This window comes from Sphingomonas sp. CCH10-B3 (assembly GCF_001556185.1).
GTDB lineage: Bacteria > Pseudomonadota > Alphaproteobacteria > Sphingomonadales > Sphingomonadaceae > Sphingomonas > Sphingomonas aquatica.
Window position 1 is genome coordinate 55,685 of record NZ_LSIJ01000009.1, and the last position, 53,654, is coordinate 109,338.

The following is a 53,654-nucleotide window of genomic DNA, read 5'->3' on the forward strand; positions in this document are numbered from 1 at the left end:
GTGTCATCGTCACCGACTGGTATGCCAATCCGGCCGCGCCGGCCGAACGCATGAAAGTGACCGTGTCGATCCTCGACCAGGATCTGCGCGCCGATGCGGTCCGCGTCGCGGTGTCGCGCCAGATCAACCGCGACGGTCAGTGGATCGACGCGCCGGTCAAGGCCGCAACCGCGCAGAAGCTGGAGGACATCATCCTCACGCACGCCCGCGACCTGCGCCGCGCCGCACTGCCCGGCTGAGGACGGCCCCATGGCATCGCGCTTCAACGCGCTGAAGGCCGATGCGGCCTGGCAGGCGGTCTGGGAAGAGCGCCGGACCTTCGCCGCCGACAGCGACAGCAACAAGCCGCGCAGCTATGTGCTGGAGATGTTCCCCTATCCATCGGGGCGCATCCATATGGGCCACGTCCGCAACTACACGATGGGCGACGTCCTCGCGCGCTATCGGCGGATGACGGGCATGGAAGTGCTCCACCCGATGGGCTGGGACGCGTTCGGCATGCCGGCCGAAAACGCCGCGATGGAAAAGAAGGTGCATCCGGGCGACTGGACCCGCGCCAACATCGCGACGATGCGCGCGCAGTTGAAGCGGCTGGGCTTCGCGCTCGACTGGACGCGCGAGCTGGCGACCTGCGAGCCCGATTATTACGGCCACGAACAGGCGCTGTTCCTCGACCTGATGGCCGCGGGGCTGGTGTACCGCAAGGAATCCTCGGTCAACTGGGATCCGGTCGACATGACCGTGCTCGCCAATGAGCAGGTGATCGACGGGCGCGGCTGGCGATCGGGCGCGCTGATCGAGCGGCGCAAGCTGAGCCAGTGGTTCCTGAAGATCACCGATTTCGCCGATGACCTGCTCGCTGGGCTGGGCGATCTCAAGGACTGGCCCGACAAGGTCCGGCTGATGCAGGAAAACTGGATCGGCAAGAGCCAGGGCCTCGCCTTCCGCTTCGCGCTGTCGGACGGCGGCAGCGTCGAGGTGTTTTCGACACGCCCCGACACGATCTTTGGCGCGAGTTTCGTCGCGGTCGCTGCCGATCACCCGATCGCGCGCGCGGCGGCGGAGGCCGATCCGGACGCGGCGGCCTTCATCGAGCTGTGCCGCAAGGGCGGCACCACGGCGGCCGAGCTCGAGACGCAGGAAAAGCTGGGCTATCGGCTGAGCATCACCGCGACGCATCCGCTCGACGCCGACTGGGAGCTGCCCGTCTATATCGCCAATTTCGTGCTGATGGACTATGGCACCGGCGCGGTGTTCGGCGTGCCGGCGCATGACCAGCGCGATCTCGACTTCGCGCGCAAATATGGCCTGACGGTCAAGCGGGTGGTGTCGGACGGCGCGGAGGAGTCACCCGATTTCGTTGGCGACACCGCCTATACCGGCCCCGGCACGATCGTAAATTCGCACTTCCTCGATGGCATGGACATCGAGGATGCCAAGCGTGCAGTCGTCCAGCGCGCGGAGGGCGAAGGCTGGGGATCGGGCCGCACTGTGTTCCGGCTGCGCGACTGGGGGGTCAGCCGCCAGCGCTACTGGGGCACGCCGATCCCGATCATCCACTGCGACGCCTGCGGGATCGCGCCGGTGCCCAAGGACCAGTTGCCGGTGGTACTGCCCGAGGATGTCAGTTTCGACATTCCCGGCAATCCGCTCGATCGTCATCCGACGTGGAAGCATGTCGCTTGCCCGACCTGCGGCGGGGCGGCCCGGCGCGAGACCGACACGCTCGATACTTTCGTCGATTCGTCCTGGTATTTCATCCGCTTCGCCAGCCAGCCCGAGGACGCGCCGTTCGACCGTGCCGAGGCCGAGAAATGGCTGCCAGTCGCGCAATATATCGGCGGGGTCGAGCATGCGATCCTGCACCTGCTCTACGCGCGCTTCTGGACGCGCGCGCTGAAGGCGATCGGGCGGCTTGACGTCAGCGAGCCGTTCGCCGGGCTGTTCACGCAAGGGATGGTCACGCACGAGACTTATCAGGCACCCGACGGTCGCTGGCTGTCCCCCGACGAAGTGCGCGTCGAAGGCGGCGTCGCGACAATCATCGACGGCGGCGGCGTGGCCGAGATCGGCCGCGTCATCAAAATGTCGAAGTCGAAGAAGAACACCGTCGATCCCGAACCGATCGTCGACCAGTACGGCGCCGACGCGGTACGCTGGTTCATGCTCTCCGACTCGCCGCCCGAGCGCGATTTGCCGTGGAGCGAGGCCGGGATCGAGGGTGCATGGCGCTTCGTGCAGCGGCTGTGGCGGATGCTCCAACCCGATGAAGCGCTGGCCGAGGGAGAGGACACCGCGCTCGACCGCAAGCTGCACCAGACAATCGAAGGCGTTGGCCGCGACATTGAGGCGCTGTCGTTCAACAAGGCGGTTGCGCGCATCTATGAACTCGCCAATGCGATCGAACGCGCCGAACCGTCTGCATCGCGCACCGCCGCGATCGAGGGGCTGCTGCGCCTTGTCGCGCCGATGGTGCCGCATCTTGCCGAGGAAATCTGGGCATTGCGTGGGCGTGACGGGTTGATCGCCGACGCGGCTTGGCCCGAGGTCAACCCAGCGCTGTTGATCGAGGACGAAGTGACGATCGCGATCCAGGTCAACGGCAAGCTGCGCGACACGCTGACGATGCCGCGCGGCACGCCGAACGACACCGTCGAAGCCGCCGCGCTCGCCTCCGACAAGATTGTCCGGCTGCTCGACGGCAAGCCGCCCCGAAAGGTGATCGTGGTGCCCGACCGCCTCGTCAATCTTGTCGCATGAAGTGGCTCATGCCTCTTGCCGCGCTGCTGCTGTCGGCTTGCGGGCTGCATCCGCTGTACGGCGGCGGCAGCGGCGGGCGCGTCCAGGCGACGCTCGGCCAGATCGAGGTCGCGCCGATTGCGGGCCAGGCGGGCTACCTCGTCAGCAACGCCGTTCGCGACCAGCTCGGTTCGGCGCGGACCGCGGCTCCGATCTATCGGCTTGAAATCAAGCTTGATGACAAGATCATCGGGCTCGGCGTGCGGCGCGACGACACGGTGACACGCGAGCGGCGGTCGCTGCGCGCGCGCTATCAGCTGATCGATCTCGCCAATGGCACCGTGCTGCTCGACGCGAGCGCCGGGTCTGACGCCAGCGTCGATGTCGTCGGCTCCGAATATGCGACAATTGCGGCTGAAAACACAGCGCTCGAGCGCCTTTCGACGATCGTTGCCAACCAGATCGTATCGCGCATCGCGCTTTATGCTGAGCGCACGATGCCGCCGGCCGACAAGTGAAGGTCAACGAGAACGAACTTCGCGCGCTGCTCGACAAGCCCGGTCCGGCTATTCGCGCCATTCTGCTTCATGGCCCTGATGAAGCCGGTGCGCGCAGCCATGCGCTTCGCCTTGCGCGGGCGATGGGGCCCGAAGCCGAACGCATTGATCTGGACGGTGCCACTCTGAAGGCCGATCCCGGACGGCTCGCCGCCGAGGCGGCATCGATCTCGCTGTTTGGCGGCGCGCGCCACATCCGCGTGACCGGGGTGGGTGACGAGAGCGTCGAAGCGTTCGAGCTGCTGCTCGGCGCGCCAACCGCTGGCAATCCAGTTGTCGCCATCGCGCCGGGGCTGAAGGCAACCAGCAAGCTCGTCAAGCTCGCGCTCGCGTCCCCCAATGCCGTTGCCTTTGCCTGCTATGTGCCGGGGCCGACCGAAGCGAATCGTATCGCGACCGCCATCGCTGCCGAACATGGCCTTCGCGCCAGCAGCCAGGCAGCGGCGCGGCTGGTCGCAGCGGCGGGCGGTGACCGGGCGGTGATCACGCGCGAGATCGAAAAGCTTGCGCTCTATCTCGATGCCGGACCCGATCGTCCGGCGACACTCGACGAGGCGGCGCTTGATGCCGTGGGCGCCGATCTGGGGGATGGCGAGATTTCCGGCGCGGTCGAGGCGGTCGTTGCCGGCGATACCGCGCTGCTTGGCAGCGAACTTGCCAAGCTCGACGAAGCCGGCGTGTCGCCGATCCCGCTGCTGCGCGCAATCGTCCGGCGGCTGATGTCGCTTGCCGACATGCGCGGCGATGTCGATGCCGGGTCGCCGATCAACGATGTCATCGAGCGTCACCGAGTATTCTTCAAGGAAAAGGCAGCGACTGCACGGGCGTTGCGGGCCTGGTCGCCACGGCGGTTGGCACAATCGATCGAGCATCTCCGTCAGGCCGAGCGTGCAACGATTGCGGCCAACACCGCCGGGACAGTCATCGCCGCGGCGGCCTGCCTCGCGGTAGCGCGTGGCGGTCGACGCGCGGGCTAGAGCGTATCGCCGCTCAATCGTTGGCAGACCATGTCGAGCTGATCGAGCGTCGAATAGCCGAGCGTCAGCGTGCCGCCTTTCGCTCCATAACTGATCTTGACCGTCAGGCCGAGCAGATCGGCGAGCTGATGCTCGAGCGCGGCGATGTCCGGGTTGGGACCTGTCGGCACGCCGCGCGGCGCATTGGGCTTGGCCGCCTGCGCGCGCTTTTCGGTGTCGCGGACCGACAGCCCGCGCGCCACGACTTCATTCGCGAGTGCTTCGACATCATCGGCGCCAATCAGCGCCCGGGCATGGCCCATCGTCAGCCGCCCCTCGACGACATGCGTCTGCACTGCTGCTGGCAGATCGAGCAGCCGCAACAGATTGGCAACATGGCTGCGCGATTTATGGACGATCTTGGCGAGCGCGTCCTGGGTATGGCCATAATCGCCGATCAGTCGGGCATAGGCTTGCGCTTCCTCAATCGCATTGAGGTCCTGGCGCTGAATGTTTTCGATAAGCGCGATTTCGAGTGTCTCGGCTTCATCGAAATCTCGAACAATTACAGGAACTTCGTGCAGTCTTGCCCGCTGGGCCGCGCGCCAGCGGCGCTCGCCCGCCACAATCTGGAAGCTGGCGCCATGTGGCCGCACCACGATCGGCTGAATCACCCCGCGCATCGCGATCGACGCCGCGAGTTCGTCGAGCGCGGCTTCGTCGAAGCGGCGGCGCGGCTGGCCGGGATGCGGCGACATCGATCCAACCGGCAGCATCCGCAAACCGGAAGCCTTTGTGTCGCCCGGTGCCAGCGGTTCTTCGCGGGCAATCTCGCCCATCAGCGCGGATAGGCCGCGCCCAAGGCCAGGGCGCGATTTGCGGGTAGCAAGTGGCGAATCGAGAATCGGATCGGTCATGCAGCAGCTTTGGTTGAGTTGGGCGAAGGATTGGGCAACCGCGCGATCAATTCGCGGGCTAGCGCGATATAGGCTTCAGAGCCCGAACAGCGGTGATCATAGATCAACGCCGGCACGCCGTGACTCGGCGCTTCCGACAGGCGGACATTGCGAGGGATGACCGTGTCGAACACAACCTTGCCCAGCACCGCGCGGACGTCGTCCGAGACTTGGTCGGTCAGCCGGTTGCGCCGGTCATACATCGTCAGCGCAACACCCATGATCGACAGGTTGGGATTGAAGCGCGAACGGATCCGCTCGACCGTATTGAGCAACTGGCTGAGACCCTCGAGCGCAAAGAATTCGCATTGCAGCGGCACGAGCAACGAATCGGCGGCGACCATCGCGTTCATTGTCAGCAGCCCGAGCGATGGCGGGCAATCGATCAGGATGACATCCCAGTCGTCGCGTCCCCGGGCAATGGCATGGGCGAGCCGGTGAGTCCGTTCGGCGAATTCGACCAGTTCAATCTCGGCCCCCGACAGATCGACGGTCGCCGGAACGATATCGAGCCGCGGGACCCGGGTATTCATGGCGGTTTCGGCGAGACCGAGTTCGCCGACGAGCAAATCATAGGAGGAATGCTCGCGTGCGGCGTTGGAAATGCCCAGCCCGGTCGAGCAATTGCCCTGGGGATCGAGGTCGATCAGCAAAACGCGCTTCCCGGTCGCTGCGAGCGCGGTGCCGAGATTGATGGCGGTGGTCGTCTTGCCGACTCCACCCTTTTGGTTGGCGATCGTGATGCAAGTCATCGGCGCGCGACTTTCTCGGCAAGGATGATCAGGGACTCGGGGTCGGTGATGCTCTGTTCCACGTGGAACACTCCATGCCATGTCGCTTGCGCGCTCGCCACCTCTTCGCGCGCCGATTTCCCCTTCGGCAGCACCCAGCGCGTCTTTTTGGTGGATAAGTGCACGGTCGCCGCCAACAGCTCGGGCAAGGCTGCGACCGCCCGCGCCGAAATCACCGCCGCGTGACCCTTGATCTGCTCGGCGCGGGCCGTGTGGACGGTCACTCGCGTGCCGAGGTCGAGCTCGACAACGCAGGCGCGGAGGAAGTCGGCGCGCTTCCGGCGCGGCTCGATCAACGTCACCGGGCCGTTGCTCAGGATAGCGACGACCATGCCGGGAAAGCCGGCACCCGTCCCGATATCGAACCAGTCGCCGTCAATCGCTGGAACACGCTGGAGCAGTTGCGCCGAATCGACGATGTGCCGCCGCCAGATTTGCGGCAGCGTCGCTGCCGATATCAAATTCTGTCGGCCCGATTCGGCGATGACGATGTCGACGAAACGCGCCAACAGTGTTTCACGTGGAACACCGAAATGCTCGCAGATCCAGCCGCGCGCCTCGTCCTCGGTCACGCCGCACGCCGACTGTGGAGCAAGATAGCAGACAGTGCCGCAGGGGTAATGCCGCGAATCCGCCCTGCAGCCGCCAGAGTCGACGGCGCCGCGCGGGTCAGCCGCTCGACCATTTCGGCCGACAGCCCCGGCACGGCGGCATAGTCGATCTGGGGGAGCCGCATGGCTTCCTCACGACGCAGCAAGGCAATCTCGCTGGCCTGGCGCTCAAGGTGCGGCGCGTAACGCGCATCCTCGGCAACCTCCGCCAGCAAAGCGGGATCGAACTGACCGGCGAGCTGCGGGGCGACATGCGCAAGCGTCACACCTGGAAAGCGCAGCCAGTCGTAAGCCGAACGGCGGACGCCATCCTCAACCACGGATGCGCCGCGGGCATTGATCGCACGCGCGCTTAGGGTTTCGTCGAGCGCCGAGAGAATGGCGGCACGATCCGCTGCCCGCTGTTCATAGCGCTGACGGCGGGCGACACTGAGCGCGCCGGACGCTTCCGCAACCTCCGCAAGCCGTGTCTCGGCATTATCGGCACGGAGCTGGAGCCGATATTCGGCCCGGGCTGTCAGCATGCGATAGGGTTCGGTGACGCCGTGCAGCACCAGATCGTCAATCATCACACCCAGATAGCTCGACGCCCGGTCGAGCAGCACCGGGGCGAGCCCTAGCGCGTAGCCGGCCGCGTTCAACCCGGCGATCAGCCCCTGCGCCGCCGCTTCCTCATAGCCCGTCGTGCCGTTGATCTGGCCCGCACAGAACAGCCCGGCGCATGCCCGCAGACCAAGTGTCGGATCAAGCGCGCGCGGATCGACATAATCATATTCGACGGCATAGCCCGGCGCTGCGATCCGCGCCTGCTCCAACCCTTCGATCGAGGCGATCATCGCGGCTTGCACATCGACCGGCAACGACGTCGAAATGCCATTGGGATAGACCAACGGATCATCGAGCCCTTCGGGTTCGAGAAAGATCTGATGGCCATCGCGGTCGCCGAACCGGTGAATCTTGTCCTCAATCGACGGGCAATAGCGCGGCCCCTGCGCGTCGATGGCGCCGGTGAATAGCGGCGAGCGATCGAGGCCGCCGCGAATGATCGCATGCGTTGCCGGATTGGTCCGGGTGATCGCGCAGAACAATTGCGGCAAAGTGCGTGCGCCGGTGACGGGCGACATCGTCCAGCCATCTGCATCAGAGGGCTGCTCGCCAAGCTTTGCCCAATCGATGGTCCGCCCGTCGAGCCGTGGCGGTGTGCCGGTCTTCAGCCGCGCAATCGGCAAGCCGATCTCCCGAAGCTGAACCCCGAGCCGGGTCGCCGCCCGTTCGCCGCTCCGCCCGCCTTCACTCCGCGCCTCACCACAGAACAGCCGCCCGCCAAGAAACGTGCCGGTCGCCAGCACCACAGCGCGACCGCGAAGCATCCTTCCGTCCGCAAGCACCACGCCGGTCAACGTCCTGCCATCGAATGCGAGCTCGGCGGCTTCGCCGGCAACGATGGTGAGACCCGGCTGATCATTAAGCATGGCCTGGATGGCCGCCGCATAGCGCCGCCGATCGGCCTGCACGCGTGGCCCCTGCACTGCCGTGCCCTTGCTTCGGTTGAGCATCCGGTAATGAATGCCTGCTGCGTCGGTCGCGCGTGCGATCAAGCCATCGAACGCATCGACTTCGCGCACTAAATGGCCTTTGCCGAGCCCGCCGATCGCCGGGTTGCACGACATCGCGCCAATTTTCGAGATGTCGAAGCTGATGAGCGCCGTGCGCGCGCCGCGACGCGCCGCTGCTGCAGCTGCCTCGGTGCCGGCGTGCCCGCCGCCGACGACAACGACATCATATTGGATCATGTCCGCGCGGCTAAAGCGCTATGGCGGCGGTGTCAAAGTGATGTTCCACGTGGAACATCACTTGCCGATGCAAAAGCGCGAAAAGAGCGCATCCAACATTGCCTCGACATCGACGCGACCGAGGAGCCGATCGAGCGCCTGTCGAGCGATGCGCAAATGCTCGGCGACGACCAAGGGATCTTCAGCCTGCGCTGCTGAACACAAGCTTGCACAACAAACCGCGCAGCAATCGCGTTGCCGGGCGTTGAGGGCAACAGCATCCTCGCGCGGCAATAACGTTGCCGCCTGATGTGCAAGCGCACCCCACAACGCGCTCAACCCTTCCCCCGATACCGCCGACACCGCCAATCGCCGAGGATCAGCCGACATCGGTCGTATGTCCGCACGCGCATAGAGCCAAATCGCTCGTTCGGTCGCGTGAGGCGGATCGTCGTCAAGCCAGATGAGAATGTCAGCAGTCGCCGCAGCCTCGCGCGCCCGGGCGATGCCGATCGCCTCGATCGCATCATCAGTCGCATCGGCGAAACCCGCCGTATCCACGAACACATAGGCAATGCCATCACGAACGACGGGCACTTCGATCATGTCCCGCGTCGTGCCGGCGATAGGCGAGACGATCGCTGCATCGCGATCGACGAGCCGATTGAGCAACGTCGATTTGCCCGCGTTGCGCGGCCCGGCGAGCACAACGCGGATACCGTCACGCAGCCGCTCGACTGGAGGTTCGGCCAGCACGTTCGCCATCGCGGTTGCAAGCGCATCGATCCTTGCCCTGACCGATGGAACAAGCGCATCGCCGACATCATCCTCGTCAGAAAAGTCCAGCACCGCCTCAATCGTGGCCGACACTGCGAGCAACTCGGTTGCCCAATCGCTCACCAGCCGACTCAGCCGACCCCCTGCCGACATCATGGCTGTCCGCCGCTGACGCTCGGTCTGGGCCATCAGCAAGTCGCCCAGCCCTTCGGCTTCCGCGAGATCGATCCTGCCATTGGCGAGCGCGCGTCGCGTAAATTCCCCCGCCTCGGCGCCACGCAGGCCATCGATACTTGCCAGCGCGGCCTGAACGGCTGTCACCACCGCGCGTCCCCCGTGCAGGTGAAGCTCGACCAGATCCTCGCCAGTAGCGCTCTTCGGTCCGGGGAAAACAACGACGATCGCCCGGTCGAGCACTTCACCCGATGCTGGATCAATCAGACGCCGAACGCCCGCTCGCCGCGCTGGCGGCAAGTCGCCAGCGAGTTGGCACGCGGCTGCGATTGCGCGCGGGCCGCTGATGCGGACAACCGCGATCGCTGCCGGCAATGCCCCGCTCGCCAACGCAAAGATCGTTGCGGCCACTGACGTTAGCCTTGCCGCGTGCTGCCCTCGAAGAGCTTCTGCCAGAATTTCATGCTCGCTTCGCCCATCGGCGCCCAGCTGCGCATCACGGCCTCGATCATCTCCGGCTTCATCGTGCCGTCCATCGAGTCGAGCAACGAGGCAATGTACTTCTCATGCACGGGCGTAAAATCGGGCAGACCCATCACCCGACGCGCCTCCTCGGGCGTGCACTCGACTTCGACGTTGATTTTCACCCGCGCTTCTCCGCTTGAGCGCCCGGGACGCCCGGGCAATAAGACATTATGTATGCGCGCGATCAGGCCAGCACCGCAACGCCGATTGGGATCGTGACCGTCGTCACGACGGGCGACTGCCTCGAATCGATACGGATCGGCGGCGATGATGTTCCAAGTGGAACATCTGCCCTCGCGCGCGCGGCGATCGAGCAGATCGAAGCGTGGCTCGCCGGTGAACGGATCGATTTCGATCTTCCGCTCAGCGCACCATCAACCGGGCGTGGCCAGGAATTGCGCCAAGGGCTGATTGCGGTCGGCTATGGCGATACGATCAGCTATGGGGCCCTTGCCAAGCGACTTGGCTCATCGGCCCGCGCCATCGGCCAGCTATGCGCGCGCAACCCCTATCCGCTCGTTGTCCCATGTCACCGCGTGCTCGGCGCAGGCGGCGCACTCGGCGCCTATTCCGCAGGCGAGGGATCGGCGACCAAGGCGTGGCTGCTCGCGCATGAACAGCGCCACCGCCCGTTCGCGCTCACCGGCTAGCGAGCGACTTACTGATTCATCGAATCGAAGAATTCCTCATTGGTCTTCGATTCCTTCATCTTGTCGAGCAGGAATTCCATCGCGTCGATCGTGCCCATCTGCATCAGGATGCGGCGGAGCACCCACATCTTCGACAGCTTGGCCTTGTCGACCAGCAGCTCTTCCTTGCGCGTGCCAGACTTGCCGACGTCGAGCGCTGGGAAGATGCGCTTGTCGGCGACCTTGCGATCGAGCACGATTTCGGAATTGCCGGTGCCCTTGAACTCTTCGAAGATCACTTCGTCCATACGGCTGCCGGTATCAATGAGGGCCGTCGCGATGATCGACAGTGAACCGCCCTCTTCGATGTTGCGCGCGGCACCAAAGAAGCGCTTGGGCCGCTGGAGTGCATTGGCATCGACACCGCCAGTCAACACCTTGCCCGACGACGGCACCACGGTGTTGTAAGCGCGACCCAGGCGCGTGATTGAGTCGAGCAGGATCACGACATCCTTCTTGTGCTCGACCAGCCGCTTGGCTTTTTCAATAACCATTTCAGCGACTTGGACGTGGCGCTGCGCGGGCTCGTCGAAGGTCGAGCTGATCACTTCGCCCTTCACGCTCCGCTGCATGTCGGTCACTTCCTCGGGCCGCTCGTCGATCAGCAACACGATCAGGAAAATTTCCGGGTGATTGTCGGTAATCGCCTTGGCGATGTTTTGGAGCAACACGGTCTTGCCGACGCGTGGCGGTGCGACGATCAGCGCGCGTTGCCCCTTGCCCTGCGGCGATACGATGTCGATGACGCGCGCCGACTTGTCCTTCACGGTCGGGTCATAGGGATCGAGCGTCAGTTTCTCATCCGGGTAAAGCGGCGTCAGATTGTCGAAATTGACGCGGTGGCGAATTGCCTCGGGATCATCGAAGTTGACCGAGGTAAGCCGGGTCAACGCGAAATAGCGCTCGCCGTCCTTTGGCCCGCGGATTTCGCCTTCGACGGTGTCGCCGGTACGCAGGCCGAATTTGCGGACCTGGTTCGGAGAAATGTAGATATCGTCGGGCCCGGCGAGATAATTCGCCTCGGGACTGCGCAGGAAACCAAAGCCGTCGGGCAGCACCTCGATCGTGCCGAGCCCCATGATCTGCTCGCCACTTTCCACCTGCACCTTCAGGATTGCGAACATCAGATCCTGTTTGCGCAGCGTCGATGCACTTTCCACCCCTAGCGATTCGGCCATCTCGACGAGCTGGGCGGGCGTTTTTTTCTTAAGATCAGCGAGATGCATCAGGGGATATCCGTAAAGGAGCGGGCAAGCGTTGAGGAAAGCCAGTCGATCGGCGACAAGGGCGCGACGCGGCCAGAAGATACGCTATGCGCTGCGCCAGGCACCGCATAGGTCGGTGTCAGAGTTAGGCAGCCCGCCCGATCAAGTCAAGCAAGCCGCCCCGCGATCGGCCTCAGAACGGCTGAACGATTGCCAGCATCACGATCAGCGCGACCGATACCCCGGGAATTTCGTTGAGCAAGCGAAGCGTCCGCCCGGACAGCCGCGCCTGTCCCCTTGCCAGCGCCTTGGAATAGCCGGTCGCCCAACCGTGGAAGCCGCTCAGCAGGATCACCAGCGCGAATTTGGCGTGCAGCCAGCCGAGATGCGCGACGCCGCTGAACAGGCCGACATGCGCGCCGAGCATCAGCCCGAGCACCCACACGATCGCCATCGATGGAGTCAGGATGATCGACCGCAGCTTTGCCTCACGTTCGATCCAGCGGTCGGCTTGAGGCCCCGTCAACCCGTCTTCCTGATGATAGACCAGATAGCGCGGCAGCATGAACAGGCCCGCCATCCAAAAGATCACGAACACCAGATGCGCCGTCTTCACCCAGGGGTAAGCGCTCCCCAGCCAGCCTGCCATGTTACCGCCTCACTCGTTCGACCAGCGCCTCGACATGCGCGATCGGCGTGTCCTGCAATATGCCATGGCCGAGATTGAAGACATGCGGCCGTTCGGGAAAGGCGCCGAGCACCCGATCGATCGCATGGTCGAGCGTTTCGCCGCCAGTGACCAGCGCAAGCGGGTCGAGATTACCCTGCACCGGCAATCCAGCCGGCAACACCGCATTGGCCCAGACCGGATCGAGCGTTTCATCGAGGCCCAGCGCATCGACCCCGGTCTCCTGCGCATAAGCGACCAGCTTGGCGCCCGCGCCTTTCGGAAAGCCAATGATCGTTGCCCCGGGCACGCGGGCACGAAGCTGTTCGACGATGGCCCGGTTGGGCGCAATCACCCAATCTTCAAACTGCTGGGGCGACAAGCTTCCAGCCCAGCTGTCGAACAGCTGGACCGCATCGACCCCGGCGGCAAATTGTTCGACCAGATACTCCACCGTCACCGCCGTGATCGCATCGATGATCTCGGCGAAGGCCTGCGGATCGCGATAGGCATAGCGCCGCGTCTCGGCCTGGTCCTTGCTGCCATGCCCCGCCACCATATAGGTCGCCACAGTCCACGGGCTGCCGGCAAACCCCAGAAATGTCGTCGTCGGGGCAAGCTGGGCGGCAACCTTGCGAACCGTTGCGTAAACAGGGTCGAGCCGTGCCGGCACCGCCTCGAGCGTCGCAAGCGCATGATCGACAAGTGCAGGCTTGAGTTCCGGACCTTCGCCCGCGCCAAAGCGCAGATCCTGTCCCATCGCCGATGGCACCATCAAAATGTCGGAAAACAGGATGGCGGCGTCGAAATCGAAACGGCGCAGCGGCTGGATCGTCACTTCGGCAGCAGCATCGCTATCGTTGACCAGGTCGAGAAAGCCGCCCTTCTCCGCTCGCAATGCGCGATATTCGGGCAAATAGCGTCCAGCCTGGCGCATCAGCCAGATCGGTCGGCGCTCATGGCGCTTCCCTTTAAGGGTCGCGAGCAAAGGCTTGGGTACGGACAGAAGCGCTCTCCTTACTTCAATATAGATTCTTAAAAGAAGGATGTTGAGATTGTTGGGCAGTGATGAATGGGGCTTAAGCATCCATCCCGCACTTGCCAACAGCTTGACCGCAGTGCGCCGCCAAAACCCGCGCGAGTCGGCCGCTGCTTCCCCGTTATCCACACGCTGTGCAGCGATTGAGCGGCTGTCGATGACGCTGTGGAAAGTGTCGCGTTCGATCCACAGCGTCGGGGTGCTTGGCGCCGCGGGCGAGTTGCGCTAGCCGTTTTGCGCATGTTTTCCACAACTCCGTCCCGCTGATGCGGCTGCACCTTCATCTGCTGTCGGATTCGACGGGCGAAACGCTCGAAAACATCGCCAAGGCTGCGCTCGCGCAATATGACGATGTCGAAACCATCCGCCATTTCTGGCCGATGGTACGCAGCGAAGCGCATCTCGAGCGCATTTTGCAGGAAATCACGCAAAATCCCGGGTTGGTGCTGTTCACGCTCGTCAATCTCGAGACGCGGCGCACGCTCGAGGCGCAATGTCGTGCGCTGGGATTGCCGGCGGTAGCGCCGCTCGATCCGGTGACCGACGCGCTTTCGGGCATGCTGGGTCAACAGGCAAAGGCGCGCCCCGGACGCCAGCACATGCTCGATGCCGCCTATTTCGATCGGGTCGAAGCGATTCAGTTCACGATCGCGCATGACGACGGCATCGCTCATGAGGATTGGGAGGAAGCCGATATCGTGCTCGCGGGCGTCTCGCGCTCGTCGAAGACGCCGACGTCGATCTATCTCGCCAATCGCGGCTATAAGACCGCCAACATTCCGATCGTAATGGAGCTGACGCCGCCGCCTGCGCTGTTCACGCTCAAAAATCCGCTGGTGGTGGGCCTTACGACGAGTGCCGACCGATTGATCCAGGTGCGTCGCAACCGGCTGCTGTCGCTCAACCAGTCACCCGAGACGGCTTATGTCGACCAGGAATCGGTCGCTCGCGAAGTCGCCTATGCCCGGCGGATGTTCGCCGACAATGGCTGGCCGGTGATCGACGTGACGCGCCGCTCGATCGAGGAAACAGCTGCGGCGATCATCGCGCTCGTCAGCGAGAGGCGGGGGCGGGGATGAGATTGGTACTCGCGTCGCAAAGCGCCTCGCGACGGGCAATGCTGGAGGCGGCCGGCGTGCCGTTTGTCGCCGAAGCGGCAGCGATCGACGAAACATCGGTCAAGGCGGCAATGCTTGCCGACCGCGCGGCCCCGCGCGACATCGCCGATCGGCTCGCCGAGTTGAAAGCCGTGCGAGTGTCGAGCGTGCACCCCGATGCCTTGGTCCTCGGCAGCGATTCGATCGTGGTGCTCGCCGATGGCACCTTGCTCGACAAGCCCGAGAGCCGCGCGCAGGCGCGGGCGCATCTGGAAGCAATGGCAAACAACCAGGTCGAACTGATCAGCGCCGCCGTCGCAGCCGAAGCCGGGCGACCTGTCTGGCGTCATGTCGCCACCGCGCGGCTCGATGTCCGCCCGCTCTCGCCCGCGTTTCTCGACGATTATCTCGACCATGAATGGCCCGCGATCGCCGGCTGCGTCGGCTGTTTCCGCATCGAAGCGCGCGGCGTCCAGCTGTTCACGCGGCTTGGTGGCGATCATTTCACGATTCTCGGCATGCCGCTGTTGCCGGTGCTCGATTATTGCCGGACCCGCGGCGTTCTCGCGGCATGAACTATGCCGAAGTGATCGGCGATCCGATCGCCCAGTCGAAGTCACCGATCATTCACCGATTCTGGCTCGACGCGCTCGGCATTGCGGGCGATTACCGGGCTACACGGATCGAAGCCGATGGCCTTGGCGATTATTTTGCGCAGCGGGGCAACGATCCCGACTGGCGCGGGTGCAATATCACCATCCCGCACAAGATCGCCGCGCTCGACCATGTCGCTGATCCGGCTGGCGTGCGCGACTCGATCGGCGCGATCAACACGGTGTTCCGTGCCGAAGACGGCACATTGACCGGCACCAATACCGATGCAGGCGGCTTTTACGCGCCGCTCGCCGATGCCGATCTAACCGGCAAGCCTGTCGTGGTGATCGGCGCGGGCGGCGCGGCGCGCGCGATACTGTTCGCCTTGTCGCGGATGGATGTCGGGCCCGTGACGTTGCTCAACCGCAATCCGCTGAAAGGGGCCGCGCTGCTCGCGCGGTTCGGGCTGAAGGGGAATGCCTTGTCGCTGACGGCGCCGTTGCCGCCCGCGGCGCTGCTCGTCAATGCCAGCCCGCTCGGCATGGCGGGCCAGCCGCCGCTCGCGATCGACCTGACGCCGCTGCCGGACGACGCCATCGTTTATGACATCGTCTATGCCCCGCTCGAGACCGATCTGCTCGCTGCCGCCGACTCGCGGGGTCTGGCGACGATCGACGGGCTGGAAATGCTGATCGGCCAGGCGGCGTTCGCGTTCGAAATCCTGTTCGATGCGGCGCCGCCGCGCGACCGCGACGAAGATTTGCGCGCGCGGCTGATGGCATGATCAAGCTTGGGCTCACGGGGTCGATCGGCATGGGCAAATCGACCGTCGCGGCAATGTTCGCCGATGAAGGCGTGCCGGTGTTCGATGCCGATGCGGTCGTCCACCGCCTGCAGGGCCCGGACGGCGCACTCCTGCCGGTAATCGAAGCCGAATTTCCGGGCACGACCGGCCCCGACGGCGTCGATCGCGCCGCGCTGTCGGCGGCAGTCTTCCACGACGATGCGGCAATGAAGCGGCTCGAGGCAATCGTCCACCCGGCGGTTGGTGTTGCGCGGGCCGCCTTCCTTGCCGAGCATGCGTCGGCGCCGATCATCTTGTTCGACGTCCCGCTCCTCTACGAAACCGGCGGGCATGCGCATGTCGACAAGGTCGCGGTGGTGTCCGCGCATCCCGATGTGCAGCGCGAACGCGTGCTCGCGCGCCCGGGCCAGCATCCCTCAAAATTCGAAGCGATTCTCGCGCGCCAGCTCCCCGATGCGGTGAAGCGCGCCCGCGCCGACTTCGTCATTCCCACTGATGTGCCCTTGAGCGTTACGCGTGCGGCTGTCCGCGAGGTGATCGCTTGCCTGTTGGGCGGCAAGGGCGGATAATGTGACCAATGCGTGAAATCGTCTTCGACACCGAAACCACGGGCCTCAGCTTTTCCGGCGGCGACCGGCTGGTCGAAATCGGCTGTATCGAACTGGTGCACCGCGTGCCGACGGGCGTGCATTTCCACGTCTACGTCAATCCCGAACGGCCGATGCCTGCCGAGGCCTATGCCGTGCACGGGCTGTCCGACGCCTTTCTGGCGGACAAGCAGCTGTTTGCCGATCACGCCGATGATCTGCTCGAATTTCTCGGCGACAGTCCGCTGGTCGCGCATAATGCGAGCTTCGACTTCGGCTTCCTCAACGGCGAACTGAAGCGCTGCGGCCGCACGCCGGTCGCTATGGAGCGGATGGTCGATACGCTGGTGATCGCGCGCAGCCGCCATCCTGGCGCCAAGCATTCGCTCGATGCGCTATGCACGCGCTATGGCATCGACCGCAGCCACCGCAGTCTGCACGGCGCGCTGCTCGACGCGCAATTGCTGGCGCAAGTCTATGTCGAATTGACCGGCGGACGGCAGATCGGCCTTGAACTCGTCGAGCAGGCCGAAGTGTCGGCAGCCGCGCGCCCGATGATCGAGGCAGCACCACGGACCGTGCGACCGGCGCGACGATTTGCGCCGACCGACGCCGAAGCTGCGCGCCACGCCGAGTTTTTGAAGACGATCAACCAGCCGATCTGGACTGCGTCCGCTGGCTGACCTGCCCGCGCACGCCGTGCGCCATGTATGGAGGTGACTATGGAGATCCGTCTGTCCGGCCATCAGGTCGATACCGGGAATGCGCTCAAGACGCTGGTGACCGAACGGCTTCAGGGAATCGCCGACAAATATTTCTCACGCGCGATTTCGGCGCAGGTGACCTTGGGCAAGGGTCCGCATGACGCTGGTTTCACCTGCGATATCGTTGCGCATGTGATGCAGGGCGTCGTTCTGAAAGGCAGCAACCGGGCAATGGAGGCTCGCAACGCGTTCGAAGGCGCCGCCGACAAGATCGAAAAACAGCTGCGTCGCTATGTCCGGCGTCTGAAGGATCGCCATGCCGGCAACAATGCAGCGAGCACGCTCGATGATGCCGGCTACACGCTGTTCGTCGAACCCGAGCCCGAGCAGGAGCCCGAGGATTTTCCGCCGATCATCGCCGAAACGCGCGTCGATGTGCCCGATGCGACGGTTTCGGACGCCGTTATGATGCTCGATCTCCGCAACACGGCGGCGCTGTTGTTCCGCAACACCGCGACCGGTGTCCACAACATGGTCTATCGGCGGGGCGACGGGACGATCGGCTGGGTCGAACCCAATCGCCAGCGGTGACTGCTTTCGCCGGGCGCCGATAGGGGTTAAGGCGCCCGTCTTGCCGCGACCGTGCGGGCGCCATGCCTGCGTCAGGAACCATGATGACCCGATTTGACGATTTGCTCCTGCCAGCGACTGTGATCGCAAGCGTGAGCGCGTCCAACAAGAAGACGCTGATAAACCAGCTCGCCAGCGTCGCCGCGCACGTCCATGGCCTCGATGCCAAGCAGGTCGCTGCCACGCTGACCGACCGTGAGCGGATCGGATCGACCGGCTTTGGCGGCGGCATCGCGATTCCGCACGGCAAGTTCCCCGGTCTGCCGAAGATCATCGGCGTCTTTGCCCGGCTGGCGGCGCCGATCGATTATCAGGCCATCGATGAATTGCCGGTCGATCTCGTCTTCATGATGCTGTCGCCGCCCGATGCAGGCGCCGAGCATCTGAAGGCGCTTGCCGGTGTCTCGCGACGGCTGCGCGACCAGGGCTTTGTCGCTAAATTGCGCGGTGCCGGCTCGGCCGATGCGCTTTACGTGCTCTGGACGGCGGACGAAACGCGCGATGCCGCCTGAACGCGGCGCGGTGGCGCAAGGCGCCGACGCCCATTACCGCGCGCTCGAATCGCTCTACGCCGCTGCGCCGATCAACGCCTTGTTCGACTCGCGGCTCGAGATCACGGGCAGCGGCCTGTCGCGGATCAGCTTCACGATCGATCCGCGTCAGTTCCACGCGGCAGGAGCTGCCCATGGCACGGTCTATTTCAAGATGCTCGACGACGCCGCCTTTTATGCCGCCAATACACTCGTCACCGATCGCTTCCTGCTGACCACGCAGTTCAACCTGTTGTTCACCCGGCCGCTCGGCGAAGGGCCGGTGGTGGCCGAAGGTCGCTGGGTCAATGGCCAGCGCCGCGTGCTGATTGCCGACGCTCGGCTGATCGATGCCAGCGGCGAGGAAGTCGCGCGCGGGACGGGCACTTTCATGCGGTCGCGCATCGCGCTTGCCTCGTTGCCGGGCTATCGCGTGCGATGAGCATCCGCCTGCCGGCGCGCCTGCTGGTGACGGCGTTGCTGCGGCGCGTCAACGATGCCGGCGGGATGGCAATGGTGCTGGCGCGTGGCGATGCCGATGACGGATCGATCCTGCTGATCACCGCCGACCGCGGCGCCGATTGCCGTGCGTTCGAGCGCGGCATTGCCGAACGCGGTGATCCTGTGCTGGTGCCGGTCGGGCCGGTCGGCGGCGATGCTGCGGCGCTTGGCGATTATTGGCGCCGTCGCCGCGCGTCCGACCCCGATTTGTGGGTGATTGAACTGGATATCGCACAGGCCGAACGGTTCGCCGCTGAAACAATCGGATTTTATTGACCCATTAACTCAGGGGGCCCACGGGGGCGCCACTGAAAACGCGTTGTGCTGGCCGGGGTGCGATATCGGTCGGTTACGCAGTCGGGGGGCACGCCCGGTACGATGGCCCAAGGTCGATCGATCCGCGCACCCACCGCACATTTTGACGGTCAATGAAGTTTAAGATTCCTGCCGCCGCAACTGCGGCGCTCCTCTGCGTATCAACGCTCGCATTCACGGGTGCGCCTGGCTTTGCGTTGATGCCCGACAAGCCTTCGCTTATTCCTTCGCCTGTCCTCGCCAACACATCGGCCCCGCTGCCGGTTCCCAGCCCAAGCCCCGTCGAGCCGTCGTTCGATGTGGGGCCTGTTGCCACCCCGGCAGTTCCGGCTCGGCCGGCTGTGGCTGACCAGCCCGTGTCGCTCGCCGCGGCAGTCGCGACCCAGGCAATGCCCGGCACGATCAGCGACGACCTGCGCTGTCTTGCCACGGCCATCTACCACGAAGCCAAGGGCGAACCGCTCATCGGCCAGCTCGGCGTCGCGCATGTTATTCTCAACCGCACCCGTTCGGGCCGGTTTCCGCGCACGGTTTGCGGTGTCGTCACCCAGCCGGGGCAGTTTTCGTTCGTCCGCGCTGGCCACATGACGTCGCCCGGCGAAGGCAACAAGGCCTATCGTACTGCGCTGTCCGTGGCGCAGCTCGCGATGGCGGACAAGGCGGAAAGCCCGGTTGCGGCCGCGCTCTATTTCCACGCGACGCACGTCTCGCCCAATTGGGGGCGGCAGCGCGTCGCGACGATCGGTCGGCACATTTTCTACCGGTGATCGCGAGTTTCACGACCGCTTTTCATCGTTCGTGAAATGTTCTAGTCAGGCGGTGATGACGTCACCGCCTGACTTTTTATCATCCACCCTTGCTGACCGGCTCGGCGCGGCGGATGTTGTGCGCGGCGTGACGCGCATGTTCCTGCGCCACGATCTGGTCACAATCGGCGAGGTGCCGCTTGAAGGCGGCCGTCGCGCCGATCTGATGGCGGTCGATGCGCGCGGGCAGATCGTCATCGTCGAAATCAAGGTATCGCGGGCCGACCTGCTCGGCGATGGCAAATGGCCCGATTATCTGGTGCATTGCGACCGCTTCTTCTGGGCTGTGCCGGCGGGTTTCGATACCGGCCCGCTCGACATGCCGGCATTCCTGCCCGAACGCACCGGCATCATCATTGCCGATCGCTATGATGCATCGATCGTCCGGGAAGCCCATAGCGTGCCGATGGCAGCTCATGCCCGAAAGCGCGAGACGCTGGCCTTTGCACGCCGCGCGGCGCGACGACTGACGCTGATGATCGATCCCGACGCCGAGGCGCTCTAGCCGATTGCGTGACTAGAGCGAGGGGCCGACGCTGGCGCGGCGGTCGCGCTTGGGGATGTTCGTGAACAGTTCGGCGATCGCGGGAAAGCGCTTGTCCTCACTTGCATAGTCGCGTGCCGAGCGGCCGGCGATATTGTCGACCTGATCGGGGTCGGCACCCGCCGCCAGCAGATCGCGCGCAACATTGACGTTGCGAAGCTGGACCGCGCGGATCAGCGGTGTCTCACCGGCCTTGTTGGCCAGATTCACATTGGCGCGGCCCTTGATCAGATAGGAAATCACCGAATCGGCACCCGCCGACACTGCGGCGAGTAGCGGCGTATTGCCGCGAATGTCGCGCAGATTGGGATCGGCGCCCTTCTGCAGCAGGAAACGGGTGTACAGCACGTCGTTGCGCTTCGCGACGATGTGCAGCGCGGTCTCGCGGGTGGTATAATCCTGCGTGTTGACGATCGTCGTGCCGGGCTTGCTCAGGAATTCGGTGATCTCGGCGCCCTTGCTCGGGTCGCTCTTGGCGTCGCGGATTGCTTCGAGGAATTTGTAGCTGTCGGACTGGCCGAGCTGGGCTGTGGCGGGCGCTACCGCCAGCACTGCCGCGGCGATGGCGGCGATACGGATGTTGCGAAGAGTCATCGTCACTCATTACCCCCGATGCGGTCGGCAGTTCCAGCCCTGGCGGGGCTTGCGTCGGCATCGCTACCAGATCATGGCTGACGGCACCATGAATCACCGTCGTTTCTTGTCGCTTGCCCTGCCTGTCCTGATCGCGCTCGCGGCCTGTTCACCCGCCGCCGAAGCGCCGCCGCTGGCGGGTGCCGCGATCGGCGGGCCGTTCACGCTGACCGACCAGGACGGCAAACCAGTGAGCGACCGCGACTTTGTCGGCAAGTACCGCATCATCTATTTCGGCTACACTTATTGCCCCGATGTCTGCCCGGTCGATGTCCAGAACCTCGCCGCCGGCCTGAAGAAGGTCGAGGCCAGCGATCCCAAGCTCGGCGCACGGATCGTACCGATCTTCATCAGCGTCGATCCTGCGCGCGATACGCCGCCGGTATTGAAGCAGTTCGTGCGCGCCTTTCATCCCCGCATGGTCGGGCTGACCGGGTCGCCGCAAGCGATTGCAGCGGTCGCGAAGGAATATGCGATCTTCTACCAGCCGCAGCCCAGAACGGCTGACGGCGGCTATACCGTCAACCACTCGCGCCAGGCCTATCTGTTCAGCCCCGACGGCAAGCCGATCGCGCTGCTCTCGCAAGACGGCAAGCCCGAGGTGATCGCCGACGAGATCCGGCGCTGGGCGCGATGAGCGGGCGGTTCTGGGAAGATACACCGCTCGACAAGCTCGACCGCGCGCAATGGGAAGCGCTGTGCGACGGCTGCGGCAAGTGCTGCATCCACAAGCTCGAGGATGACGAAACCGGCGAGCTGTTTCCGACCAATGTCGCCTGCCGCCTGCTCGACCGGCGCAGCGCGCAGTGCAGCGATTACAAGCATCGTCACGCCTTCGTTCCCGAATGCGTTCGCCTGACTCCGGCAAAGCTTGCGACGATCGACTGGCTGCCATCGACTTGCGCCTATCGGTTGCTCGCCGATGGGCAGCCGCTGCCCGAATGGCATTATCTGATCTGCGGCGATCGCGAAGCCGTCCACCGCGCCGGCATTTCAGTACGCGGCTGGACCATTTCCGAAGACGATGCCGGTGACCTTGAATTTCACCTGACCGACCGGACGTTGTGACCGGCACGCCCGACATTGCGGTTGTCCGGCATCCGCGTGCGCGGCGCACCCGGCTGACGATCGACCCCAAGACCGGCGCGGTGAAGCTCACGTTGCCGCCGCGCGCCGCGCTTGCCCCGGCGCTGCGCTGGGCGGAGGAAAAGCGCGGATGGATCGCTGCCGAACAGGCGAAGCTGCCACCGGCCTGTCCGTTCATCGACGGCGGCAGTCTGCCGTTTCGGGGCCAGATGCTGACGATCGACTGGAGCGTCATGGCGTCGCGCCAAATCATAGTCGAGGGCGACCGCCTGCGCTGCGGCGGCCCGGTCGAGAGCCTGCCGACCCGGATCGAGCGCTGGTTGCGCGCTCAGGCGCTCGCGTTGCTCAGCGCAGAGACGCGAGAATTCGCGGCGCGGGCGGCGGTCACCGTCAGTCACATCGGCATTGGCGATCCGCGCGGGCGCTGGGGCAGTTGCACGTCGCAGGGCGCGATCCGCTATAGCTGGCGGCTGATCCTCGCGCCTGATTTTGTTCGCCGGGCAACGGTGGCGCACGAAGTCGCGCACCGATTGCACATGAACCACAGTCCGGTGTTCCACGCCGCTGTCGCGAGGCTCGTCGGTGTCGATGCCGACCGGTCGCGCGCGTGGCTAAGGCAGCACGGCGCGGCGCTTCACTGGGTCGGTCGGTCGGCCTGAGGTCGCGGCGCCGGTACTGGTGCCGGTGCTGGCCGACGGGTTGCCGGGCGATCGAGCGTCCGGTTCAGCCAATCCTCGTCGAGCCGCTCGCCGCTCGGCCGTTCGCGCCCGGTGGTTGCTGCAGGGGGCGGCAGGGCATCGGGCTGCGGATCGGTCGGTTCGTTGGCGGGCGGCAATGCCGGTTGCTCGACCGGATTGCCGTCGGGATCGACGAACAGGCCGTTATCGGGCTCGCCGAAGTAATTCTCCTCCCCGAACCCAGCCGCTTCGTCGGGCAGGGTGACGCCGGTATCGAATTGCTCGACCGGCCGATTGGCGACCGCGACTTTCATGAACGCGGCGAAGGCGCGTGCCGGCGCGGTCCCGCCGTGCAGCCCGCGCACCGACTGCGCATCGTCGCGCCCCATCCACACGCCAGTGGTCAGGCCGCTCGAAAAGCCCAGAAACCAGCCATCCTTGGTCGAGGTGGTCGTGCCAGTCTTGCCCGCGACCGGACGACCGATCTGCGCGGCCTTGCCGGTGCCGGTGTTGACGGCGGTCTGCAGCAGGTCGGTCATCGACTGGGCGACGAAAGGCGCGACCAGCACATGGCTGCGATCGACTTCATGCGCATAGATGGTCACGCCATTGGCGGTCACCTTGGTGATGCCATAGGGCGTCACGGCTACGCCCTTGTTGGCGACCGATGCGAATGCGCGAGTCAGGTCGATCAACCGCACATTCGACGTGCCGAGCACCATCGCCGGATAGGTATTGATCGGCGTCGTGATGCCAAACCGTCGCGCCATGTCGGCAATCGTTGCAAAGCCGACCTCGTCGCCGATCTTCGCCGCCACGGTATTGATCGAATAGGCGAAGGCATTGCGCAGCGTCGTCTCACCGATGTTGCGGCGTGAATCATTCTTGGGTGTCCAGCCGCCGATCGTCACCGGCTCGTCGACCACTGCGTCTTCGGGCTTATGCCCGGCTTCGAGCGCGGCCAGATAGACGAACAGCTTGAAGGCCGATCCCGGCTGGCGCTCCGCCTGCGTCGCGCGGTTGTAGATCGACGAGACATAATCCTTGCCGCCGACCATCGCGCGCACCGCACCGTCACGGTCGAGCGAGACCAGCGCACCCTGCGTCCCCGGCGGCGCATTGGCGCGGATCGCGGCATCGGCAGCGCGCTGGGCAGCCAGATCGAGCGTCGTCCACACTTCCAGCGGGCGCGCGGATTCGTCGATCAGCAGTTCGAGCTGGGGCAGCGCCCAGTCGGTGAAGTAACGCACACTGTTCTGGCGCGGTTCGGGCACGAACCGCACGCCCGACAGATCGATCTTGCCCGCTTCGCCTGCTGAAATCTTGCCGGTTTCCTCCATCAGCCGGATCACCACACCGGCGCGACCCTTGGCAGCGTCGATGTCGGCGGTTGGCGAATAATGCGACGGCGCCTTGACCAGCCCGGCGATCACGGCGGCTTCGCTCAGGCTCAGCTGCTCGGCGCTATGGCCGAAAAATTTGCGTGCAGCCGCGTCGACGCCATAGGCGCCACCGCCGAAATAGACCTTGTTCAGATAGAGTTCGAGAATCTGTTCCTTGGTGAACTTGCGTTCCAGCGCGAGCGCGATGATCGCCTCGCGCAGCTTGCGCGACAGCGAATAGCTGTTGCTCAGGAAAATCGTGCGCGCCACCTGCTGGGTGATGGTCGAAGCGCCCTGCAGTCGCTTGCCGGTGCCGCGGTTGACGATCGCGAATTTGGTGATGCGCGCGAGGGCCACCGGATCGACGCCGGGATGCCATTCAAACCGCCGGTCTTCGACAGCGATCGTCGCATCGCGCATCACTTGCGGAATGCGCGCATAGGGTAGCCAGTCGCCGAAGCTGGGGCCAAGCGAGGCAATCACCGTCCCGTCGGCGGCATGGACGCGGATCATCTGGCCGTTCGGCGACGATTTGAGCTCGTCGAAACTCGGCAAGCTCGCGCGGGCGACATAAACGGCGACCACCAGCGCGCCGAACGCCAGCAGGCCGAGGTCGATCAGAACCTGGATCGCCAGCACGAGCCGGCGCCGCCACCGGGGCTTGGTCAGGGAAGCACTTGCCATCGAAGACCGGCGGAATAGGCCCTAAAGTCCGACGCGACAAGCAGGACGATGTCGCTCAGCCACCGCGCGGACGGAAATCGAGGCTCACCGAATTCATGCAATAGCGCAGCCGGGTCGGCGGCGGACCGTCGGGGAAGACATGGCCGAGATGGCTGTCGCAGCGTGCACAGCGCGATTCGACGCGGCGCATGCCATAGCTGGTGTCGGCATGTTCGCTGACACGGTCGGGGGCGATCGGCTGGGTAAAGCTCGGCCAGCCCGATCCCGAATCATATTTGTCGGCGCTGTCGAACAAGTCGAGCCCGCAGGCAGCACAGGCATAAATGCCGTCGGCCTTGTTATCATTATATTTGCCGGTGAAAGCCCGCTCGGTCCCCGCTTCGCGCAAGACGTGAAATTGCTCGGGCGTCAGCCGCGCGCGCCATTCGGCTTCGGGCAGGTCGATCTTGTCCATCAGGGCTCTCCGGGGAGGGGAAGGTCTCGCCTCCATAAATGGAATTGCCGCACTGATCGACAAGGGGGCCGCTGCCGCCCGCACCAATTGGCTTTCGAATCGGCACCGGAACATTGCCCTTTGGGACGGCGGTGCCGCGGCGCTAAGGGTTGGCGAATTCCATCCCGGAGAATCGCCCATGGCCCGTCCCCCGCTGCCGCCTTTCACTGCCGAAACCGCCGCGCAAAAGGCGCGACTGGCGGAGGATGCCTGGAATAGCCGCGATCCGGCGCGGGTTGCGCTTGCCTATAGCGAGGACAGCCGCTGGCGGACGCGCGAGGAATTTTTCAGCGGGCGCGCGGCAATCACCGATATGCTGACGCGCAAATGGTCGGCCGAGCACGAGTATCGGCTGGTCAAGGAAGTCTGGGCGTTCACCGACGACCGGATCGCCGTGCGCTTCGTCTATGAATGCCACGATGCGAACGGCCAGTGGTGGCGCTGCCATGGCAATGAGCAATGGCAGTTCGACGATGAGGGCCTGATGACCCGGCGCGAAGCCTCAGTCAACGACGTCCGGATCGACGAAAGCGATCGGCTGTTCCGCTGGCCGCTCGGGCCGCGCCCGGCCGATCATCCGGGGTTGAGGGAGATGGGGCTTTGACGCCCGGGTCGCGCTGCCTGTCGATGGCAGCGCTGACATCTGGTGCGGTCGAGAAGACTCGAACTTCCACGGGCTTTCGCCCACAACGACCTCAACGTTGCGCGTCTACCAGTTCCGCCACGACCGCACGTGATAGGCCGCCGGCAACGCGCCGGTGGCTGGTAGGAGGGCGCCCCTAGCAAAGCCATAACCGGCTTACAAGCGGCAATCGCGCACCGCACGCAGCGGGTGGTATCGCCGCGATCCCACGCCTATGCCGCGCGGGATGCGTGTCGCCGATCGTCTTGCTCCCGAAGCTCGCCTGCTGTTGGGTCTGGCATGGCCGGTGATGCTCACCAGCCTCAACTGGACCATTTTGCATGTCACCGATGTCGCGATGGTCGGGCTGGTCGGTACCGAACAAGTCGCGATATTGGGCGGTAGCCGGGCGCTGACGTTCATCACGATCGTTGCGGCGCTGGGCTGGATGTCGGGCATCATGGTCTTCACGGCGCGCGCCGACGGTGCCGATGATCTGCCCGAAACCGGACAAGTGCTGCGCGACGGGCTGGTGCTGGCGCTGGCGCTAGGCGCGACGATCGGGGCGGCAATGGCGGTGTTCGCCGCGCCCATGCTGGGCGCACTCGGCGTGGCGCCTGCACTGCTGGCCGATACCGCGCATGTCGTGCGGCTGTTCGCGATCGCCTTTCCGTTCCAGCTGATCATGATCGCGATCAGCTTCTTCCTCGAAGGCGTCAGTCGGCCGGCGCGAGTGACGATCGTCAATTTTTCGATCCTGCCGATCAATGCCGTGCTCGCGTGGAGCCTGTCCGGCGGCCATCTCGGCCTGCCCGCGCTCGGGGCGGGGGGCGCGGCGCTGGCGACCGCGATTGCCTCGGCGCTTGGCGCCATCGGCATGATCATCGCGGCCTGGACCTTGCCGAAGGCGCGGGCGCGCGGGCTGCGCGATCTGCGCGCGGCGGCTTGGGTTGCGGCCCCGCGCCGCGCCTGGCGGTTATGCCGGTTCGGCGCGGTGCCTGCCATTGCCTCGGGGCTTGAGCTGGCGGGCTTTTCGATCCTGATTGCGCTGTCGACGCAGCTCGGGCCTGCCACTGCGCATGCGTTCCAGATCGTCTTTTCGGTCCACAACGTCACTTTCTCGGTGGCAATGGGGCTGGGATCGGCAGCGGGAGTCCGCGTCGGCAACGCCATTGGCGAGGGCGTTGTCGATCAGGCGCGGCGGCGCACGCTGATCGCCGCAGGGCTCACGGCCGCGATGATGGCAATGCTTGCGCTGCTGCTGATCGTCGCCGCGCGCCCGATCATCGCGATCTTCCCGGCGACCGACGCAGTGCGCGATCTCGCGCTCGCCATGCTGCCGCTCTGGGCGGGTTTCATCCTGTTCGACGGCATTCAGCTCGTCTTCGTCTATGCGTTGCGCTCGATCGGGGATCAGGTCGCGGCAGGGATCAATTCGATCATCGCCTATTTTATCGTCACCGGCGGGCTCGGCGTTGTGCTGGTCGCGCAAAATTGGGGGGCGACCGGACTGGTGCTTGCCTCGGGCAGTGGGATGCTGGTCGCCGCGTTGCTGAGCGGGCTGCGTTTCGAACGCGTCAGCCGGCGATCCCGGACGCAAAGCTGAGCCGCAACGCCTTGCCATTGTTGGGCACGTCGAGCGTCAGGCTGCGGAATTCGACCACGCCCTTCGGGCCAACCACTCGCGCTTCAGGCGTGATGGTCCACGTGTAGACTTGGCGGCCCTGCGCATCGAGCAGGTCGGCGCGCAGATCGGTAACGGGCAGGCGCTTGCCCGTCGGGTTGACGATCCGCCCGCTCACCGCAAACGCCTCCGACCCGCTCGGCAGATCGTGGCGGTCGATCGGATTCTGCTCGATGCGCAGCGGCGTCTCGGCGGCAGCGACGAACCCGAACTGATCGGCAAGCCCGGTCGTGCCCATGGCACTGATGACGCCCACGCCGATCAGCATCGTCACGCCGGCGGCAACCGCGATCATCGTGTAGCGGCGCGCGGGATTGCGGCGCGGGCGGAACGGCGCCTGATAGCCGAACGCATCATAATCGACGTTCGTGTCGCTGGGGGGCGTCGCTCGGGCGGCAACCGGCGGCATGTCTTCAGCGACAGGAGCGGGGGCCGGCGCGACCGTTGCGGCAGCCGACGCTGAGGCTTCCGGCGCAAAGGCTGCCGCGGCGGGACCATGCTGGAACCAGCTGTGTTTGCAATTGGCGCAGCGAACGGTGCGACCGTCAGGCCCGATCGCAGTGTCAGGGACCAGATAGCGGGTCCGGCATGCGGCGCATTCGAGGATCATATCAACAGTGTTTCACTTGGGGGTGGTAACGGTCCGCCCTTTGATGCAATTGATGAATCTAAGCACGAGCAATGCATCCGTGGCAAGGGGCAGCTTGAGTGGGCCGCGCGCGCATGCGATGGCACGGACATCGACAATCGGGAGCGTCGGCGCCGGCATGGCGAATATCGTGCAGTTCGAAAATGTGGGGCTGCGCTATGGCAACGGCGACGAAACGCTCACCGACCTGAGTTTCACGCTGTCGACCGGCGCCTTTTATTTCCTCACCGGCGCCTCGGGCGCGGGCAAGACCTCGCTGCTCAAGCTGCTGTATCTGGCGCAGCGGCCGACGCGGGGCACGATCCGGCTGTTCGGTGAGGATTTCGGTACGATGCCGCGCGCGCGCCTGCCCGGCTTTCGCCGCCGCATCGGCGTGGTGTTTCAGGATTTCCGGCTGCTGCCGCACCTGTCGGCGTTCGACAATATCGCGCTGCCGCTGCGCGTGGCCGGTCTGCCCGAAAGCGATGTCGAGGCGCCCGTACGCGAAATGCTGGCCTGGGTCGGCCTGTCCGAGCGGATCGATGCCAAGCCACCGACGCTGTCCGGCGGCGAACAGCAACGCGTCGCAATCGCGCGTGCGGTGATCGGGCGGCCCGAAATCCTTGTCGCGGACGAGCCGACCGGTAACGTCGACCCCGATATGGCCGAACGGCTGCTGCATCTTTTTGACAGTCTCAACCGGCTGGGCACGACCGTGGTGGTGGCGACGCACGACTTCCATCTGCTCGGGCGGATTCCCAACGCGCATATGATGCGGCTCGACAAGGGGCGGTTGCTCGATCCGACCGGGTCGCTGCGCTTTCCGCCCACCAAGCCATTGGCCGAGGCTTGAGCAAGGTGGTGACACGCGCCCCCTATGCCGATCGCCGCCTGCTTGATGCGGGCCGCCAATCGCGCGCGATGGTCTGGATCATGGCGATCATGTTGTTCCTGACGGTGCTGACGGGCGCTTTCGGGCTGGGTGCGCTGGCGGCCTCGCAAACGCTTGAGCGCCAGCTTGCTGGTCGGCTGACGGTGCAAGTGGTCGAAGCCAATCCGGTTGCGCGCAAGGCCGTGGCTGCGGCCATCGTTGCGCGGCTTCGCGTATTACCGCAGGTCGCCCGGGTCGCGCCGGTGGACGAGGGCGCACTGGCGGCGATGCTCCGTCCGTGGCTGGGCGAGCAGGGCACCGATCCCGACTTGCCGATCCCGGCGATGATCGATGTCGAGCTGCGCGAACCCGGCGATGCGGCCGTGGCGGTAGTGACTGAAGCCGCCCGCCGGGCGGCGCCGACGGCACGGATCGACCGTTATGAAAGCTGGATGTCGCCCGTTGCCTCCTTCATGCAGCTGCTGATCGCGATCGCGGCGGGCCTGATCCTGTTGATGGCGGCCGCAACCGCGACCGTCGTGATGCTGGCGGCGCGGGCCGGGCTCGACAGCCACCGTGCGACCATCGAAGTGTTGCACATGCTCGGGTCGACCGATGCGCAAGTAGCGCGGCTGTTCCAGCGGCGGATCGCGATCGACACGCTTTACGGCGGGCTGCTCGGCACGGCGCTCGCGCTGGCGACGATCATTTTCGTCGGCAGTCAAGTAGGCGCGCTTGGCTCCGACCTGCTTGGCGGGATCGCCTTTGGCGTGCGCGACTGGCTGATCCTGATCGCATTGCCGATCGGCTTTGCCCTGCTGGCAACGGTGGCGGCGCGGTTGGCGGTGCTGCGCGCGCTGGGGCAGTATTTGTGATCCGGCGCCTGATTGCCGCAATTGCGCTCGCCTGGGTACTCGGCTTTGGCTGGTTCATGCTCGCACTGCCCGGGCCCGCCGATGCCCGGCCCACCGACGCGATCGTGGTGCTGACCGGCGGCGCGGGGCGGATCGACCGCGGGCTCGAGTTGATGCAAGCCCATGCGGCGCAGCGGATGCTGGTTTCAGGCGTCGATCCGAAAGTGCGACCGATCGAGCTTGCCGCCGAATACAAGGCATCGCCCGCGCTGTTCGCCTGCTGCATCGATCTTGGCCATGAAGCCGTCGATACGCGTTCGAACGCCGAGGAAACGCGCGACTGGGTGCGCAGCCATGGCTATAAATCGGTGCGGCTGGTGACGTCGGACTGGCATTTGCGGCGCGCGCAGCTCGAGCTGGCGCACGCGCTCGGGCCGGGCGTTGCAGTCGAAGGCGATGGCGTGGCCGGCAATCCGCGCGCGCCGCTGCTGCTGGCGGAATATAACAAATATCTTGTGCGCCGCTTCGCGCTGGCGTTTGGGCTCGGCGAATGATCGCGTGGGTGCGCACGGCTGCCTTTGGCCTGCTCTTTTATGGCGGGTCGATCTTGTTCGTGCTGGCGACGCCGTTCAGCGTGCTGCTCGGGCAGCGCGTCCTGCTCGCCAATGTCCATGGCTGGATCCGCTGGCACCGGCTGGTGGTGTGGTTGACGCTCGGTATCCGTTGCCGGTTCGAACAGCGCCCGCCGCCGGGGCAATATCTCTATGCAGCAAAGCATCACGCGATGATCGAGACGTTCGAGCTGGTGCTCGAACTCGGCGATCCGGTGGTGGTGATGAAGCGCGAGCTGGCGCAAATCCCGATCTGGGGCTGGGCGGCGCGGCGCTATGGCATGATCGTCGTCGACCGCGACGCATCGGGGGCAGCGCTGCGCCAGATGATCCGCGAGGCCAAGGCTGCGCTGGCGAGCGGGCGGTCGGTGCTGATCTTTCCCGAAGGCACGCGGGTGCCGACGGGCGCGACGCCACCACTAAAGGCGGGCTTTGCCGGGCTCTACCGCGCGCTGGGCCTGCCGGTGGTGCCGATTGCGATCGATTCAGGGCTGGTCTGGCCCAGGCACGGGCCCAAGCGCGGCGGCACGGTGACTTTCCGCTTTGGCGAGCCGATCGCCGCCGGCGTGTCGCGCCCCGAAATCGAGGCGCAGACGCACGTCGCGATCAACGTGCTCGAACCGCGCTAACCGCCGACGACCTCGCGCAGTGCTGCTGCCAGCCCGCGCGTTTCCTCCTCGGTGCCGATCGTCATGCGCAGGCCGTGCGGCAGGCCCTGACCGGGCAGCCAGCGGACGATATAGCCGCACTCCATCAGCCCCTTATAGGCCTGTTCGGCGCTGATATCGCCCTCGAACAGCACCAGCAGGAAATTGGCGTGGCTCGGCACCGCGCGCAGGCCCTTGTTGCCGAGCGCGGCGACTTCGCCCGCCAACCACGCCCGCCACGTCGCATTGTGCGCCCGGGCGGCATTGACGAAACCATCGTCGGCGAGCGCGGCGACAGCAGCGCGCTGGCCCGCGGTCGTCACGTTGAACGGCAGGCGGATGCGGTGCAGCGCCTCGATGATCGCCGCCGACGCATAACCCCAGCCGATCCGTTCGGCAGCGAGGCCGTAGATTTTCGAGAAGGTGCGGGTGACGAGCACATTGGGCGCCGTCATCGCGAGTGCGAGGCCGGCGTCATCCTCTTCGGGCGTCAGATATTCGGCATAGGCCTGATCGAGCACCAGCAGCACGCTCGGCGGCAGCGCGGCGTGGAGCCGGGCGATCTCGGCGCGGGGGGCGAACGTGCCGGTCGGGTTGTTGGGATTGGCGATGAACACGATCCGCGTGCGCTCTGTCACGCACGCCAGCACCGCGTCGATGTCGGTCGCATAATCCTTGTCCGGCGCCACCACCGGCGTCGCCCCGACGCGCCGCGCCGCGATTTCATAGACCGCAAAGCCATATTTGACGAAGATCACTTCGTCGCCCTGCCCCGCAAAGGCGCCCGCGGCGAGGTGAAGGATGTCGTCGGAACCGGTGCCATAGATTACGCGCGCCGGGTCGAGGCCATATTTGGCGGCAACCGCCTCGCGCAGGATGCTCGCGCCGGGATCGGGGTAGCGATCGAGCGAGCGGCTCTCGACTTCCAGCGCAGCGCGCGCGGCGGGCGAGGTGCCGAGCGGATTCTCGTTGGCCGAAAGCTTGACGAGCTTGCGCCCGTCGTCGCCGGTCGACCGGCCGGGGACATAGGGGGCAATCGCCATCACCCAGGGCTTTGGAACGGGAGCATTCATGGGTGCGGCCCTAGCCGCTGGCGATTGACAAGCCAAGCGCGCGCGCCCTAGCCGCTGGTGCCATGTCGCACGATGCGCGCTTCGGCCTTGGCCGCACGATTTCGCTGGCCGGGCCTTTACCGCTCGATTCGGGCGCCAATCTCGCGCCGGTCGACATCGCCTATGAAACCTATGGCGATCTCGATGCCGATGGCGGCAATGCGATTCTCATCTGCCACGCGCTGACCGGCGACCAGCATGTCGCCAGCCCGCACCCGATCACCGGCAAGCCCGGCTGGTGGACGCGCATGGTCGGGCCGGGCAAGCCGATCGATCCCGAACGGCACTTCATCATCTGCGCCAATGTGCTTGGCAGCTGCATGGGATCGTCCGGCCCCGCGAGTCTTGCCGCCGATGGCGCGCCCTATGCGATGCGCTTTCCGGTGATCACGATCCGCGACATGGTGCGCGCGCAGGCCATGCTGCTCGATCAACTCGGCGTGGGCGTGCTGCGCGCGGTGGTAGGCGGATCGATGGGCGGGATGCAGGCGCTGAGCTGGGCGGCGACCTATCCCGATCGCGTGCGCGCGGCCGTGGTGATCGCCTCGACCGCGCGCCACACTGCGCAGAACATCGCTTTCCACGAAGTCGGGCGGCAGGCGATCATGGCTGATCCGCGCTGGCTGGGTGGCGACTACTACGCCGCGGGCGAGCCGCCGAGCGCGGGCCTCGCGGTCGCGCGGATGGCGGCGCACATCACTTATCTGTCGGAAGCGGGCCTCACCGAGAAATTCGGCCGCCGCCTGCAGGCGCGTGACGCGAAGAGCTTCGGCTTCGATGCCGATTTTCAGGTCGAAAGCTATCTGCGGCACCAGGGCATCAGTTTCGTCGACCGCTTCGATGCCAACAGCTACCTCTACATCACCCGCGCGATGGATTATTTCGACCTGGCCGAGGAACATGGCGGGATGCTCGCCAATGCCTTTCGCGGCTCGGCGACGCGTTTCTGCCTCGTCAGCTTCGATACCGACTGGCTTTATCCGACTGCCGAGTCGCGCAGCATCGTCAAGGCGCTCAATGCAGCGGGCGCGGCCGCCAGCTTCGTCGAACTGTCGAGCCCGTTCGGCCACGATGCCTTCCTGCTCGACTCGCCTGAGCTGAACCGCGTCGTCGACGGATTCCTGAGGGCAGTGGCATGAGCCTGCGCCCTGACCTTGCTCTCATCGCCGCCAATATCGCGCCGGGTGCGCGCGTGCTCGATGTCGGCTGCGGCGATGGCGCGCTGCTGGCGGCACTGCGTGACGATCGCGGGGTCGATGCGCGCGGGCTGGAGCTCGACGCGGCCAATGTCGCCGCGGCGGTGGCGCGCGGGCTGTCGGTGATTCAAGGCGACGCCGACCGCGACCTTGCCGATTTCCCCGACGCGAGCTTCGACTATGCGATTCTCAGCCAGACGCTACAGACAACGCGCGCCCCGCATCTGGTGCTGGACCAGCTCTTGCGGATCGGCGCGCGGGCATTCGTGTCCTTCCCGAATTTTGCGCATTGGCGGGTGCGGCTGGCGCTGCTGACGCAAGGGCGGATGCCCGTCACGCGGTTGCTGCCCGAACGCTGGTATGACACGCCGAACATCCACCACGTCACGATTGACGATTTCCGTGATCTGATGCGCGGGGCCGGCATCGCGGTTGAGCGCGCCTGGTTTCTGTCGGGCGATCAGCAGCGCGGCGCGATGGCGGCGAATCTGCTCGCCGAACATGCGGTGTTCCTGCTCAAGCGGGGGTAGGGGCCAGCTTACGCCTTCTTGCCCTGATTGATTCCACCGTTCGTGTCGAGCGAAGTCGAGACACAAGCCCAACGCGCACCGATTGTGGCCTGTTTCTCGACTTCGCTCGAAACGAACGGGTCAATACAAGGCCTAAAACGGAATCTCGTCGTCGAAGCCGTCGGCGGGGCCGTCGTTGAAACCGCCGCCGCCACCCATGCCGCCGCGATCGTTGAAGCCACCGCCGCGGTTCGGCGCACCACCGCCGCCGCGCGATCCGCCGCCGCCGCCGAAGTCATCGCCACCGCCGCCCATGCCGCCGCCGCCAGCGCCGCCGCCAGCACCGTCGAGCATCGTCAGCACGGCATTATAGCCCTGCAGCACGATTTCGGTCGAATAACGGTCCTGCCCCTGCGCGTCCTGCCATTTGCGGGTCTGGAGCGCGCCCTCGATATAGACCTTGCTGCCTTTGCGCAGATAACGCTCGGCGACGTTGGCGAGGCCCTCGCTGAAGACCTTCACCGTGTGCCATTCGGTGCGTTCCTTCTTCTCGCCCGAATTGCGATCCTTCCAGCTTTCCGAGGTGGCGATGCGCAGTTCGACCACCTTGCCGCCGTTCTGGAACGTCCGGCTTTCGGGGTCGCGCCCCAGATTGCCGACCAGGATCACCTTGTTGACGCTGCCCGCCATAACTTCTTCCTACAATCCAAGTGCCATGGCGGCCCAGTAAGTCGCCCCTGCAGCGATGTAGGCCAGCGCGAACAGATAGCCAACCATGAAGGCGGGCCACGCCCAAGAGTTGGTCTCGCGCCGGGTGACAGCAATCGTCGAGATGCACTGCGGCGCGAACACGAACCACATCAGGAAGGCGAGCGCAGTCGGCAGCGACCAGCGCTTCTGCAGCGCTTGCGTGATCGCGGCCTGCCCGCGCGCATCATCGGGGGCGTCGACTGCATAGACAGTGCCGAGGGCGGCGACTGCAATCTCGCGCGCCGCCATCGCCGGGATCAGCGCGAGCGCAATGTCGCGGTCGAAGCCGATCGGCTTGGTCACGACGGCAAGGCCATTGGCGATGCGGCCGGCAATCGAATAATCGACCGGCGTCACGCTGCTCCCGGCGGGCGGCTTGGGATAGGACAGCAGCAGCCACAGCACGACGGTCGACGCGAGGATGATGGTGCCTGCGCGCCGCAGGAAGCTGTAGGCACGGCTCCACAGCCCGAGCGCGACGTCGCGGAAGCGCGGCAGCTGGTATTTCGGCATCTCCATCATGAAGCCCGACGAGGCACCCTTGGTCACCGTCCGCCGCAATATAATCGCCGCGACGAACGCGCCGACGATGCCGAACACATAAAGCACAAACAGCACCAGCCCCTGCAGCCCGACGAACGGCAGCACCTGCCGATTCGGGATCAGCGCGCCGATGACGACGGTATAGACCGGCAGCCGCGCCGAACAGGTCATCAGCGGCGCGATCAGGATCGTCGTCAGCCGGTCCTTCTCGTCCTCGATCGTGCGCGTCGCCATGATGCCTGGCACCGCGCAGGCGAACGACGACAGCAGCGGAATGAAGGCGCGGCCCGAAAGGCCCGCCACCGCCATCACCCGGTCCATCAGGAAGGCGGCGCGCACCATATAGCCCGATGCCTCGAGCAACAGGATGAACAGGAAAAGGATTAGGATCTGCGGCAGGAAGACGATGACCGCACCGACCCCGGCGATGATCCCTTCGGTCAGCAGCCCGCGCAGGAATCCGTCGGGCAGCGCCGCGCTAACGGCCTGGCTGAGCGCGGCAAAGCCTGCGTCGATAGCGTCAGCCGGCGCCTGCGCCCAGCTGAACACCGCCTGGAACATCAGGAATAGGATCGTCAGCAGCAGCAGCGTGCCCCAGACCGGGTGCAGGGCAATGCCGTCGAGGCTGTGCGTCAGCCGCCGCGTCGGCGTTTCGGAGACGATCGCGCGCATCGCAATCGCGCGGGCGCGCCGTTGCAGCACGGCGATGTCGTCCTCGATCCGCCCGTCGCCGCCGCGCACCCGGATCGCGCCGCCGTGGTTGACGAGCTTTGCCACTTCACCGCTCAGCACATCGAGCCCGCGCTTGCGGACCGCCACGGTCGGCACCACAGGCACGCCGAGCTCGCGCGCGAGCGCCTCGGAGTCGAGCACCAGCCCGTCGCGTTCGGCCAGATCGACCATGTTGAGCGCGACCACCACCGGCATGCCGAGCGCGATCAGTTGCAGCGCGAAGCGCAGGTGATTGTCGAGATTGGCGGCGTCGAGCACGATCACCAGCGCATCGGGCAGTCGCTCGCCCGCCTGGCTGCCGGTGATGACGTCGCGCGTCACGCGCTCGTCGGGGCTGCTCGGATCGAGGCTATAGGCGCCGGGCAAGTCGACCAGCTCGACCGGACGGCCGTCGGGCAGCATCAGCCGCCCCGATCGCCGCTCGACGGTAACGCCGGGATAATTGCCGACCTTCTGGCGCGCGCCGGTCAGCGCATTGAACAGAGCGCTCTTGCCGGCATTGGGATTGCCGACCAGCGCCACGAGCGGCGCGGCGTTCATCAATGAGGCGCGATCATTCGGCGGGCGCGAGCAGCGATACCTGGATCGTCCCGGCGACGGCGCGGCGCAGCGCCACCGTCATCCGGCCGATCCGGCACGCGATCGGGCCCTTGCCCAAAGTTGCGCGGTGCAACACTTCGACGCCAACGCCTTCATCGAAGCCAAGTTCGCGCAACCGGCGGGCCTCGGGATCGGCAAGGCGCGCCCAGTCGATCGCCGCGACGGTGGCCTGCTGGCGCAACGCAAGCTGTTCGAGGCTGATCCGACTCTGCATCGTTGCGGACTAACTCTTTTGCGAGTGGTTATCAATAACGCGCCAAGCGGCGGCTGATAATTAATCGCAAGAAAGTGCAAGCACCTTGACTGGAGTCAATCCGGCAATCGTCAAACGACCGGATAGCGCAACCGGCCGATGAAGCGCGACAGGCTGGGCAAATTCTCGGTGCGGGCGATGAACCCCGCCTTGGCCTTTTCGAAGCGCATGATCCCCTCGATCCGCCGCGCGAGGAAGTCGCGGGTGTCGGCCCAGTCTTCGCTTTCGTCGTTCAGGAAGACAGTAATCGTGGCGGCATAGACGCTGCCGAGGATCGCGCGCTTGGTGTAGTGGTTGTAATCGCTCGCGGTGTCGCCGGCCTGCCGCCACATCAGGTCGACGCTGCGCCAGCCCAGCCGCGTCGCGCGCGGAACATTCTGCGGCATGGCAAGGATCGCCACGGCACGGCGCAGCGCATCGCGGTGCGGGGCGAGTTCGCTCAGCCGCGCCTCGACCTGGCGGGCGATCCGTTCGCGGATCTTCATGCCCGCGAGCGCCTCGGCCGGAAGCGCCGCCACCATAACGGCATCGATATGCGCGAACCACGCGTCGATCATCGCGACCGCGCCGTCCTTGAACGCGAGCGCGGCGACATCGGCATCGACGCCTGACTGCCGCGCGGCGAGCTTGACGGCATCGGCGGTCCACCCATCGAAGGCGGCATTGGCGGCAATCAGCGGGGCAAGGCCAAGGCGGATTTCGTCGAGCGTGGCGTCGGCGGGGATCGGAGTCGTCATCGCTGTGTCTTAGCGCCCGCGCCGCACCAGCACCAGCGCGACCGCGACCAGCAGCGCGCCGGTCAGGTCGGCGAGCCCCAGCCGCTCGTCATAAACGATCCAGCCGACGGTCGCCGCCACCATCGGCTGCACCAGCAGCGCAATCCCCACCACCAGCGGCGACAGCTTGCCGAGCGCATAGATCATCATGCCTTGCCCCAGCACCTGGCTGGCGAGCGCAAGGCCGATCAGCGCGCCCCAATGGTCAGGCACGATCCGCTCGCCGAGCAGGATCGCGAACAGCAGCAGCGGCGCGATGCTCGCCAGGGTCGACAGCGCAAGCGCGGGCAGCGGCGGCATCGTCGCGCGCGCGCGTGCCATCAGGATGAAATAGGCCGCGTAGAGAATCCCGGCGAGCAGGCAGAACAGATCACCCGCCAGATGGCGCGGATCGAGACTGTACGATCGGCCCATCAACAGCCCGGCGCCGATGAAGGCAAGCAACAGCGCAAAGCCCTGCATCCGGCTGGGCAGCGCGCGCGCGGCGATGAAGCCGTAAATAGGAAAGATCAGCGTCGCCGAATTGCCGAACAGCGTCGCGTTCGCCAACGTGGTGCGCAGGATGCCGATGTGCCAGCTCCCCAGGTCGGCGGCAAAGCACACGCCCGCCAGCGCCAGCGTCAGCCACAATCCGCGCCCCAGCCCGTGCGGCCGCCAGCCGGTCGCGAGCGCCATCGCGACCAGCAATGGCGCCGCAAGCGTGATCCGCCAGAAGGCCGATGCGACCGGCCCGGTATCGGCCATCCGCACGAACCACGGGCCAAAGGCAAGCGCGACATTGGCAATGATCACCGCGACAAAGGCGCTGGCGGGCGGGCGGTGATCGTCGGCTGTCATGCTCGGTTGGGGGCACTCTAGAATTTCTTGGGGCACGCAAAGGGTGCGGCAGGCGCTGTAGCGCGCTAGATGCGCTGCGTCGCCTGCCAATGGCGCCTACTCGGTTTCAAGGAGTTTGCCGATGCCGAACCTGTTCGATCCGATCCAGCTTGGGGCGATTTCCGCCGCCAATCGCGTGCTGATGGCGCCGTTGACGCGCGGCCGTGCGACCAAGGAGCATGTGCCGACGCCGATCATGGCCGACTATTATGCCCAGCGCGCGAGCGCCGGGCTGATCATCAGCGAAGCGACGGGCATCAGCCGCGAAGGACTCGGCTGGCCGTTCGCGCCGGGGCTGTGGACCGACGAACAGGCCGAAGCGTGGAAGCCGGTGACGGCGGCCGTCCACGCCGCCGGCGGCAAGATCGTCGCGCAGATCTGGCACATGGGCCGCGTCGTGCATTCGAGCTTCAACGATGGCGCAGCGCCGGTGTCGGCCTCGGCCACCACCGCGCCGGGCAAGGCGCATACCTATGTCGGGCGCCAGCCTTATGATCAGGCGCGCCCGCTCGACATCGCCGAAATCCCGCGCCTGCTCGACGATTACGCGCGCGCGACCGCCAATGCGATTGCGGCCGGATTCGACGGCGTGCAGATCCACGCCGCCAATGGCTATCTGATCGACCAGTTCCTGCGCGACGGCAGCAATCACCGCGCTGATGCCTATGGTGGCGCGCCGGAAAACCGCATCCGCCTGCTGCGCGAAGTGACCGAGCGCGTCGCGAGTGTCGCGGGCGCCGATCGCACGGCGGTGCGGCTGTCGCCCAATGGCGATTCGCAAGGCGTCGACGACAGCAACGCGCCGAGCGTGTTCGTCCCCGCGGCACGCGCGCTCGCCGACATCGGCATTGCTTTCCTCGAATTGCGCGAGCCCGGCCCCGACGGCACTTTCGGCCGCACCGATGTGCCGCGCCAGTCGCCCGCTATCCGCGAGGTGTTCAGCGCGCCGCTGGTGCTCAATTCGGATTATGTCAGCGCCGAACAGGCACAGGCAGCGATCGATTCGGGCGTTGCCGATGCGATCAGCTTCGGGCGCACCTTCCTCGCCAACCCTGATCTGCCGGCGCGACTGAAGGCAGGCGCGCCGCTCAACCCCGACGTAATGGCGACCTGGTACAGCCAAGGGGCAGAAGGCTACACCGACTATCCGGCGCTGGAGGCGGCGACGGCGTGATTTGAGCGCAAGGATCGGAACGCAACTGCCTCTCCGCGCTGCCATGGTCGCTCCGGCAGGAGGATCGGGCAATGCGGTGGATGGCAGCGGCAGTGACGACGATGATCGTGGCCACGGGGGCGCTCGCGCTGGCGCCCCCGGTCGAGCGGCCAGGCGGCTGGGCGCCCGATGCGATCCCGTGGCAACGCGCTGCGGCCAATGGCACACGCTATGCGCTGCTCGAAGGCGATCGCGCTGCGCCGGGCGCGAGCTTCACTTATGCCTTCGCCATTCCCGCGGGGGTGTGGGATGGGCCCCACCGTCACAGCACGACCGCGCGGGTCTTTGTCGCAAAGGGGACGCTCGGCCTCGGGTATGGCGACCATCCCGACCGGGCGAGGGCGCGGCGCTATCCAGTCGGGAGCGTCCTGGTCGTGCCCGCTGGCGCGGTCCACTTTGATGGGACCGACGTCGACACGGTGATCATCGGCGTCGCTTCGGGGCCGTGGTCGACGACGTACCTCGACGGATCGGCGCCCGCATCGGCGGGAACGCCGGTCGAATAGCTCAGCCGATCGGCACGAACCTGAGCGGCAATCCGTCCTTCGGGCGCGGGATCGGCCAGGCTTGCCACTGCGCCCCGGCGCCTTCGTCGAGCTCGATCCGGTAACGGCGCAGCAGTTGCGCGATCAGGATACGCGTCTGCATTTCAGCAAAATGCAGCCCCAGGCACATATGCGCGCCGCCGCCGAAGGGGATCCACGCATATTTGTGCCGCGCCCGTACAACGTCGGGCGCGAAGCGCATCGGATCGAATTTCTCCGGCTCGGGCCAATGTTCGGGCATGTGGTGGGTGAACGCCGGTGAGACGCCGACCGACGTCCCCGCCGGGATTCGATAACCCCCGAATTCGAAATCTTTGAGCGCGCGGCGAGGCAGCGACGGCACCGGCGGCATGAACCGCAGCGCTTCGCGGAAAGCGTAATCGGTCAGCGTCAGCCGGTCGAGCTGGCCATGCGCCAGTCCGTCGTCGTCGTTGAGGCCCAGCGCCGTCACTTCGTCGCGAAGCTTGTCCTGCCATTCGGTATGGCGACCGAGCAGCATGACCAGCGATGTCGCCGACGAGGTGATCGTGTCGTGCGCGGCCATCATCAGGAAATTCATGTGGTCAGCGATCGCATCGTCGGAAAGCGGCTGGCCCTGCTCGTCGGTCGCGCGGCAGAAATGCGAGAAGAAATCCTGCCCGTCGCCGGCGCGGCGCTTCGGGATCTCGCGCTTGAACAGATCGATCAGATAGGCGCGCGCCTGAGTTCCCTTGCGCATCTGCGATCCGGGCAGCGGGATGCGGATCGGCGTCACCGATGCCTGGACTTCATCGACGAACGCCTGGTTGATGCGCTTCGCCTCGGGGCCCAGTTCCATGCCGAGGAAGCTCTCGGCGGCAAGGTCGAGCGTCAGTGCCTTGATCGCGTCGTAAAAGCGCATTGGCTGGTTCGCCCAGCCGCTCACCGCGCGGGCGATGCCGCGGTTCAACCCTTCGGCATAATGGCGCATGGGCTCGGGCTTGAACGCGACCGACAGGGTGCGGCGGTCGGCGCGGTGCTTGTCGAAATCCATCAGCATCAGCCCGCGCGGGAACAGCAGGTTGAGCAGCGGCCCCCAGCCCTGTTCGGACGAAAAGATGCGGTCGCGGTCGAACAACACCAGCTCGTTCGCTTCGGGGCCTAGCAGCGTGACGGTGGTGCCGCCGAGCGCGGTATTGCGATAGACGCGGCCATAGCTCGACACCATGTGCCGCCCGAACGCCACCGGATCGCGCAACATGCGAAAGGTATTGCCGATCAGCGGCAGCCCGTCTTCGCCGGGAATGTGGCGCAGATCGCGGCTCGGCTGCTTGGGCAACCAATGCGGATTGGCCTCATAAGTGTGGGCATAGGCCATCGATGCACGCTCCCGCCGTTACTTACACCGGTATAAGTAACGGCGCGCGACCCGCCAAGCCCACAATGGGGCTCAGGAAAAGCGGCCCTTGACCGCGAGCATCGCGAGTGCCGCCTTCGCAGCCTCGCCACCCTTGTCCTTTTCGGTCGGGCGGGCGCGGGTGAGTGCCTGGGCTTCGTTCTCGGTGGTGAGGATGCCGTTGCCGACGCACAGCCCGTCCATGCTGAGCGCCATCAGCCCGCGCGCGCTTTCGCCCGCGACGATTTCGAAATGATAGGTCTCGCCGCGAATGACAACGCCGAGCGCGACATAGGCATCGTACCGCCCGCTCTCGCTGGCAAAGGCGATCGCGCCCGGCACTTCCAGCGCACCGGGGACGGTGATCGTCTCATGGATATGCCCCGCCGCCTCGATCGCGGTGCGCGCGCCTTCGATCAGCAGGTCGTTGAGGTGGTCATAGAAGCGGGCTTCGACGATCAGGATGCGGGCCATGGGTGTTCCTCCGGAATGCCGAATTGCGCGAGTGCGGCGCCTTGATAACGATGATCGTGGCTGACTTCTCGTACTGTCCAATCAGGTGCATGCAAGGCCCGCAGTCCGGCATCGTCGGACCATTCGATTTCGGCCAGCTCAAGACCTGAAAGCTGCCCTGCGAACTGATCGCCGCTGAACGACTGACCACCGCTCGCCAGCTGAAAGCGTCGTTTAACGAGCGGGTGCGCGGGGAGTGTCGCCAGCAGCGAGAACTCGTCCTCGGTCAGATAGCTGGTAACGATTGGCCTCGCGAGCGGATCATTTGCTTCGTACTTCTTGGTCAGCTTGAGCGAAACCGCACCGGAGCCGCTTTCGGTCATGCGGCGCAAACGCATCCTCGTGCCCAATAGGTAGCGATCATCGATCAGAACGAAGGGCAAGCCATCGAGCGCGGGGCGCACCATGCAGTCGACCAGCCAGCGTCGCTCGCGCTCGATATGGGCATATTTGGGCGCGCGCGCTTCATCGGCGCCCGTTCGCATTACTCCCCCGCCGTGCACGGGATCGGGCGTTCGCCGACGATCGACAGGCCGTAGCCCTGCAGGCCCACCAGCGTGTGGTGCGTGTTGGTCAGCAGCACCATGTCCTGCACGCCCAGCTCCGCCAGCACTTGCGCACCGATACCGTAGTCGCGCAGCTCCTCGACCTGCGGGTCGCCGGCGCCTTTCCCTTCGTGGCGCAGCGCGATGAAGCGCGAGACGATGCCCTGCATCGGCTTGTTGATGACGACGATCACGCCCGTCCCTTCGCGCGCGATCAGCTCCATCGATTGCGCGAGCAGACCCGATCGTTCGGATTCCTCGCCGAACACATCGACGAACATCGACATGGTGTGCATCCGCACCAGCGTCGGCGCATCGGGCGTGATCTTGCCCTTCTGCAACGCGATCAGCTCGTCGCCGGTCGCCTTGTTGCGGAAGGTCATCGCCCGCCAGTCGCCGCCCCAGCGGCTGTGGAAGCTGATTTCGGCGGTCTTTTCGACGAGATGGTCGTGGCGGCGGCGGTACGCAATCAGGTCGCGGATCGTGCCGATCTTGAGCCCGTGGCGCTGCGCGAACGGGATCAGGTCGTCCATCCGCGCCATCGTGCCGTCGTCGCGCATGATCTCGCAGATCACCCCGGAAGGATTGAGCCCGGCGAGCCGCGCGACATCGACCGCGGCTTCGGTGTGCCCCGCGCGCACCAGCACGCCGCCGTCGCGCGCGACCAGCGGGAAGACATGGCCGGGGGTGACGATCTCGTCCTTGCCCTTGGCTGCATCGATCGCAACCGCGATCGTGCGCGCGCGGTCGTGCGCGGAGATGCCAGTCGTCACCCCGTCGCGCGCCTCGATCGAGGTGGTGAAGGCGGTTTCGTGGCGGGTGCCATTGGCCCGGCTCATCAGCGACAGGCCGAGCTGATCGACGCGCGCCTTGGTGAGCGACAGGCAGATCAGCCCGCGGCCATAGGTGGCCATGAAATTGATCGCGTCGGGCGTCGCCATCTGCGCGGGGATGACGAGGTCGCCCTCATTCTCGCGGTCCTCGTCATCGACGAGGATGAACATGCGGCCGTTGCGCGCTTCCTCGATGATCTCCTCGATCGGCACCAGCACATCGCCGTCATCGCTCGCGAACAAGACGGTTTCGAGCTTGCGCAGCGTCTCGGCGGTAGGATTCCAATCCGGGGCGTCGATATCGCGGAGCGTGTTGGCATGGAGCCCCGCGGCGCGGGCGAGGCCGGAACGCGACATGCCGCCTTCGGTGACGAGGCGACGGATACGGTCGATCAGATTGCTGCTCATGGAGCCGCAATATCACATCTCAATGTGAATGCAAGCCGAAACGATCACATCACCGTGTCAAAGCGCGATATTGCTCCATGCGGAAGAGGTAGCGCGCGAGCACGTCGATCTCGATGTTGACCGGCTGCCCGGGCGCCAGCGCGCCGAGCGTCGTCACCGCCTGCGTGTGCGGGATCAGGTTGATCGAGAAGTGCGTGCTGCCATCGGCCTGGTCGGCGACTTCGTTGACGGTCAGCGAGACGCCGTCGACCGTCACCGATCCCTTCGCCGCGACATAGGGCGCGAGCGTCGATGGCAGGCTGATGGCGATCCGCTTCGAATCGCCTTCGGGCGTAACGCTGACGATCTCTGCAATCCCGTCGACATGGCCCGTAACGATATGCCCGCCGAGCTCGTCGCCGAGCTTCATCGCGCGCTCCAGGTTCAACCGGCGGCCGGGTGCCCAGTCGCCCTGCGCGGTGCGGCGCAGCGTCTCCCCCGACACATCGACCGCGAACCAGCCCGGCCCCTTGTCGACGACGGTGAGGCAGACGCCCGAGCAGGCGATCGAAGCGCCGAGATCGACGGTGGTGGTGTCATAGGCCGTGCGGATCACGACGCGGGTGTCGCCGCGCGTTTCGACGCTCTCGATCGTGCCGATGTCGGTGATGATGCCGGTGAACATGCGCGCTTCCCCTCACGCGCGGACATAGGCGTCGAGCCGGTCGCTGCCAAGCATCCGGCTGTCGGCAAGCTGCCAGCGGCCATGCGCTTCGGCGAGCGCGCTCAGGCCGATGTCACCGAGCGCCGCCTTGCCCGCCCCGATCAGGATCGGCGCGCGGTAGAGCAACAGCCGATCGACCAGATCAGCCGCGAGAAAGGCAGCCGCCGTCGCCGCGCCGCCCTCGACGAGCAGGTCGTTGACGGCGTCGAGCTTTGTAATGTCGGTGGGGTGGGCAATCGCCTGCCACCCGTCGGGCGCCGGCCCACTGGTCAGCAACACCCGCCGCGGCGAGCGCGGCTCGAGACCCGGCAACCGCACGTCGAGTCGCGGCGCGTCAGCATCGTAAGTGCCGCGTCCAACGAGAATGGCGTCATGCCGCGCGCGTTCGAGATGTGCATGGGCGCGCGCCTCGGCACCGGTGATCCACTGGCTTTCGCCATCGGCGCGCGCGATCTGGCCGTCGAGCGAAGTGGCGAGTTTCAGCGTCACAGCCGGCCGCCCCAGCCGCTGGCGGGTCAGAAACCCCAGCATCGAAGCTTCGGCGGCGGCTGCCCCGGGGCCGATCGTCACCGCGATCCCGGCCGCGCGCAAAAGGGCAAATCCGGCGCCGTCGATCTTGTGGAAAGGGTCCTGCAGCGCAGCGACGACTCGCGACACGCCCGCCTCGACCAGCACATCGGCACAAGCTGGCCCGCGCCCGCCGCGCACCGAGCACGGCTCGAGCGTGACATAGGCCGTTGCCTCCCGCGCCGCTTCACCGGCCTGGGCAATGGCCATCGCTTCGGCATGCGGTCGCCCGCCGGGTTGGGTCCAGCCGCGCCCGACGACGCGGCCATCCTGTACAATCACACAGCCGACGCACGGGTTGGGCGCGGTCCGCCCGCGCCCACGCTCGCCGAGCGCCAGCGCTGCCGCCATCCAGCGCGCGTCGTCGGCGGCGGTCAGAAGCCGTAGGCCCTGAGCTTGTCGTCGAGCCGCTTGAACTCGGCCTGCTTCTTCTTTTTCAAACGGTCGAGCTCAGCCAGTTCGCGGTCGCGCTTGACCTTGTCGATCTTCTGCTGGGCGATGATTTCGGCATCGGTGCGGTTCGCCGACCATTGTTCGACATAAATGATCTTGCGTTCGTAGGGCACTTTGATGCTCGATGAATCCTGCACCAGGACCGTGACGACCACCATCGTCACTGCAATCGCGCCGAACAGCCCGCCGATCTCATATGGCGGCCGGCTGGCCAGATAGCGGCGCAGGTCCATGATCGCCCCAACGGGCGCAAAACGCGTGAAGAACGACATGCAGCCAAGATAGGATGGGGGCAGCCACCGGGCCAGCCCCCATTTTGCGCCCGGCTATTCGTCGGTCAGCACGAAGTTGACGCGCATCCGCCGCCAGCGCTCGATCGGCTCGCCGCCGCGCGTCGCGGCACGGAACCGCCATTTACTGAGCGCCTGACGCCGCGTCGTTTCGAAAAAGGCATCGCTCGGCGCGCTGATCTTCTCGACCTGCTTCACGCGGCCGTCGGTGCCGATCAGGACATTGACGATAACGAGGCCTTCACGCCCCAACCGCCGCTCGTCGCCGGGATAGAGCGGCTGGAAATCGCGCGCATAGCGCGGATCGGCCACCGGTTCGATCAGGACCGGCGGCGCCGGGGGGTCAATGGCCGTGCCGGTGCCGGTCCCGATGCCGACACCATCGCCGGGCGCGGGATCGATCGTGACCGGGTCGCCTGCCGCCAGGATTGGGCCAGTCGGCGGGGTCCAAACATCGACTTGCGGCTGCACGGGCTTGGCTTCGTGGCTAAGGGCGGCCTTTTGCGCCTGCTTCGGCTGCGGTTTGGGCAGCGGCTGCGGATCGGGCGGGATCGGCACGGGGTAGATGGTGATCGGCCCCTCGCTGATGATGCGGTCGGTGATGCGGGGGGCAGCAAAGATGATGCCGGCGACCGCCAGAGCAACGACCGCTGCCGACATCGCGAGACTGGCGGGGCGGCTGCCCGCACTTGCTGCGTAACGCGTGCTTTCCATGGCCTTCTCCATCCTCAATCCGCGCCGAGTCGTTGCCCGATGCAAAGGGAATGATACATCATCTCATGTCGCGCGCAAGAGCCCTTGCAGCAATGCGAATCGGCGTTCTATTGGCGGACATGGGCCGCCAGGGGATGCTGCAATGAAATTGATGACCGGCAATTCGAACCTGCCGCTGGCCAAGGCGGTTGCCGACTATCTCGAGATCAAGGTCACCGACGCGAGCGTGCGCCGCTTCGCCGACGAGGAAGTCTTTGTCGAGATCAACGAAAATGTCCGCGGCGAAGATGTCTTCGTGCTCCAGTCGACCGGCTATCCGGCGAACGACAATCTGATGGAGCTGCTGATCTGCATCGATGCGCTGAAACGCGCGTCGGCGCGGCGGATCACGGCGGTCGTCCCCTATTTCGGCTATGCGCGGCAGGACCGCAAACCCGCCCCGCGCACGCCGATCTCAGCGAAGCTTGTCGCAAACCTCATCACGGTCGCGGGCGCCAACCGCGTGCTGTCGATCGATCTGCACGCGGGGCAGATCCAGGGCTTTTTCGACATCCCGACCGACAATCTGTTCGCCGCACCCGTGATGTCGGCGGATATTCTAGCGCGCTATGGCGGGCGCAACCTGATGGTCGTGTCGCCCGATGTCGGCGGCGTGGTGCGCGCGCGCGCGCTGGCCAAGCGGCTCGACAACGCCCCGCTCGCGATCGTCGACAAGCGGCGCGAGCGCGCGGGCGAAAGCGAAGTCATGAACATCATCGGCGATGTCGAGGGGCGGTTCTGCATCCTGATCGACGACATCGTCGATTCGGCCGGCACTTTGTGCAACGCCGCCGCCGCGCTCAAGGCGGCAGGGGCCGAGGAAGTCGTCGCCTATTGCACCCACGGCGTGTTGTCCGGCGCAGCGGTTGCGCGGGTCGAAGGCTCGACGCTGACCGAACTCGTCATTACCGACACGATCGGCAGCCACGAAGTGGTCAAGGACGCCGGCCGCATCCGCCACCTGACGATCGCGCCGCTGCTGGGCGAAGCGATCCGCCGGATCGCGGATGAAAGCAGCGTGTCGTCACTGTTTGATTGAGGCTGTTTGGTAGCGTGTCCATGATCCAGCCCCTCCCCAAAAGGGGAGGGGTTATTGGCACGCGCTAACTGACCGCATCCCACACCAGTTTCACCCCCACGGCGATCATCAGCACATAGATGGCGGTATAGAATCGCTCTGGCGGGACACGGCGCACCAGCCATACGCCCGCCAGTGTCGAGCTGATCGCAACCGGCATCAGCATAGCGGCAACGGCAAGATTGGCGGGCGTGAACTGGCCGAGCGCCCAATAGGCTGGCACCTTGATCCAATTGACGGCGGCGAAGAAGATGGCGGTCGTCCCAACCAGCACGTCGCGCGGCAGATTGCGCGGCAGTACCCACAGCTGGAACGGCGGCTGGCCCGCATGCGCGACCTGGCTGGTGAAGCCCGAGGCGATCCCGGCAACTGCCCCCATCCAGCCCGGCGCCGTCGACGCGCGCGGCATGCCGCCCCCCTCGATCCACAGCCGGTAGAAGCCGAAGACAATCGAAATACCACCGACCAGACCCAGCACCGCATCGGCAGACACGCGCGCGGCAAACAGATAGCCGAGCGCAATGCCCACCGCCGCACCCGGCAGCGTCCACCCCAGCACATAGCCGTCCCAGCTTTTGCGAAACGCCCAGACGCTGACGACGTCCTGAACAATCAGGATCGGCAGCAGAATGGCGGCGGCCCGCACTGGCGAGATCACCAGTGCGATCATCGGCAGCGATAGCGCGCCCATGCCAGAGAAGCCGCCCTTGGCAAGGCCGAGTAGAATCACCGCCGGGACGGCGAGAGCATAGAACCAGAACTCACCGGTCATGCCGGTTGCCGATCCGCCCTCAGCGCGATTCGACCGATTGTCCGGCGGCGTTCTGCACGCCTGCCGCTCGCACACCGGCAAGGCCGCGCCGTTGCAGCTCAGCTTTCAGCACCTCGGGCTTGGGGGCGTAGATGAAGCCGAAGCTGACCGTGCCATGCTTGGTCTCGACCGCATGGTGCAGCCGGTGCGCCTGCACGATCCGCTTCATGTAGCGCGAGCGCGGGACATAGCCGGTTTCGAGACGACGGTGGACGATGATGTCGTGAAACCCAAGATAGATCGCGCCATAGCCGGCAATGCCGGCCCCGACCCAGGTTGCCCAGTCGCCGGTCGTCCCGCTTGTCCCCAGCACCAGCAGCACGATCGAAGGCATGGCGAAAATCACGAAATACCAGTCGTTCAGTTCCCAATTGCCCGTGCGTGGGCGGTGGTGGCTTTCGTGCAGGAACCAGCCAGGCCCATGCATCACCCAGCGATGGACGACATAGGCAAAGACTTCCATCCCCAGGATGGTGGCGACGAACAGGGCGAGACCGACAGCGATCGACATGGTGCCCTTTTATAGCTGCAGCACCCCGGCTTGGCGAGCCGCCCTGCAGCAGGTCTAGATTCACCCGCGTCCTTGTGCTTAGGGGATGGGCAAACCCCCTCCCGACGCAAAGGTGCGCGCGCCATGAACATCCACGAATATCAGGCCAAGGAACTGCTCGCGAAATTCGGCGTGCCGGTGCCGGCGGGCTTTGCCGCGATGAGCGTCGAGGAAGCGGTCGAGGCGGCCGGCAAGCTGCCCGGGCCGCTCTATGTCGTGAAGGCACAGATCCACGCCGGCGGGCGCGGCAAGGGCAAGTTCAAGGAACTCGGCCCCGATGCCAAGGGTGGCGTGCGGCTGGCAAAGACGCTCGACGAGGTGCGCGCAGCAGCGACCGACATGCTCGGCAACACGCTCATCACCGTGCAGACCGGCGAGCATGGCAAGCAGGTCAATCGCCTCTATGTCACGGACGGTGTCGACATCGCGCGTGAATTCTACCTTGCGCTGCTGGTCAACCGCGCGTCGGGCCGCATCGGCATGGTCGTGTCGACCGAAGGCGGCATGGACATCGAAACCGTCGCGCATGAGACGCCCGAGAAGATCCACACGATCGACATCGATCCCGCGACCGGCTTCATGCCGCATCATGGCCGCTCGGTCGCGGGCGCGCTCGGGCTGACCGGCGACCTTGCCAAGCAGGCCGCCAATGTCGCGTCGAAGCTTTACGACGCCTTCCTCGGCACCGATGCGAGCCAGATCGAAATCAACCCGCTCGCGGTGACGGCCGATGACAAGCTGATGGTGCTTGATGCGAAGGTCGGCTTCGATTCGAACGCGCTGTTCCGCCACAAGGACCTGATGGAACTGCGCGACGAGACCGAGGAGGACCCGGCCGAGCTCGAAGCGTCGAAATACGACCTCGCCTATATCAAGCTCGACGGCGACATCGGCTGCATGGTCAATGGCGCGGGGCTCGCGATGGCGACGATGGACATCATCAAATTGAACGGCATGTTCCCCGCCAATTTCCTCGACGTCGGCGGCGGCGCGTCGAAGGAAAAGGTGACGGCTGCCTTCAAGATCATCCTGAAGGACCCCAATGTGAAGGGGATTCTAGTCAACATCTTCGGCGGCATCATGCGTTGCGACATCATCGCCGAGGGCATCGTCGCGGCGGCGAAGGAAGTGAATCTGTCGGTGCCGCTGGTGGTCCGGCTCGAAGGCACCAATGTTCAGGCGGGCAAGGACATCCTCGCCAATTCGGGGCTGGCGATCGTGCCTGCCAACGACCTGGGCGATGCCGCGCAGAAGATCGTCGCGGAAGTGAAGAAGGCCGCGTGACAATGACCGCCCGGCGCTGAACGCGCGGGCGATGGAGAGAGGAAGCCGATGAAAGTGCTAGTCCCCGTCAAGCGCGTGCTTGACTATAACGTAAAGCCCCGGGTGAAGGCGGACGGGTCGGGCGTCGATCTCGCCAACGTCAAGATGAGCATGAACCCGTTCGACGAGATCGCCGTCGAAGAAGCGATCCGGCTGCGCGAAAAGGGCGCGGCGACCGAAGTCGTCGCGGTTTCGATCGGCGAGGCCAAGGCGCAGGAAACGCTGCGCACCGCGCTCGCGATGGGCGCCGACCGCGCGATCCTGATCGTGAGCGAGGAAAAGGTCGAGCCGCTCGCGGTCGCCAAGTTGCTCGCCAAGGTGGTGGCGGAGGAAGCCCCCGGCCTGATCATCCTCGGCAAGCAGGCGATCGATGACGACAACAACCAGACCGGCCAGATGCTGGCCGGCCTGCTCGGTGTCGGCCAGGCGACCTTCGCCAGCGCGGTGGTGGTCGAAGGTGACAGCGTAACCGTGACGCGCGAAGTCGATGGCGGGGCGGAGACCGAAAAGCTCCCGCTCCCTGCCGTCATCACCGTCGATCTGCGGCTGAATGAGCCGCGCTATGCCTCGCTCCCCAACATCATGAAGGCCAAGTCGAAGCCGCTCGCGCAAAAGACCCCGGCCGATTACGGTATTGACGTGGCGCCGCGGATCACGACGCTGAAAGTCGTCGAACCGGCCAAGCGGACGGCAGGCATCAAGGTGGCGGATGTCGACGAACTCGTCGGCAAGCTCAAGGCAATGGGAGTCGCGAAGTGAAGGCGCTCGTTTGGGTCGAACATGACGGTGCAGCCGTCAAGGATGCCACGCTCGCGGCGGTGACCGCCGCGTCGAAACTGGGCGATGTCCATCTGCTCGTCGCAGGACACAATGTCGGCGCGGTCGGCGAGCAAGCCGCGAAGATCGCTGGCGTCGCCAAGGTCCATGTCGCCGACGACGCTGCCTATGCGCATGTGCTGGCGGAAAATGTCGCGCCGCTCGTCGTCGAGCTGATGGGCCACCACGACGCCTTCGTGGCGCCCGCGACCACCAACGGCAAGAACATCGCTCCGCGCGTCGCCGCCCTGCTCGATGTCATGCAGATCAGCGACATCTTGTCGGTCGAAAGCGCCGACACCTTCACGCGTCCGATCTACGCCGGCAACGCGATCGCCACCGTGCAGACCAGCGACAAGAAGCTCGTCATCACCGTGCGCGGCACCGCGTTCGAAAAGGCAGCGATGGAAGGCGGATCGGCCGCAATCGAAGCGGTCGCCTCGACCGGCGATACCGGCAAATCGACTTTCGTTTCGGCCGAAATCGCCAAGTCGGAACGCCCCGAACTCACGAGCGCCAAGATCATCGTCTCGGGCGGGCGCGCTCTCCAGAACAGCGAGAATTTCCACACGATCATCGAACCGCTCGCCGACAAGCTCGGCGCGGGTGTCGGAGCGAGCCGTGCGGCGGTCGACGCCGGCTATGTCCCCAACGACTATCAGGTTGGCCAGACCGGCAAGATCGTGGCGCCGGAAGTCTATATCGCGGTCGGCATTTCGGGCGCGATCCAGCATCTGGCGGGGATGAAGGATTCAAAGACCATCATCGCGATCAACAAGGACGAAGACGCGCCGATCTTTCAGGTGGCGGACATCGGTTTGGTGGGTGACCTGTTCAAGATTGTGCCGGAACTCACCGGCAAGCTCTGACGGCTGGCGGTCGAGGTTAGCAAGGGGCGCTGCGAGCTGATCGCGGCGCCCCTTTTTTTGTGCGATTAGCGAAATACGAAGAGCGGCTGATTTTGGTGGAATGCGGTCGGGCAGCTTTCAGGACAGTAATGTGCTGAAGCGGACATTCGTTTTGAGCTCGGCGCTGAGGCTGCTGCCGACCCAACCCAAGACGTTCGGCGTAGAATTTCGATTTCCTGAAACCAGCCGTCCGCTGGGCAACCGTTTTTCGACGATTGAACGTCGCAATGATTCCTGTATCGTAGAAATATCAAATCGATGTCGCTGGTTCGATCACGATAGGGAGGATGAAGCAATGAAATCGCTCTTGGCGGGCCTACCGCTGCTGATGATCGCCGCGCCCGGTGCGGCTCAATGGCAGTCACTTCCTGAGATTGTGCGGATCGAGGGCAAAGGCGAAGGTGCCTGGACGCTCAGGTGTCAGATGCAGCCGAAAAAGGGCGCTCCGGTAACGCGGGAGTTTTTGGGTCGCGGAAAAAAGGCGCTTGGCTTCTCAATGGACGAACCAAACGGTGGCTCTTGCACTTACGCCGCCGCGCCCGACAAGCCGCTAACGATTTCGCTGCGGAGCCCTTGGTACGTCTGCCCGCTAACATCAGCCGCTGATCAACCATGCCAACAGACCTTTCCGGCAGGCGCGTCCGGCGCTTTCGACGTCAAGAAGAAAGCCGGGCGGTAAATTGCGATCGGCGGCGATGATGCATTGTCCGCTACGACATTTCCGCTAAATCGGAATCATGGAACTCAAGCACGCCATCACGGCACTTTCCGCGCTCGGCCATCCCGGACGCCTCACCACGTTTCGCATGCTGGTGCAGGCGGGCCGGGAAGGAATCGCAGCAGGCGAGATTGCAAGGCAACTGGACGTGCCACCTAACACACTTTCCGCCAATCTTAACATTCTATCACACGCTGATCTGATCGAGAGCCGACGTGAAGGGCGATCGGTGATTTATTCGGCACGGTATGAGAGCATGGCTGACTTGCTCGAATATCTCATGGAGGATTGTTGCGGCGGAAACCCCGAAATCTGTGCGCGCCTGGCCGATATGGTCCTGCGCAGCCACTGCGCCGAGGAGGGTCACGCATGAGCGACCAAAGCTACAATGTCTTGTTTCTTTGCACGGGCAACTCCGCTCGTTCGATCCTAGCCGAGAGCGCGCTGAACAATCTCGGCAAAGGCCGTTTTCGCGCCTTTTCA

General features: G+C 65.4%; 65 protein-coding genes and 1 tRNA gene (2 of these 66 running past the window's edge). 36 read left to right on the plus strand and 30 right to left on the minus strand.

The features are described 5' to 3' along the window. The 4 genes in view from AX672_RS02235 to holA are tightly spaced (at most 10 nt apart) and all read left to right on the plus strand, a layout consistent with a single transcriptional unit that may run on beyond the window. A protein-coding gene (locus tag AX672_RS02235; protein WP_066647541.1) for a DUF3576 domain-containing protein crosses the window boundary here: on the plus strand, window positions 1-239 show its 3' portion. The gene continues 196 nt to the left of window position 1, outside the view; the window shows 239 of its 435 coding nt (coding positions 197-435); its start codon lies off the left edge, out of view; it ends in the stop codon at window positions 237-239. Between the two features lie 10 nt (window positions 240-249). After that, complete coding sequence (leuS, locus tag AX672_RS02240; RefSeq protein ID WP_066647542.1) at window positions 250-2,760, plus strand: leucine--tRNA ligase; 2,511 nt, start codon at window positions 250-252, stop codon at window positions 2,758-2,760. Continuing rightward, a complete protein-coding gene (gene lptE / locus AX672_RS02245) occupies window positions 2,757-3,257 on the plus strand; it encodes an LPS assembly lipoprotein LptE (protein ID WP_066647544.1) in 501 nt (166 codons plus the stop codon). The genes leuS and lptE overlap by 4 nt, the downstream gene beginning before the upstream one ends. Next, the gene (gene holA / locus AX672_RS02250) at window positions 3,254-4,273 is read left to right on the plus strand and encodes a DNA polymerase III subunit delta (protein ID WP_066647546.1); all 1,020 of its coding nucleotides are present in this window, start codon (window positions 3,254-3,256) and stop codon (window positions 4,271-4,273) included. The genes lptE and holA overlap by 4 nt, the downstream gene beginning before the upstream one ends. Here the strand turns inward: holA and AX672_RS02255 are convergent. From AX672_RS02255 to AX672_RS02280, 6 genes are read right to left on the minus strand one after another with little or no spacing between them, the layout of a single operon-like run. Next, a complete protein-coding gene (locus AX672_RS02255) occupies window positions 4,270-5,169 on the minus strand; it encodes a ParB/RepB/Spo0J family partition protein (protein ID WP_202189210.1) in 900 nt (299 codons plus the stop codon). The genes holA and AX672_RS02255 overlap by 4 nt on opposite strands. Continuing rightward, window positions 5,166-5,960 carry a ParA family protein gene (locus AX672_RS02260; RefSeq protein ID WP_066647548.1) on the minus strand — a complete coding sequence of 265 codons (795 nt, stop codon included), beginning with the start codon at window positions 5,958-5,960 and terminating at the stop codon, window positions 5,166-5,168. Before AX672_RS02260 ends, AX672_RS02255 begins: the two co-directional genes overlap by 4 nt. Continuing rightward, window positions 5,957-6,571 (minus strand): 16S rRNA (guanine(527)-N(7))-methyltransferase RsmG, encoded by a 615-nt coding sequence (rsmG, locus tag AX672_RS02265; RefSeq protein WP_066647551.1) that lies wholly within the window; start codon window positions 6,569-6,571, stop codon window positions 5,957-5,959. The genes AX672_RS02260 and rsmG overlap by 4 nt, the downstream gene beginning before the upstream one ends. Beyond that, window positions 6,568-8,403, minus strand: a complete 1,836-nt coding sequence (mnmG, locus tag AX672_RS02270) for a tRNA uridine-5-carboxymethylaminomethyl(34) synthesis enzyme MnmG (RefSeq protein WP_066647554.1) — start codon at window positions 8,401-8,403, stop codon at window positions 6,568-6,570. The genes rsmG and mnmG overlap by 4 nt, the downstream gene beginning before the upstream one ends. A 57-nt stretch (window positions 8,404-8,460) precedes the next feature. Then, a complete protein-coding gene (mnmE, locus tag AX672_RS02275; RefSeq protein WP_066647556.1) occupies window positions 8,461-9,744 on the minus strand; it encodes a tRNA uridine-5-carboxymethylaminomethyl(34) synthesis GTPase MnmE in 1,284 nt (427 codons plus the stop codon). 5 nt (window positions 9,745-9,749) lie between these two features. After that, entirely contained in the window at window positions 9,750-9,980 is a 231-nt protein-coding gene (locus tag AX672_RS02280; RefSeq protein WP_066647558.1) for a DUF6489 family protein, read from the minus strand. 48 nt (window positions 9,981-10,028) lie between these two features. Between AX672_RS02280 and AX672_RS02285 the strand changes: the two genes are divergently transcribed. Beyond that, a complete protein-coding gene (locus tag AX672_RS02285) occupies window positions 10,029-10,508 on the plus strand; it encodes a methylated-DNA--[protein]-cysteine S-methyltransferase (RefSeq protein ID WP_066647560.1) in 480 nt (159 codons plus the stop codon). 8 nt (window positions 10,509-10,516) lie between these two features. Here AX672_RS02285 and rho read toward each other — a convergent pair whose 3' ends face one another. The 3 genes from rho to hemE form a co-directional block, all read right to left on the minus strand. Further along, window positions 10,517-11,773: a transcription termination factor Rho gene (rho, locus tag AX672_RS02290; RefSeq protein WP_066647562.1), complete on the minus strand. Its 1,257-nt coding sequence runs from the start codon at window positions 11,771-11,773 to the stop codon at window positions 10,517-10,519. Between the two features lie 172 nt (window positions 11,774-11,945). Next, on the minus strand, window positions 11,946-12,401 hold the full coding sequence (locus AX672_RS02295; RefSeq protein ID WP_066647564.1) for a CopD family protein: 456 nt from the start codon (window positions 12,399-12,401) through the stop codon (window positions 11,946-11,948). A 1-nt stretch (window position 12,402) separates the two neighbouring features. Then, entirely contained in the window at window positions 12,403-13,425 is a 1,023-nt protein-coding gene (gene hemE, locus AX672_RS02300; RefSeq protein WP_372587564.1) for a uroporphyrinogen decarboxylase, read from the minus strand. Between the two features lie 299 nt (window positions 13,426-13,724). Here hemE and AX672_RS02305 point away from each other — a divergent pair, with 299 nt between their 5' ends. The 11 genes from AX672_RS02305 to AX672_RS02355 all read left to right on the plus strand — a co-directional run bounded on the left by AX672_RS02305 (window position 13,725) and on the right by AX672_RS02355 (window position 20,532). Continuing rightward, on the plus strand, window positions 13,725-14,537 hold the full coding sequence (locus AX672_RS02305; protein WP_202189211.1) for a pyruvate, water dikinase regulatory protein: 813 nt from the start codon (window positions 13,725-13,727) through the stop codon (window positions 14,535-14,537). Next, window positions 14,534-15,130, plus strand: a complete 597-nt coding sequence (locus AX672_RS02310) for a Maf family protein (protein ID WP_082730328.1) — start codon at window positions 14,534-14,536, stop codon at window positions 15,128-15,130. The genes AX672_RS02305 and AX672_RS02310 overlap by 4 nt, the downstream gene beginning before the upstream one ends. Then, a complete protein-coding gene (locus AX672_RS02315; protein WP_066647568.1) occupies window positions 15,127-15,933 on the plus strand; it encodes a shikimate dehydrogenase family protein in 807 nt (268 codons plus the stop codon). Before AX672_RS02310 ends, AX672_RS02315 begins: the two co-directional genes overlap by 4 nt. Continuing rightward, window positions 15,930-16,523 carry a dephospho-CoA kinase gene (gene coaE, locus AX672_RS02320; RefSeq protein ID WP_066647571.1) on the plus strand — a complete coding sequence of 198 codons (594 nt, stop codon included), beginning with the start codon at window positions 15,930-15,932 and terminating at the stop codon, window positions 16,521-16,523. Before AX672_RS02315 ends, coaE begins: the two co-directional genes overlap by 4 nt. An 8-nt stretch (window positions 16,524-16,531) precedes the next feature. Beyond that, window positions 16,532-17,224: a DNA polymerase III subunit epsilon gene (dnaQ, locus tag AX672_RS02325; RefSeq protein WP_066647574.1), complete on the plus strand. Its 693-nt coding sequence runs from the start codon at window positions 16,532-16,534 to the stop codon at window positions 17,222-17,224. A 39-nt stretch (window positions 17,225-17,263) separates the two neighbouring features. Then, entirely contained in the window at window positions 17,264-17,836 is a 573-nt protein-coding gene (gene hpf, locus AX672_RS02330; RefSeq protein ID WP_066647576.1) for a ribosome hibernation-promoting factor, HPF/YfiA family, read from the plus strand. 83 nt (window positions 17,837-17,919) lie between these two features. Beyond that, window positions 17,920-18,387 carry a PTS sugar transporter subunit IIA gene (locus AX672_RS02335; protein WP_066647803.1) on the plus strand — a complete coding sequence of 156 codons (468 nt, stop codon included), beginning with the start codon at window positions 17,920-17,922 and terminating at the stop codon, window positions 18,385-18,387. Beyond that, complete coding sequence (locus AX672_RS02340) at window positions 18,377-18,847, plus strand: PaaI family thioesterase (RefSeq protein ID WP_066647578.1); 471 nt, start codon at window positions 18,377-18,379, stop codon at window positions 18,845-18,847. Before AX672_RS02335 ends, AX672_RS02340 begins: the two co-directional genes overlap by 11 nt. Then, the gene (locus AX672_RS02345) at window positions 18,844-19,182 is read left to right on the plus strand and encodes a DUF1491 family protein (protein WP_066647580.1); all 339 of its coding nucleotides are present in this window, start codon (window positions 18,844-18,846) and stop codon (window positions 19,180-19,182) included. Before AX672_RS02340 ends, AX672_RS02345 begins: the two co-directional genes overlap by 4 nt. Before the next feature lie 380 nt (window positions 19,183-19,562). Beyond that, entirely contained in the window at window positions 19,563-19,988 is a 426-nt protein-coding gene (locus AX672_RS02350) for a cell wall hydrolase (RefSeq protein ID WP_231731124.1), read from the plus strand. A 55-nt stretch (window positions 19,989-20,043) separates the two neighbouring features. Then, window positions 20,044-20,532, plus strand: coding sequence for an MmcB family DNA repair protein (locus AX672_RS02355; protein ID WP_066647584.1), 489 nt, complete (start codon window positions 20,044-20,046; stop codon window positions 20,530-20,532). 12 nt (window positions 20,533-20,544) lie between these two features. On the opposite strand, the gene AX672_RS02360 is transcribed toward AX672_RS02355, so the two are convergent. Next, complete coding sequence (locus AX672_RS02360) at window positions 20,545-21,165, minus strand: ankyrin repeat domain-containing protein (RefSeq protein ID WP_066647586.1); 621 nt, start codon at window positions 21,163-21,165, stop codon at window positions 20,545-20,547. Window positions 21,166-21,238: 73 nt separating this feature from the next. On the opposite strand from AX672_RS02360, the gene AX672_RS02365 reads away from it, so the two are divergent. From AX672_RS02365 to AX672_RS02375, 3 genes are read left to right on the plus strand one after another with little or no spacing between them, the layout of a single operon-like run. After that, window positions 21,239-21,841: an SCO family protein gene (locus tag AX672_RS02365; protein ID WP_066647589.1), complete on the plus strand. Its 603-nt coding sequence runs from the start codon at window positions 21,239-21,241 to the stop codon at window positions 21,839-21,841. After that, window positions 21,838-22,272: a YcgN family cysteine cluster protein gene (locus AX672_RS02370; RefSeq protein ID WP_082730329.1), complete on the plus strand. Its 435-nt coding sequence runs from the start codon at window positions 21,838-21,840 to the stop codon at window positions 22,270-22,272. The genes AX672_RS02365 and AX672_RS02370 overlap by 4 nt, the downstream gene beginning before the upstream one ends. Further along, window positions 22,269-22,949, plus strand: a complete 681-nt coding sequence (locus AX672_RS02375; RefSeq protein ID WP_066647594.1) for a M48 family metallopeptidase — start codon at window positions 22,269-22,271, stop codon at window positions 22,947-22,949. The genes AX672_RS02370 and AX672_RS02375 overlap by 4 nt, the downstream gene beginning before the upstream one ends. Here AX672_RS02375 and AX672_RS02380 read toward each other — a convergent pair. Together AX672_RS02380 and msrB are read right to left on the minus strand one after the other, a co-directional pair. Then, window positions 22,925-25,033 carry a transglycosylase domain-containing protein gene (locus AX672_RS02380; RefSeq protein ID WP_082730330.1) on the minus strand — a complete coding sequence of 703 codons (2,109 nt, stop codon included), beginning with the start codon at window positions 25,031-25,033 and terminating at the stop codon, window positions 22,925-22,927. The two genes, AX672_RS02375 and AX672_RS02380, sit on opposite strands and share 25 nt — an antisense overlap. Window positions 25,034-25,088: 55 nt before the next feature. Then, the gene (gene msrB, locus AX672_RS02385) at window positions 25,089-25,487 is read right to left on the minus strand and encodes a peptide-methionine (R)-S-oxide reductase MsrB (protein ID WP_066647596.1); all 399 of its coding nucleotides are present in this window, start codon (window positions 25,485-25,487) and stop codon (window positions 25,089-25,091) included. A 178-nt stretch (window positions 25,488-25,665) separates the two neighbouring features. Here msrB and AX672_RS02390 point away from each other — a divergent pair, with 178 nt between their 5' ends. After that, complete coding sequence (locus tag AX672_RS02390; protein WP_066647598.1) at window positions 25,666-26,130, plus strand: nuclear transport factor 2 family protein; 465 nt, start codon at window positions 25,666-25,668, stop codon at window positions 26,128-26,130. 40 nt (window positions 26,131-26,170) lie between these two features. Here the strand turns inward: AX672_RS02390 and AX672_RS02395 are convergent. After that, window positions 26,171-26,257, minus strand: a tRNA-Leu gene (locus tag AX672_RS02395). Between the two features lie 138 nt (window positions 26,258-26,395). On the opposite strand from AX672_RS02395, the gene AX672_RS02400 reads away from it, so the two are divergent. After that, on the plus strand, window positions 26,396-27,754 hold the full coding sequence (locus tag AX672_RS02400) for an MATE family efflux transporter (RefSeq protein WP_066647811.1): 1,359 nt from the start codon (window positions 26,396-26,398) through the stop codon (window positions 27,752-27,754). Here the strand turns inward: AX672_RS02400 and AX672_RS02405 are convergent. Continuing rightward, window positions 27,726-28,442 carry an MJ0042-type zinc finger domain-containing protein gene (locus AX672_RS02405; protein ID WP_066647600.1) on the minus strand — a complete coding sequence of 239 codons (717 nt, stop codon included), beginning with the start codon at window positions 28,440-28,442 and terminating at the stop codon, window positions 27,726-27,728. The genes AX672_RS02400 and AX672_RS02405 overlap by 29 nt on opposite strands. Window positions 28,443-28,599: 157 nt before the next feature. Between AX672_RS02405 and ftsE the strand changes: the two genes are divergently transcribed. From ftsE to AX672_RS02425, 4 genes are read left to right on the plus strand one after another with little or no spacing between them, the layout of a single operon-like run. Further along, on the plus strand, window positions 28,600-29,313 hold the full coding sequence (ftsE, locus tag AX672_RS02410) for a cell division ATP-binding protein FtsE (protein WP_066647602.1): 714 nt from the start codon (window positions 28,600-28,602) through the stop codon (window positions 29,311-29,313). 5 nt (window positions 29,314-29,318) lie between these two features. Continuing rightward, window positions 29,319-30,206: a cell division protein FtsX gene (locus AX672_RS02415; protein ID WP_066647813.1), complete on the plus strand. Its 888-nt coding sequence runs from the start codon at window positions 29,319-29,321 to the stop codon at window positions 30,204-30,206. Beyond that, window positions 30,203-30,739, plus strand: coding sequence for a YdcF family protein (locus AX672_RS02420; RefSeq protein ID WP_066647605.1), 537 nt, complete (start codon window positions 30,203-30,205; stop codon window positions 30,737-30,739). The genes AX672_RS02415 and AX672_RS02420 overlap by 4 nt, the downstream gene beginning before the upstream one ends. Then, a complete protein-coding gene (locus AX672_RS02425; RefSeq protein WP_066647607.1) occupies window positions 30,736-31,425 on the plus strand; it encodes a lysophospholipid acyltransferase family protein in 690 nt (229 codons plus the stop codon). Before AX672_RS02420 ends, AX672_RS02425 begins: the two co-directional genes overlap by 4 nt. Here the strand turns inward: AX672_RS02425 and hisC are convergent. Next, window positions 31,422-32,516: a histidinol-phosphate transaminase gene (gene hisC / locus AX672_RS02430; RefSeq protein ID WP_066647609.1), complete on the minus strand. Its 1,095-nt coding sequence runs from the start codon at window positions 32,514-32,516 to the stop codon at window positions 31,422-31,424. The genes AX672_RS02425 and hisC overlap by 4 nt on opposite strands. Before the next feature lie 62 nt (window positions 32,517-32,578). On the opposite strand from hisC, the gene metX reads away from it, so the two are divergent. Both metX and metW read left to right on the plus strand, forming a co-directional pair. Beyond that, entirely contained in the window at window positions 32,579-33,694 is a 1,116-nt protein-coding gene (gene metX / locus AX672_RS02435; protein WP_066647614.1) for a homoserine O-acetyltransferase MetX, read from the plus strand. Beyond that, window positions 33,691-34,281, plus strand: a complete 591-nt coding sequence (gene metW / locus AX672_RS02440; protein WP_066647615.1) for a methionine biosynthesis protein MetW — start codon at window positions 33,691-33,693, stop codon at window positions 34,279-34,281. Before metX ends, metW begins: the two co-directional genes overlap by 4 nt. Before the next feature lie 132 nt (window positions 34,282-34,413). On the opposite strand, the gene ssb is transcribed toward metW, so the two are convergent. The 5 genes from ssb to AX672_RS02465 all read right to left on the minus strand — a co-directional run bounded on the left by ssb (window position 34,414) and on the right by AX672_RS02465 (window position 38,751). After that, window positions 34,414-34,950: a single-stranded DNA-binding protein gene (gene ssb / locus AX672_RS02445; protein WP_066647617.1), complete on the minus strand. Its 537-nt coding sequence runs from the start codon at window positions 34,948-34,950 to the stop codon at window positions 34,414-34,416. A 9-nt stretch (window positions 34,951-34,959) separates the two neighbouring features. Then, window positions 34,960-36,825, minus strand: a complete 1,866-nt coding sequence (feoB, locus tag AX672_RS02450; protein WP_066647619.1) for a ferrous iron transport protein B — start codon at window positions 36,823-36,825, stop codon at window positions 34,960-34,962. A 13-nt stretch (window positions 36,826-36,838) separates the two neighbouring features. Next, window positions 36,839-37,099: a FeoA family protein gene (locus AX672_RS02455; protein WP_066647620.1), complete on the minus strand. Its 261-nt coding sequence runs from the start codon at window positions 37,097-37,099 to the stop codon at window positions 36,839-36,841. A gap of 110 nt (window positions 37,100-37,209) precedes the next feature. Beyond that, a complete protein-coding gene (locus tag AX672_RS02460) occupies window positions 37,210-37,875 on the minus strand; it encodes a COQ9 family protein (RefSeq protein ID WP_066647623.1) in 666 nt (221 codons plus the stop codon). A gap of 9 nt (window positions 37,876-37,884) precedes the next feature. Further along, the gene (locus AX672_RS02465) at window positions 37,885-38,751 is read right to left on the minus strand and encodes a DMT family transporter (RefSeq protein ID WP_066647626.1); all 867 of its coding nucleotides are present in this window, start codon (window positions 38,749-38,751) and stop codon (window positions 37,885-37,887) included. Window positions 38,752-38,872: 121 nt separating this feature from the next. Here AX672_RS02465 and AX672_RS02470 point away from each other — a divergent pair, with 121 nt between their 5' ends. Both AX672_RS02470 and AX672_RS02475 read left to right on the plus strand, forming a co-directional pair. Next, a complete protein-coding gene (locus AX672_RS02470) occupies window positions 38,873-39,964 on the plus strand; it encodes an alkene reductase (RefSeq protein WP_066647634.1) in 1,092 nt (363 codons plus the stop codon). A gap of 71 nt (window positions 39,965-40,035) precedes the next feature. Beyond that, window positions 40,036-40,509, plus strand: coding sequence for a cupin domain-containing protein (locus tag AX672_RS02475; RefSeq protein ID WP_168727293.1), 474 nt, complete (start codon window positions 40,036-40,038; stop codon window positions 40,507-40,509). Between the two features lies 1 nt (window position 40,510). Here the strand turns inward: AX672_RS02475 and AX672_RS02480 are convergent, their stop codons facing one another. The 8 genes from AX672_RS02480 to AX672_RS02515 all read right to left on the minus strand — a co-directional run bounded on the left by AX672_RS02480 (window position 40,511) and on the right by AX672_RS02515 (window position 46,928). Then, window positions 40,511-41,884, minus strand: a complete 1,374-nt coding sequence (locus AX672_RS02480; protein ID WP_066647640.1) for a cytochrome P450 — start codon at window positions 41,882-41,884, stop codon at window positions 40,511-40,513. A 72-nt stretch (window positions 41,885-41,956) separates the two neighbouring features. Then, the gene (gene ribH / locus AX672_RS02485; protein WP_066647643.1) at window positions 41,957-42,376 is read right to left on the minus strand and encodes a 6,7-dimethyl-8-ribityllumazine synthase; all 420 of its coding nucleotides are present in this window, start codon (window positions 42,374-42,376) and stop codon (window positions 41,957-41,959) included. After that, the gene (locus tag AX672_RS02490) at window positions 42,361-42,900 is read right to left on the minus strand and encodes a hypothetical protein (RefSeq protein WP_066647647.1); all 540 of its coding nucleotides are present in this window, start codon (window positions 42,898-42,900) and stop codon (window positions 42,361-42,363) included. The genes ribH and AX672_RS02490 overlap by 16 nt, the downstream gene beginning before the upstream one ends. Beyond that, a complete protein-coding gene (ribB, locus tag AX672_RS02495; RefSeq protein ID WP_066647648.1) occupies window positions 42,900-44,201 on the minus strand; it encodes a 3,4-dihydroxy-2-butanone-4-phosphate synthase in 1,302 nt (433 codons plus the stop codon). Before ribB ends, AX672_RS02490 begins: the two co-directional genes overlap by 1 nt. A gap of 49 nt (window positions 44,202-44,250) precedes the next feature. Then, complete coding sequence (locus AX672_RS02500) at window positions 44,251-44,865, minus strand: riboflavin synthase (protein ID WP_066647650.1); 615 nt, start codon at window positions 44,863-44,865, stop codon at window positions 44,251-44,253. A 12-nt stretch (window positions 44,866-44,877) separates the two neighbouring features. Further along, the gene (ribD, locus tag AX672_RS02505) at window positions 44,878-45,849 is read right to left on the minus strand and encodes a bifunctional diaminohydroxyphosphoribosylaminopyrimidine deaminase/5-amino-6-(5-phosphoribosylamino)uracil reductase RibD (protein ID WP_331711159.1); all 972 of its coding nucleotides are present in this window, start codon (window positions 45,847-45,849) and stop codon (window positions 44,878-44,880) included. Continuing rightward, window positions 45,846-46,157, minus strand: a complete 312-nt coding sequence (locus tag AX672_RS02510; RefSeq protein ID WP_231731125.1) for a hypothetical protein — start codon at window positions 46,155-46,157, stop codon at window positions 45,846-45,848. Before AX672_RS02510 ends, ribD begins: the two co-directional genes overlap by 4 nt. Window positions 46,158-46,250: 93 nt before the next feature. Further along, a complete protein-coding gene (locus tag AX672_RS02515) occupies window positions 46,251-46,928 on the minus strand; it encodes an energy transducer TonB (RefSeq protein ID WP_082730341.1) in 678 nt (225 codons plus the stop codon). Between the two features lie 142 nt (window positions 46,929-47,070). Between AX672_RS02515 and AX672_RS02520 the strand changes: the two genes are divergently transcribed. Further along, window positions 47,071-48,006, plus strand: coding sequence for a ribose-phosphate pyrophosphokinase (locus AX672_RS02520; RefSeq protein ID WP_066647672.1), 936 nt, complete (start codon window positions 47,071-47,073; stop codon window positions 48,004-48,006). Between the two features lie 64 nt (window positions 48,007-48,070). Here AX672_RS02520 and AX672_RS02525 read toward each other — a convergent pair whose 3' ends face one another. Beyond that, on the minus strand, window positions 48,071-48,817 hold the full coding sequence (locus AX672_RS02525; protein WP_066647673.1) for a sulfite exporter TauE/SafE family protein: 747 nt from the start codon (window positions 48,815-48,817) through the stop codon (window positions 48,071-48,073). A gap of 19 nt (window positions 48,818-48,836) precedes the next feature. Next, window positions 48,837-49,367, minus strand: a complete 531-nt coding sequence (locus tag AX672_RS02530; protein ID WP_066647674.1) for a sterol desaturase family protein — start codon at window positions 49,365-49,367, stop codon at window positions 48,837-48,839. 123 nt (window positions 49,368-49,490) lie between these two features. Between AX672_RS02530 and sucC the strand changes: the two genes are divergently transcribed. The 6 genes from sucC to AX672_RS02560 form a co-directional block, all read left to right on the plus strand. Then, a complete protein-coding gene (gene sucC, locus AX672_RS02535) occupies window positions 49,491-50,690 on the plus strand; it encodes an ADP-forming succinate--CoA ligase subunit beta (RefSeq protein WP_066647676.1) in 1,200 nt (399 codons plus the stop codon). Between the two features lie 48 nt (window positions 50,691-50,738). Next, a complete protein-coding gene (locus AX672_RS02540; RefSeq protein ID WP_066647679.1) occupies window positions 50,739-51,488 on the plus strand; it encodes an electron transfer flavoprotein subunit beta/FixA family protein in 750 nt (249 codons plus the stop codon). Beyond that, window positions 51,485-52,414 (plus strand): electron transfer flavoprotein subunit alpha/FixB family protein, encoded by a 930-nt coding sequence (locus AX672_RS02545; protein ID WP_066647682.1) that lies wholly within the window; start codon window positions 51,485-51,487, stop codon window positions 52,412-52,414. The genes AX672_RS02540 and AX672_RS02545 overlap by 4 nt, the downstream gene beginning before the upstream one ends. A gap of 130 nt (window positions 52,415-52,544) precedes the next feature. Further along, on the plus strand, window positions 52,545-53,132 hold the full coding sequence (locus AX672_RS02550) for a hypothetical protein (RefSeq protein ID WP_202189212.1): 588 nt from the start codon (window positions 52,545-52,547) through the stop codon (window positions 53,130-53,132). Between the two features lie 58 nt (window positions 53,133-53,190). Next, window positions 53,191-53,544 carry an ArsR/SmtB family transcription factor gene (locus tag AX672_RS02555; protein WP_066647690.1) on the plus strand — a complete coding sequence of 118 codons (354 nt, stop codon included), beginning with the start codon at window positions 53,191-53,193 and terminating at the stop codon, window positions 53,542-53,544. Beyond that, on the plus strand, window positions 53,541-53,654 hold the start of the coding sequence (locus AX672_RS02560; protein WP_066647698.1) for an arsenate reductase ArsC. 411 nt of this gene lie beyond the right edge of the window; only the first 114 of its 525 coding nucleotides appear in the window; the start codon lies at window positions 53,541-53,543; its stop codon lies off the right edge, out of view. The genes AX672_RS02555 and AX672_RS02560 overlap by 4 nt, the downstream gene beginning before the upstream one ends.

Bases quoted from the DNA above. Each gene is read 5' to 3' on its own strand.
- leuS (WP_066647542.1), top strand. From the start codon at position 250: ATGGCATCGCGCTTCAACGCGCTGAAGGCCGATGCGGCCTGGCAGGCG.
- lptE (WP_066647544.1), top strand. From the start codon at position 2,757: ATGAAGTGGCTCATGCCTCTTGCCGCGCTGCTGCTGTCGGCTTGCGGG.
- AX672_RS02255 (WP_202189210.1), bottom strand. From the start codon at position 5,169: ATGACCGATCCGATTCTCGATTCGCCACTTGCTACCCGCAAATCGCGC.
- AX672_RS02260 (WP_066647548.1), bottom strand. From the start codon at position 5,960: ATGACTTGCATCACGATCGCCAACCAAAAGGGTGGAGTCGGCAAGACG.
- mnmG (WP_066647554.1), bottom strand. From the start codon at position 8,403: ATGATCCAATATGATGTCGTTGTCGTCGGCGGCGGGCACGCCGGCACC.
- AX672_RS02285 (WP_066647560.1), top strand. From the start codon at position 10,029: ATGTATGCGCGCGATCAGGCCAGCACCGCAACGCCGATTGGGATCGTG.
- rho (WP_066647562.1), bottom strand. From the start codon at position 11,773: ATGCATCTCGCTGATCTTAAGAAAAAAACGCCCGCCCAGCTCGTCGAG.
- AX672_RS02295 (WP_066647564.1), bottom strand. From the start codon at position 12,401: ATGGCAGGCTGGCTGGGGAGCGCTTACCCCTGGGTGAAGACGGCGCAT.
- AX672_RS02305 (WP_202189211.1), top strand. From the start codon at position 13,725: ATGCGGCTGCACCTTCATCTGCTGTCGGATTCGACGGGCGAAACGCTC.
- AX672_RS02310 (WP_082730328.1), top strand. From the start codon at position 14,534: ATGAGATTGGTACTCGCGTCGCAAAGCGCCTCGCGACGGGCAATGCTG.
- AX672_RS02315 (WP_066647568.1), top strand. From the start codon at position 15,127: ATGAACTATGCCGAAGTGATCGGCGATCCGATCGCCCAGTCGAAGTCA.
- coaE (WP_066647571.1), top strand. From the start codon at position 15,930: ATGATCAAGCTTGGGCTCACGGGGTCGATCGGCATGGGCAAATCGACC.
- dnaQ (WP_066647574.1), top strand. From the start codon at position 16,532: ATGCGTGAAATCGTCTTCGACACCGAAACCACGGGCCTCAGCTTTTCC.
- hpf (WP_066647576.1), top strand. From the start codon at position 17,264: ATGGAGATCCGTCTGTCCGGCCATCAGGTCGATACCGGGAATGCGCTC.
- AX672_RS02335 (WP_066647803.1), top strand. From the start codon at position 17,920: ATGACCCGATTTGACGATTTGCTCCTGCCAGCGACTGTGATCGCAAGC.
- AX672_RS02340 (WP_066647578.1), top strand. From the start codon at position 18,377: ATGCCGCCTGAACGCGGCGCGGTGGCGCAAGGCGCCGACGCCCATTAC.
- AX672_RS02345 (WP_066647580.1), top strand. From the start codon at position 18,844: ATGAGCATCCGCCTGCCGGCGCGCCTGCTGGTGACGGCGTTGCTGCGG.
- AX672_RS02355 (WP_066647584.1), top strand. From the start codon at position 20,044: ATGACGTCACCGCCTGACTTTTTATCATCCACCCTTGCTGACCGGCTC.
- AX672_RS02360 (WP_066647586.1), bottom strand. From the start codon at position 21,165: ATGACTCTTCGCAACATCCGTATCGCCGCCATCGCCGCGGCAGTGCTG.
- AX672_RS02365 (WP_066647589.1), top strand. From the start codon at position 21,239: ATGGCTGACGGCACCATGAATCACCGTCGTTTCTTGTCGCTTGCCCTG.
- AX672_RS02370 (WP_082730329.1), top strand. From the start codon at position 21,838: ATGAGCGGGCGGTTCTGGGAAGATACACCGCTCGACAAGCTCGACCGC.
- AX672_RS02380 (WP_082730330.1), bottom strand. From the start codon at position 25,033: ATGGCAAGTGCTTCCCTGACCAAGCCCCGGTGGCGGCGCCGGCTCGTG.
- msrB (WP_066647596.1), bottom strand. From the start codon at position 25,487: ATGGACAAGATCGACCTGCCCGAAGCCGAATGGCGCGCGCGGCTGACG.
- AX672_RS02390 (WP_066647598.1), top strand. From the start codon at position 25,666: ATGGCCCGTCCCCCGCTGCCGCCTTTCACTGCCGAAACCGCCGCGCAA.
- AX672_RS02400 (WP_066647811.1), top strand. From the start codon at position 26,396: ATGCGTGTCGCCGATCGTCTTGCTCCCGAAGCTCGCCTGCTGTTGGGT.
- AX672_RS02405 (WP_066647600.1), bottom strand. From the start codon at position 28,442: ATGATCCTCGAATGCGCCGCATGCCGGACCCGCTATCTGGTCCCTGAC.
- ftsE (WP_066647602.1), top strand. From the start codon at position 28,600: ATGGCGAATATCGTGCAGTTCGAAAATGTGGGGCTGCGCTATGGCAAC.
- AX672_RS02425 (WP_066647607.1), top strand. From the start codon at position 30,736: ATGATCGCGTGGGTGCGCACGGCTGCCTTTGGCCTGCTCTTTTATGGC.
- hisC (WP_066647609.1), bottom strand. From the start codon at position 32,516: ATGAATGCTCCCGTTCCAAAGCCCTGGGTGATGGCGATTGCCCCCTAT.
- metX (WP_066647614.1), top strand. From the start codon at position 32,579: ATGTCGCACGATGCGCGCTTCGGCCTTGGCCGCACGATTTCGCTGGCC.
- metW (WP_066647615.1), top strand. From the start codon at position 33,691: ATGAGCCTGCGCCCTGACCTTGCTCTCATCGCCGCCAATATCGCGCCG.
- ssb (WP_066647617.1), bottom strand. From the start codon at position 34,950: ATGGCGGGCAGCGTCAACAAGGTGATCCTGGTCGGCAATCTGGGGCGC.
- feoB (WP_066647619.1), bottom strand. From the start codon at position 36,825: ATGAACGCCGCGCCGCTCGTGGCGCTGGTCGGCAATCCCAATGCCGGC.
- AX672_RS02455 (WP_066647620.1), bottom strand. From the start codon at position 37,099: ATGCAGAGTCGGATCAGCCTCGAACAGCTTGCGTTGCGCCAGCAGGCC.
- AX672_RS02460 (WP_066647623.1), bottom strand. From the start codon at position 37,875: ATGACGACTCCGATCCCCGCCGACGCCACGCTCGACGAAATCCGCCTT.
- AX672_RS02465 (WP_066647626.1), bottom strand. From the start codon at position 38,751: ATGACAGCCGACGATCACCGCCCGCCCGCCAGCGCCTTTGTCGCGGTG.
- AX672_RS02470 (WP_066647634.1), top strand. From the start codon at position 38,873: ATGCCGAACCTGTTCGATCCGATCCAGCTTGGGGCGATTTCCGCCGCC.
- AX672_RS02475 (WP_168727293.1), top strand. From the start codon at position 40,036: ATGCGGTGGATGGCAGCGGCAGTGACGACGATGATCGTGGCCACGGGG.
- AX672_RS02480 (WP_066647640.1), bottom strand. From the start codon at position 41,884: ATGGCCTATGCCCACACTTATGAGGCCAATCCGCATTGGTTGCCCAAG.
- ribH (WP_066647643.1), bottom strand. From the start codon at position 42,376: ATGGCCCGCATCCTGATCGTCGAAGCCCGCTTCTATGACCACCTCAAC.
- AX672_RS02490 (WP_066647647.1), bottom strand. From the start codon at position 42,900: ATGCGAACGGGCGCCGATGAAGCGCGCGCGCCCAAATATGCCCATATC.
- ribB (WP_066647648.1), bottom strand. From the start codon at position 44,201: ATGAGCAGCAATCTGATCGACCGTATCCGTCGCCTCGTCACCGAAGGC.
- AX672_RS02500 (WP_066647650.1), bottom strand. From the start codon at position 44,865: ATGTTCACCGGCATCATCACCGACATCGGCACGATCGAGAGCGTCGAA.
- AX672_RS02510 (WP_231731125.1), bottom strand. From the start codon at position 46,157: ATGGACCTGCGCCGCTATCTGGCCAGCCGGCCGCCATATGAGATCGGC.
- AX672_RS02515 (WP_082730341.1), bottom strand. From the start codon at position 46,928: ATGGAAAGCACGCGTTACGCAGCAAGTGCGGGCAGCCGCCCCGCCAGT.
- AX672_RS02520 (WP_066647672.1), top strand. From the start codon at position 47,071: ATGAAATTGATGACCGGCAATTCGAACCTGCCGCTGGCCAAGGCGGTT.
- AX672_RS02525 (WP_066647673.1), bottom strand. From the start codon at position 48,817: ATGACCGGTGAGTTCTGGTTCTATGCTCTCGCCGTCCCGGCGGTGATT.
- AX672_RS02530 (WP_066647674.1), bottom strand. From the start codon at position 49,367: ATGTCGATCGCTGTCGGTCTCGCCCTGTTCGTCGCCACCATCCTGGGG.
- sucC (WP_066647676.1), top strand. From the start codon at position 49,491: ATGAACATCCACGAATATCAGGCCAAGGAACTGCTCGCGAAATTCGGC.
- AX672_RS02540 (WP_066647679.1), top strand. From the start codon at position 50,739: ATGAAAGTGCTAGTCCCCGTCAAGCGCGTGCTTGACTATAACGTAAAG.
- AX672_RS02555 (WP_066647690.1), top strand. From the start codon at position 53,191: ATGGAACTCAAGCACGCCATCACGGCACTTTCCGCGCTCGGCCATCCC.